The 57671-nt window shown below is 52.0% G+C and carries 49 protein-coding genes (2 of these 49 cut by a window edge); 29 read left to right on the top strand and 20 right to left on the bottom strand.

Annotation, left to right across the window (positions count from 1 at the left end; translation table 11 throughout):
• The 5 genes from LC431_RS12805 to LC431_RS12785 form a co-directional block, all read right to left on the bottom strand.
• Positions 1-714 carry the 5' portion of a PTS sugar transporter subunit IIC gene (locus tag LC431_RS12805; protein ID WP_013573504.1) on the bottom strand. 552 nt of this gene lie to the left of the window's left edge, so 714 of the gene's 1266 nt are visible here — the first part of the coding sequence; it begins with the start codon at positions 712-714; its stop codon lies beyond the left edge, outside the window.
• Between the two features lie 72 nt (positions 715-786).
• Entirely contained in the window at positions 787-1089 is a 303-nt protein-coding gene (locus LC431_RS12800; RefSeq protein ID WP_013573505.1) for a PTS sugar transporter subunit IIB, read from the bottom strand.
• A 65-nt stretch (positions 1090-1154) separates the two neighbouring features.
• Complete coding sequence (locus LC431_RS12795; protein WP_013573506.1) at positions 1155-1598, bottom strand: PTS sugar transporter subunit IIA; 444 nt, start codon at positions 1596-1598, stop codon at positions 1155-1157.
• Between the two features lie 206 nt (positions 1599-1804).
• Entirely contained in the window at positions 1805-2401 is a 597-nt protein-coding gene (locus LC431_RS12790) for an ATPase AAA (RefSeq protein WP_013573507.1), read from the bottom strand.
• The gene (locus tag LC431_RS12785) at positions 2394-3329 is read right to left on the bottom strand and encodes a tagatose-bisphosphate aldolase (protein ID WP_013573508.1); all 936 of its coding nucleotides are present in this window, start codon (positions 3327-3329) and stop codon (positions 2394-2396) included. Before LC431_RS12785 ends, LC431_RS12790 begins: the two co-directional genes overlap by 8 nt.
• Positions 3330-3562: 233 nt before the next feature.
• Between LC431_RS12785 and LC431_RS12780 the strand changes: the two genes are divergently transcribed.
• The 3 genes from LC431_RS12780 to LC431_RS12770 all read left to right on the top strand — a co-directional run bounded on the left by LC431_RS12780 (position 3563) and on the right by LC431_RS12770 (position 8330).
• Positions 3563-4495: a sugar-binding transcriptional regulator gene (locus LC431_RS12780; protein ID WP_013573509.1), complete on the top strand. Its 933-nt coding sequence runs from the start codon at positions 3563-3565 to the stop codon at positions 4493-4495.
• A 554-nt stretch (positions 4496-5049) separates the two neighbouring features.
• Positions 5050-5418 carry a hypothetical protein gene (locus LC431_RS12775; protein WP_037033751.1) on the top strand — a complete coding sequence of 123 codons (369 nt, stop codon included), beginning with the start codon at positions 5050-5052 and terminating at the stop codon, positions 5416-5418.
• Positions 5415-8330, top strand: coding sequence for an FKBP-type peptidyl-prolyl cis-trans isomerase N-terminal domain-containing protein (locus LC431_RS12770; RefSeq protein ID WP_223509934.1), 2916 nt, complete (start codon positions 5415-5417; stop codon positions 8328-8330). The genes LC431_RS12775 and LC431_RS12770 overlap by 4 nt, the downstream gene beginning before the upstream one ends.
• Before the next feature lie 67 nt (positions 8331-8397).
• On the opposite strand, the gene LC431_RS12765 is transcribed toward LC431_RS12770, so the two are convergent.
• A complete protein-coding gene (locus LC431_RS12765) occupies positions 8398-9219 on the bottom strand; it encodes an alpha/beta fold hydrolase (protein ID WP_112151954.1) in 822 nt (273 codons plus the stop codon).
• Positions 9220-9546: 327 nt separating this feature from the next.
• Here LC431_RS12765 and LC431_RS12760 point away from each other — a divergent pair, with 327 nt between their 5' ends.
• The 3 genes from LC431_RS12760 (at position 9547) to LC431_RS12750 (ending at position 12253) form a co-directional block, all read left to right on the top strand.
• A complete protein-coding gene (locus LC431_RS12760; RefSeq protein WP_013573513.1) occupies positions 9547-10188 on the top strand; it encodes a hydrolase in 642 nt (213 codons plus the stop codon).
• A 62-nt stretch (positions 10189-10250) separates the two neighbouring features.
• A complete protein-coding gene (locus tag LC431_RS12755) occupies positions 10251-10670 on the top strand; it encodes a DoxX family protein (protein ID WP_112197956.1) in 420 nt (139 codons plus the stop codon).
• Positions 10667-12253, top strand: a complete 1587-nt coding sequence (locus LC431_RS12750) for an MFS transporter (RefSeq protein WP_112197957.1) — start codon at positions 10667-10669, stop codon at positions 12251-12253. Before LC431_RS12755 ends, LC431_RS12750 begins: the two co-directional genes overlap by 4 nt.
• 37 nt (positions 12254-12290) lie before the next feature.
• Here LC431_RS12750 and LC431_RS12745 read toward each other — a convergent pair whose 3' ends face one another.
• Positions 12291-13199 carry a LysR family transcriptional regulator gene (locus LC431_RS12745; protein WP_013573516.1) on the bottom strand — a complete coding sequence of 303 codons (909 nt, stop codon included), beginning with the start codon at positions 13197-13199 and terminating at the stop codon, positions 12291-12293.
• Positions 13200-13338: 139 nt separating this feature from the next.
• Here LC431_RS12745 and LC431_RS12740 point away from each other — a divergent pair, with 139 nt between their 5' ends.
• Together LC431_RS12740 and cho are read left to right on the top strand one after the other, a co-directional pair.
• Positions 13339-13647, top strand: a complete 309-nt coding sequence (locus tag LC431_RS12740; RefSeq protein ID WP_112197958.1) for an antibiotic biosynthesis monooxygenase — start codon at positions 13339-13341, stop codon at positions 13645-13647.
• A 120-nt stretch (positions 13648-13767) separates the two neighbouring features.
• Positions 13768-14619 carry an excinuclease Cho gene (gene cho, locus LC431_RS12735; protein WP_013573518.1) on the top strand — a complete coding sequence of 284 codons (852 nt, stop codon included), beginning with the start codon at positions 13768-13770 and terminating at the stop codon, positions 14617-14619.
• A 67-nt stretch (positions 14620-14686) separates the two neighbouring features.
• Here cho and gorA read toward each other — a convergent pair whose 3' ends face one another.
• Together gorA and LC431_RS12725 are read right to left on the bottom strand one after the other, a co-directional pair.
• A complete protein-coding gene (gorA, locus tag LC431_RS12730; protein WP_112151951.1) occupies positions 14687-16039 on the bottom strand; it encodes a glutathione-disulfide reductase in 1353 nt (450 codons plus the stop codon).
• 176 nt (positions 16040-16215) lie between these two features.
• Positions 16216-17058 (bottom strand): 23S rRNA (adenine(2030)-N(6))-methyltransferase RlmJ, encoded by an 843-nt coding sequence (locus LC431_RS12725; RefSeq protein WP_112197404.1) that lies wholly within the window; start codon positions 17056-17058, stop codon positions 16216-16218.
• A 181-nt stretch (positions 17059-17239) separates the two neighbouring features.
• On the opposite strand from LC431_RS12725, the gene prlC reads away from it, so the two are divergent.
• Both prlC and rsmJ read left to right on the top strand, forming a co-directional pair.
• Positions 17240-19300, top strand: a complete 2061-nt coding sequence (gene prlC / locus LC431_RS12720; protein WP_153376658.1) for an oligopeptidase A — start codon at positions 17240-17242, stop codon at positions 19298-19300.
• 9 nt (positions 19301-19309) lie between these two features.
• The gene (gene rsmJ, locus LC431_RS12715; RefSeq protein WP_037033739.1) at positions 19310-20056 is read left to right on the top strand and encodes a 16S rRNA (guanine(1516)-N(2))-methyltransferase RsmJ; all 747 of its coding nucleotides are present in this window, start codon (positions 19310-19312) and stop codon (positions 20054-20056) included.
• A gap of 93 nt (positions 20057-20149) precedes the next feature.
• Here the strand turns inward: rsmJ and uspA are convergent, their stop codons facing one another.
• Positions 20150-20590, bottom strand: a complete 441-nt coding sequence (gene uspA / locus LC431_RS12710; protein WP_013573524.1) for a universal stress protein UspA — start codon at positions 20588-20590, stop codon at positions 20150-20152.
• A 337-nt stretch (positions 20591-20927) separates the two neighbouring features.
• On the opposite strand from uspA, the gene uspB reads away from it, so the two are divergent.
• Positions 20928-21263 (top strand): universal stress protein UspB, encoded by a 336-nt coding sequence (gene uspB, locus LC431_RS12705; RefSeq protein WP_013573525.1) that lies wholly within the window; start codon positions 20928-20930, stop codon positions 21261-21263.
• 100 nt (positions 21264-21363) lie between these two features.
• On the opposite strand, the gene pitA is transcribed toward uspB, so the two are convergent.
• The gene (pitA, locus tag LC431_RS12700; RefSeq protein WP_013573526.1) at positions 21364-22869 is read right to left on the bottom strand and encodes an inorganic phosphate transporter PitA; all 1506 of its coding nucleotides are present in this window, start codon (positions 22867-22869) and stop codon (positions 21364-21366) included.
• Between the two features lie 311 nt (positions 22870-23180).
• Between pitA and LC431_RS12695 the strand changes: the two genes are divergently transcribed.
• The 3 genes from LC431_RS12695 (at position 23181) to LC431_RS12685 (ending at position 26151) form a co-directional block, all read left to right on the top strand.
• Positions 23181-24380, top strand: coding sequence for an NAD(P)/FAD-dependent oxidoreductase (locus LC431_RS12695; RefSeq protein ID WP_119261094.1), 1200 nt, complete (start codon positions 23181-23183; stop codon positions 24378-24380).
• 439 nt (positions 24381-24819) lie between these two features.
• The gene (locus LC431_RS12690) at positions 24820-25479 is read left to right on the top strand and encodes a hypothetical protein (RefSeq protein WP_223509955.1); all 660 of its coding nucleotides are present in this window, start codon (positions 24820-24822) and stop codon (positions 25477-25479) included.
• 192 nt (positions 25480-25671) lie between these two features.
• Positions 25672-26151 (top strand): type VI secretion system tube protein TssD, encoded by a 480-nt coding sequence (locus tag LC431_RS12685; RefSeq protein ID WP_217244472.1) that lies wholly within the window; start codon positions 25672-25674, stop codon positions 26149-26151.
• 250 nt (positions 26152-26401) lie between these two features.
• Here LC431_RS12685 and LC431_RS12680 read toward each other — a convergent pair whose 3' ends face one another.
• The gene (locus LC431_RS12680) at positions 26402-26710 is read right to left on the bottom strand and encodes a hypothetical protein (RefSeq protein WP_013573528.1); all 309 of its coding nucleotides are present in this window, start codon (positions 26708-26710) and stop codon (positions 26402-26404) included.
• Between the two features lie 41 nt (positions 26711-26751).
• Positions 26752-28407 (bottom strand): methyl-accepting chemotaxis protein, encoded by a 1656-nt coding sequence (locus LC431_RS12675; protein ID WP_217244473.1) that lies wholly within the window; start codon positions 28405-28407, stop codon positions 26752-26754.
• A gap of 156 nt (positions 28408-28563) precedes the next feature.
• Between LC431_RS12675 and LC431_RS12670 the strand changes: the two genes are divergently transcribed.
• Entirely contained in the window at positions 28564-28806 is a 243-nt protein-coding gene (locus LC431_RS12670) for a hypothetical protein (RefSeq protein WP_013573530.1), read from the top strand.
• Positions 28807-28841: 35 nt separating this feature from the next.
• Positions 28842-30053, top strand: coding sequence for a serine hydrolase (locus LC431_RS12665; RefSeq protein WP_112152015.1), 1212 nt, complete (start codon positions 28842-28844; stop codon positions 30051-30053).
• A gap of 1 nt (position 30054) precedes the next feature.
• On the opposite strand, the gene LC431_RS12660 is transcribed toward LC431_RS12665, so the two are convergent.
• Entirely contained in the window at positions 30055-31761 is a 1707-nt protein-coding gene (locus tag LC431_RS12660; RefSeq protein WP_013573532.1) for a lysophospholipid acyltransferase family protein, read from the bottom strand.
• Positions 31762-31959: 198 nt separating this feature from the next.
• On the opposite strand from LC431_RS12660, the gene LC431_RS12655 reads away from it, so the two are divergent.
• Positions 31960-33186 (top strand): MFS transporter, encoded by a 1227-nt coding sequence (locus tag LC431_RS12655; protein ID WP_013573533.1) that lies wholly within the window; start codon positions 31960-31962, stop codon positions 33184-33186.
• Here LC431_RS12655 and LC431_RS12650 read toward each other — a convergent pair.
• The 3 genes from LC431_RS12650 to LC431_RS12640 all read right to left on the bottom strand — a co-directional run bounded on the left by LC431_RS12650 (position 33183) and on the right by LC431_RS12640 (position 38107).
• Entirely contained in the window at positions 33183-33692 is a 510-nt protein-coding gene (locus tag LC431_RS12650; protein WP_223509933.1) for a GNAT family N-acetyltransferase, read from the bottom strand. The genes LC431_RS12655 and LC431_RS12650 overlap by 4 nt on opposite strands.
• Before the next feature lie 425 nt (positions 33693-34117).
• Positions 34118-35968, bottom strand: a complete 1851-nt coding sequence (locus LC431_RS12645) for a hypothetical protein (protein WP_013573535.1) — start codon at positions 35966-35968, stop codon at positions 34118-34120.
• A 42-nt stretch (positions 35969-36010) separates the two neighbouring features.
• Positions 36011-38107, bottom strand: coding sequence for a hypothetical protein (locus tag LC431_RS12640; protein WP_223509932.1), 2097 nt, complete (start codon positions 38105-38107; stop codon positions 36011-36013).
• A gap of 237 nt (positions 38108-38344) precedes the next feature.
• Between LC431_RS12640 and LC431_RS12635 the strand changes: the two genes are divergently transcribed.
• Positions 38345-39040: a pirin family protein gene (locus tag LC431_RS12635; protein WP_013573537.1), complete on the top strand. Its 696-nt coding sequence runs from the start codon at positions 38345-38347 to the stop codon at positions 39038-39040.
• Between the two features lie 64 nt (positions 39041-39104).
• Here the strand turns inward: LC431_RS12635 and LC431_RS12630 are convergent, their stop codons facing one another.
• Positions 39105-41825, bottom strand: a complete 2721-nt coding sequence (locus LC431_RS12630; RefSeq protein WP_223509931.1) for an autotransporter outer membrane beta-barrel domain-containing protein — start codon at positions 41823-41825, stop codon at positions 39105-39107.
• A gap of 400 nt (positions 41826-42225) precedes the next feature.
• Between LC431_RS12630 and LC431_RS12625 the strand changes: the two genes are divergently transcribed.
• The 5 genes from LC431_RS12625 to gntR all read left to right on the top strand — a co-directional run bounded on the left by LC431_RS12625 (position 42226) and on the right by gntR (position 47342).
• On the top strand, positions 42226-42549 hold the full coding sequence (locus LC431_RS12625) for a PTS sugar transporter subunit IIB (protein WP_013573539.1): 324 nt from the start codon (positions 42226-42228) through the stop codon (positions 42547-42549).
• Positions 42546-43874 (top strand): PTS cellobiose transporter subunit IIC, encoded by a 1329-nt coding sequence (locus LC431_RS12620; RefSeq protein WP_013573540.1) that lies wholly within the window; start codon positions 42546-42548, stop codon positions 43872-43874. Before LC431_RS12625 ends, LC431_RS12620 begins: the two co-directional genes overlap by 4 nt.
• Before the next feature lie 53 nt (positions 43875-43927).
• Positions 43928-45310, top strand: coding sequence for a glycoside hydrolase family 1 protein (locus LC431_RS12615; RefSeq protein WP_013573541.1), 1383 nt, complete (start codon positions 43928-43930; stop codon positions 45308-45310).
• 13 nt (positions 45311-45323) lie between these two features.
• The gene (locus tag LC431_RS12610) at positions 45324-46241 is read left to right on the top strand and encodes a LacI family DNA-binding transcriptional regulator (RefSeq protein WP_119261101.1); all 918 of its coding nucleotides are present in this window, start codon (positions 45324-45326) and stop codon (positions 46239-46241) included.
• A gap of 105 nt (positions 46242-46346) precedes the next feature.
• Positions 46347-47342 (top strand): gluconate operon transcriptional repressor GntR, encoded by a 996-nt coding sequence (gntR, locus tag LC431_RS12605; RefSeq protein ID WP_014411484.1) that lies wholly within the window; start codon positions 46347-46349, stop codon positions 47340-47342.
• 121 nt (positions 47343-47463) lie between these two features.
• Here the strand turns inward: gntR and LC431_RS12600 are convergent, their stop codons facing one another.
• Positions 47464-47979 (bottom strand): gluconokinase, encoded by a 516-nt coding sequence (locus LC431_RS12600; RefSeq protein ID WP_037033722.1) that lies wholly within the window; start codon positions 47977-47979, stop codon positions 47464-47466.
• Positions 47980-48225: 246 nt separating this feature from the next.
• Here LC431_RS12600 and gntT point away from each other — a divergent pair, with 246 nt between their 5' ends.
• Complete coding sequence (gene gntT / locus LC431_RS12595) at positions 48226-49542, top strand: gluconate transporter (RefSeq protein WP_013573545.1); 1317 nt, start codon at positions 48226-48228, stop codon at positions 49540-49542.
• Between the two features lie 104 nt (positions 49543-49646).
• Here gntT and LC431_RS12590 read toward each other — a convergent pair whose 3' ends face one another.
• Positions 49647-50240 (bottom strand): YhgN family NAAT transporter, encoded by a 594-nt coding sequence (locus LC431_RS12590; RefSeq protein ID WP_013573548.1) that lies wholly within the window; start codon positions 50238-50240, stop codon positions 49647-49649.
• 210 nt (positions 50241-50450) lie between these two features.
• Here LC431_RS12590 and asd point away from each other — a divergent pair, with 210 nt between their 5' ends.
• The 5 genes from asd to glgA all read left to right on the top strand — a co-directional run.
• Positions 50451-51554 carry an aspartate-semialdehyde dehydrogenase gene (gene asd / locus LC431_RS12585; RefSeq protein ID WP_223509930.1) on the top strand — a complete coding sequence of 368 codons (1104 nt, stop codon included), beginning with the start codon at positions 50451-50453 and terminating at the stop codon, positions 51552-51554.
• A 412-nt stretch (positions 51555-51966) separates the two neighbouring features.
• Positions 51967-54150: a 1,4-alpha-glucan branching protein GlgB gene (glgB, locus tag LC431_RS12580; RefSeq protein ID WP_119261102.1), complete on the top strand. Its 2184-nt coding sequence runs from the start codon at positions 51967-51969 to the stop codon at positions 54148-54150.
• On the top strand, positions 54150-56174 hold the full coding sequence (gene glgX / locus LC431_RS12575; protein WP_112151943.1) for a glycogen debranching protein GlgX: 2025 nt from the start codon (positions 54150-54152) through the stop codon (positions 56172-56174). The genes glgB and glgX overlap by 1 nt, the downstream gene beginning before the upstream one ends.
• Before the next feature lie 17 nt (positions 56175-56191).
• A complete protein-coding gene (glgC, locus tag LC431_RS12570; RefSeq protein ID WP_013573552.1) occupies positions 56192-57469 on the top strand; it encodes a glucose-1-phosphate adenylyltransferase in 1278 nt (425 codons plus the stop codon).
• Between the two features lie 71 nt (positions 57470-57540).
• Positions 57541-57671, top strand: partial view of a glycogen synthase GlgA gene (glgA, locus tag LC431_RS12565; protein ID WP_013573553.1) — the 5' end (the start) only. It continues 1306 nt past the right edge of the window; the window shows 131 of its 1437 coding nt (coding positions 1-131); the start codon lies at positions 57541-57543; its stop codon lies beyond the right edge, outside the window.

Genomic DNA, 57671 nt, shown 5'->3' with positions numbered 1-57671 from the left:
CGCCGGGATCAGGTAAATCGGGATCATCACCACCATCATCGACAGGTAGGTGTCCTGCAGGAACGAGAAAGATTGCGGCAGCTCGAAATCTTCGGTGCTTTTACTGACATCGCCGGTGATTTTCGCCACGCCTGCCTGCACGATATAGCCGATGGTGCAAAAATGGCCGAGTGCAATATCATCGGACCCGGTGATTTTACGCACAATCGGCTGAGCCAGCACCGGCATCCCGACGGCCATGACGCCCGCAATAATGCCGCCAGTCAGGATCAGTTCCGTGCCGCGCAAGCCGCCCATATAACCGATAACGGAACACACCGTGGCCATCCACAGCGATGCTTGTCCGGTGAGAAAGATATATTTGAAACGGGTCAGGCGGGCAATCAGGATATTAACGATAAACGCCAGAACCATAATTAATGCGGTTTCACGGCCGAGAGTTTGTTGTGCGATACCGGCAATAGAACCGACGTCGGTAACAATCCCGCGCATGTGAAACCCTTTCTGGAATATTTCACCCAGAAAGGTCAGGGCATTAACAATAATGCTGGCCCCGGAAAGCAGAACCAGAAAACCCAGCAGCGTTTTTAATGTACCGGTAATGATCTGGCCGGTGCTTTTCTTTAATGCGATCAGACCAATCATGGCGATCAGTGAGATTAAAATTGATGCCTGGCCTAATACATCATTGACAATAAAGTGAAGGAAAGACATAAGCGTCCCCTGTAGAGTTCACGGTAATTGTTTTATCGATTTATAAGTATTGTGAATTGAGTGGGTCTGTTATTAAGTGGCCAGGTGACCCATCTCCTGAAGAATAGGCGTCAGCTTGCTCTTTATTTCATTTTTATCGACCAGTCTTTTCAGGTAAATAATATTGGCGTTGATGGTGTAATGCTGGAATTGCGATCTGAAATTTTCGCCGGTCATAATAATGTCGGCTCTTGAAGACGTGGCGCTTGAAATATCACAATGTGATAAATCGGCTTCCACACCCAGATCCTTCAGTGCCGCTTCGATACTCATTTCACAGGCAAAACTGCTGCCCAGACCCGCACCGCATACCGCCAGGATTGATAGCTTTTTCATCATTTTTCCTTACGTTCTTTGTAGGTGTTCATAAAGGGTTATGTTTATCTTTTTTCACTTCACGTCTAAAACTGTCGGATAATCTCTAATGCTTCCTGCTTGTTTTTACTGCGTTTTAATCGTTCCGCTGCCTCGTCATCGCAGAACAGATGGGAAAGGCTGGCAATCATTTCGATGTGTGAATGGCTGTCCACCGCGGCCAGCGCGAAGATAACGTAAACCGGATCATTATCTTCACTGCCAAACTCAACGCCTTCTGAAACAATGACCAAAGACAGTGCCGTTCGGTTAACCCCTTCTTCCGGCCGGGCGTGCGGCATCGCAATACCTTCGCCCAAAACATAATAAGGCCCGATTTCCCGGTGCATATCATATATAGCCTGAAGATAACGACTTTCCGCTGCGCCCGAATCAATTAATGGTTGCACGGCAAATGCCACGGCACTTTTCCAGTCATCTATTTTGCTAATGATTTGCGTGTTATTTTCATTAATCCAGTCGCTTAACATAATACCTCTTCATATGAATAGGGTCTTTTCTCAGTATGATATTTAATTAAAATAAAAACTGTGATCTATCCAATCCTATTAGCCATCAATGAAAGATAATAATTTCAAAAGACCTGAAAGAATGAATGATAGTAGAGGTTTAACAAGGTCCTGATATCAGAATTAACTTACTTTTTCAGTAAATGAATATTTCCTCCGGTCAGTATTTATTGAATTTGCGTATTGAATGAATTGATTATCCACGCATGAATATCAACAATATTTACAGGCTTATTTTGGCCGATAACATTCTGGTCAACAGAATAAACTGGTCCCGGGGTTATTGGTCGTGCTTTTCCTGCGAGAATTTTTAATTCGGGGATATATTCTGCCCCGACATGTCCCGGTAAACGCTCGCCCAGCCGTGAAGAAAATCGTTCGGCCGCCAGTTCAGCATCAATCTGGCACCAGATTTCCACAACCTGCGATATGCCCGCCCGTTGCAGATAATCCTGCAACACCTCTTTGGGCTGAAAACCAAACCAGGCATCGACAATAAAGGTGCTGCCTTCGGGCGCGCCGCCGATGATGTCCCAGATAACCTGATAACTTGCCAGCCCGAGTACGCGGTTAAAAGGGCGGTCAACATTCTCTAATCGCTGAAGAAACGGATTTTTAATGCCATCAAGCGACAGTTGCAGCCAGCCGCTGTATGCAGAAAGCTCAACGGCGAGCCGGCTTTTACCTGACGCCGGGATCCCGTTCACCAGGATGACGCGTTTGCCGGTTGAGCCATTTCGTGAGGCATTTCTGTTTTCAGACATGCTCCACCTGTTGTGTCTGGTTGTGTGACGGTGCATGGAAATACTGTTCAATGACGGCCTGAAGTTCGTTCAGACGCGGTACCGCCAGCGATTCAAGACGGGATTTCGTCGCGTTGCGGTCCAGTGAGATGCAGTCTTTCCATAATGAACGGCCTGCGATAACGCCTGATGCGCCTTCGCTCATGGCATCTGCCACTTGTTTGAGGAAGGTGGAATGGTCAACCCCGGCAGAAAGCACGGCCCACGGCACGTCGCCAGCGAGTTTTGTGATGTCAGCACAGGCTTGTTTTGAGCCAGGATAAGGCAGTTTCAGCACCTTCGCGCCGCATTCCAGACAAATCTTGGTGCCGCCATAAATCAGAGACGGGACTTTTTCTTTATATTCTTCCTCGGTTTCGTTGTCGAGTTTATAGGTCAGAAACTCCACCACCAGCAGCAGGTCTTCGCGGGCGAAATCCTCAATGCTCTGGCGCAGAATATCAATGTTATGACGGTTTGCTGCTTCCTGGTCTGAACGCAGATACACCATGATTTTGCCGCCGGTCGCACCGAGTTCACGCACACGACGTGCATCGACATTCTCCACCAGCCGTGACAGGCGGTAGCCTTCCGGCGAACTGTCCCAGCCCGACGCATCCAGGCCAATCAGCAGCGCGGTGTCGCGGGCAATAATGCCGTTGTCCACCAGTTGCGGAACGGCACAGACCGGATCGACCAGTACGCAGGAGGCTTTGCTGGCAAGATATTGCGTGATGTCGGCTTTAATCAGCCCGAGTTCGTGTTCTGAAATGGCAGATTGCTGTTGCGGGTCGCTGGCGAGCAGGCTGCGCATGGCACCGCGCTGATCACAGGCGATCACCAGCATCGCGCCATTTTTACCGCAAATCTGCTGGTAGCTGCGTAATTCTGAGGTAGACATCTTTGACATGGAACTCTCCTTTGCGTGAAATTTATTACAGATTAAAAAATCTCGATTACACTGGACGTTCTGTCTTTCCCCCCTGAAAAAACGGGGCGGAAAATCGCGTAACATGCCGTATTACAAGGGTTGAAGCCCGATCCGGCACATTGCATTTTTACAGGTGTTGCGCAATAATCCCTCAATCGACGATTTGAGTGTAATTCATTACTGAAAGGAATTTCAAGCTGAAAGAGCCAATTTTGCAAGATATTGCAGCAACGCGTGCCATGATGCATCTGGTGGCGAAGCTGCATTACGAGTCTGATATGTCTCAGGTGGAGATTGCACGCAAGCTGGATGTGTCGACGGCAACCATTTCCCGGTTGTTGAATAAAGCCCGCGCGGCGGGGATTGTGCGCATCGAAGTGGTGGGATTATCGTCACCGGAAGACATGACGGCAGACCTGATAAAACGTCTCGGGCTGAAACATGCGTATGTTGTGGATGCACCGCCGGGTAATGTGCTCGGCGCGCTGGCGACGCCGCTGGCTTCTCTTTTACAGGAAGCCGGTTTAGGCGCGGGATCGGTGCTCGGCATCGGCTGGGGAAGAGCAGTGCGCGAAGTCACGCTGGCCGGTATGCCCCGTCTGCCGGGGATCATGACCGTGGCGCTCAACGGCGGGATGCAACAATCTGCGCCGCATTTTCAGATAACCGAGTTCGTGCGCCGTGCGGCGGAACAGATGGAAGGCACACCCTATTTTCTTCATGCCCCTTATCTTTCTTCGGCGGAACTGCGTGATGCGTTTCTCTCGGACCCGAGCGTGCAGGAAATCATTTCACTGTGGGACAAACTCGATGCGGCGATTGTCGGCGTGGGTCTGACGCATACCCCGAAACCGAGTGAATCCACTACCGCGACGCCCGGTGAGCAGGCATTGAGCGATGCCGCAGGCGATGTGCTGCGCCATTACTTCACGGGAACCGGCGAGTTATTGCACTGGGAAGGCGAGGAGCGAATGATTGCGGCCTCGGTTGAACAGCTACGCAATACGCCGCTGACTATCGGCGTGGCGGCAACGCCGGAAAAAGCGGCAGGGATTATCGGTGCCGTGCGTTCAGGCATGATTAATTCATTAGTGACAGACGTGAATACCGCACAGGCGATTCTGGATAAACTGCCGGTGGTCTGACGCCTGCTTGCTTAAAAAAGCAGTGCTTAAAAAATATGCTTAAAAGAAAAAGGCATTCCTTTGCGGGAATGCCTTTTCGTTTCTGCATCTATGCTATCACACCGCACCGTCGGAAATGCCGTGCCCTGATGAGCACTGCAGTTTCCCCGTAGTATGATTGATTTTCTTGTTGAACGTTTGGATGCAGGGAAGGCAGTTTGAAAATTAAAGCTACCAATAATCCTAATCGTGATTGAGGAGCATTCCGTTTTATCCAGAAATGTTAATTGATATTTGAGGATTTCGCGGGATTTCTGAAAAATAAATAATGATATATGTCAATTTTCACAAATTATTTATCCATTAAGACATCGTTACAACGACGAATTATTTTCTTTTACGCATAAAAAAGAAAGGTTTTTTTCATTTTTATTAATTTAACTTATTGATTTTATTTTGTTTTTATTTGATGTGGTGTTTGCTAAATGATCATTTCAGTAAAAGTGGGTGTTCCACGGGGTATTTTGCTGGGAAAATAATGTGTTCTAGCAGTAAAACCCTACAGGATAATCCCCATGAATAAGCCTTGCTTAATGTCTTTGACTCTCATTGCGTTAATCGCATTGACTGCTTGTAGCACTAAAAATAATGTGGCTACGATAAAAGAGGTATCAGTAAATAAAAGCTCGAATAATACGTGCGTTAATGAATTCAAAGCATTACAACGTCTCTCTCCTCACGATTTTGATCTATATCAGAAGCAGTTTAATCAACTGACAAAATCTTATGATGTCTATAAAACCAATAAAGGTTTGATAAATAAAGATGCTCAGGAGATCCTGAACATAGAGCTGGATTCTAAATTAAAACTTATCTGCGCAAGAGTTAAAGGGGCGGCCTTTAAGAGCATGGACGAGCGCTCTCAGGAAGTGAATAAAATATGATGGCGCGAGTGAAGTCTTTCTTCTTAATTCTGCTCCTGATCAATATACAGGGAGCCCATGCTGAAGAACCGGTGGATGCTAACCTGGGTCTTTTGGATCAGTTGCAGAGTGAAAATTTAATTTCTGCTCCAGAACCGTCTGTTTTTGCGGAAAAAGATAAGACTTCCTCTCCGCTGATCCAGCCTCCAAAAAATATCGTCGTGCCGAAAGCCCTTGTTGAAAAACCGGTAGCGCAAAAACCGCGACCTAAACCGACGCCAGCGCCCGTCAGGAAAGCCCCTAAAGCGCTTCAGCCTGCGAGCACTCAGTCTGCACCTGCGGTGCCTGCTACTGCGAATGTCAGCGACACCCAGAAAAAGGCCAATGAGCAGCTCAAAAAATCCCTTGAGACAGCAAAATCCACGGCAGAAAAATCCCGTGATCAATACGCGGCTTTGCAAAAATCTTATGCGGATACACAAAAAGAAAATCAACAACTCCAAACGCAGATCGCGGCGTTAAAAGCCAAACCTGTGGTCATCCCGCCGTCGGCAGATCAAAAACTTGCGCAGAAAAAAACGCAGGATGAACTGAAAAAACTGCAAAATTCGCTGAAAAATACACAACAAGAAAACCAGCAGATTACCACTCAGTTGCAGAAGCTAAAGAGCAGCCAGAAACACGCTGAAAGTCTGACGGAAAAACTTTCCGTGGCGCAGACGGCGACAAAAAAATACCAGGACGAAGTGGCAGATATTCAGCAATCTTTGAAAAAGACTATGGGTGAAAATGCCCGGTTGAAAGCACAGTTAACCGCATTCAAAACCAGTCAGGACGGCTCAGTCAAAAAATCCTCCGAACAGGTAGCTGCCTCTCAATTGGCGACTAAAAAAGCCCAGAAAGAATTCGCTGCTCTGGAGGCGAGCTTTAAAAAATTAAGCAGTGAGAATACACAGCTCAAAACGCAACTCGATACCGTGAAAAAGCAATCCTCGGCACGCATCGAACAACTGGTCTCATCCGAACACGCTAACGGTAAATCTCTGGCAGAATTCGCAGTGCTGAATGCGACATTACAGCAGGCGACAGAAGAAAATCATAAGCTTAAAACGCAGTTTGAGACACTACAAAAGCAGTCGACTGCACAGGCCGATAAATTGCAGGCTTTACAAAGCACGGGCAATAAATCTCAGGCTAATGTGGTTGAGTTGCAGACGACGGCAAAACAAGCTGCTGCTGAAAATGTTCAACTGAAAACGCAGCTGGCCAGCCTGCAAAAGCAAGGCGCCAGCCAGAATGAAAAAATAGCGTTCGCTGTCGAGGCCAATAACAAATCCCTCAATGAAAATCAGCTACTGCAAAAGTCCCTTAAACAGGCCACTGATGAGAATGCGCAATTGAAATCGCAGCTTGCAGACTTGCAGAAACAGGATGCTGTACGTAATGACAAACTGTCAGTTTCAGATGCTGTGAATAAGAAATCTCAGGCTGACTACGTGGCTTTGCAGAAAACCCTCAAACAGGCGACCGATGAAAATGCCGGGTTGAAAAACCAACTGGCGGCATCGCAAAAAGAAACTGCTGCGCAGACCGGAAAATTGTCAGTGTCAGAGACGGCGGTTAAAAAATCTCAGGCCGACTATGTCGCTCTGCAGAAAATCCTGAAACAGGCCGCTGATGAGAATGCGCAAATGAAAACTCAATTGGCAGACTTGCAAAAACAGGGCACCGCACAGAATGGCAAACTGTCCGTGTATGAGGCGACCATCAAAAAGTCACAGGCTGACTATCTGGTCTTGCAGAAAAGCGTGAAACAGGCCGCTGATGAGAATGCGCAAATGAAAACCCAACTGGGAGAGTTGCAGAAACAAGGCGCGGCACAAAATGAAAAGTTGTCCGTTTCACAAGCCGCCAATAAGAAATCTCAGGCGGATTATCTGGCTTTGCAGAAAACCCTGAAACAAGCCACGGATGATAAAGCGCAACTGAGTATTCAACTGGCAGATTTGCAGAAACAGAGCGCAGCGCAGGCGGAAAAACTGGTGGCGTCTGAGGCCGCGAACAAAAAGTCGCAAAGTGATTATCAGGCGTCACAAACGGCATTATCAAAATCTTCTGAGGATGTGAAACGTCTGACAGCCCAGCTCAGCGAGAGTCAGCTGGCGGCGACCAAAGTCACTGAAGAAAAAAATAAGCTGACAGCCGAACTGGATAAAACGAAGAAAGACCTCGCCTCACACAGTATTGCTGCCGTGACGCAATCTGGCGGAGAGTTGATCAGTGATGCAGAACTTAAAACGTTGCAGGCGAAAGAAAGCAAGAAAACCGGGCGTTCTTATTCTGTCGGGTATTTGCTGGGGCAGGCCGCGAATTCAAAAATCGAGCAGGTGGTATCCGCCGGTGAGAAAATTGATCGCAATGTGATTGTTAAAGGCTTTGTTGACCGGATGAATGAGCTGTCCAACATGTCGACTGAAGACATGCGGGAGTCGCTGAACAGTCTGGACAGTGATATCCGCTCTCGTCAGGAAAAGCAAAAAACGTCAAATGTAGAGAATAACCAGAAAATCCTCGATAAAGCGGGCAAGGCTAAAGGCGCGGTGAAAGCCAAATCTGGCTTTATTTACCAGATTACTAAGCCAGGTTCTGCACCTAAAGTGACGATGGATAAGGGCATTCGTTTGCAGATTATTGAGACGTTGGGCGACGGTAAAGTCATTGCCAGCGAAAAAGACAATAATGTGATCAGCGCGTCCGTAACGGAAATCCCTGCAGTGCTTCAGGAAGTCGTGCTGAAGCTGGGTTTGCAAGGCGAAGCGACACTGTATATTCCACCTGAACTGGCGTATGGCAAAGACGGCATTCCGGGTAAAATTCCGCCGAATTCACTTTCCATCATGAATATCAAAATATTAGGTATAAAAGACAAGTAAGAGTGGCCGCATAAAAAAAGGCAGGCGATCGTCAGATCACCTGCCTGTTTTATTTCTGCGGCCTGATTTATTTTCCGCTCAGGAATGCCAGCAAATCGTCGTTCAGTTGATCCTGATGCGTGACGGCAAAACCGTGCGGTGCGCCTTCATAGATTTTCAGTTCTGCATTTTTAATCATTTCTGCCGCCAGCTTGCCGGTGGCTTCGAACGGCACTATCTGATCCGCGCTGCCGTGAATAACCAGCGTCGGCACGGTAATTTTCGCCATATCCGGGCGGAAATCTGTTTCAGAGAAGGCCGTGACACAATCGACGGTGCCTTTCAGCGACGCCATCAGCGCGATGTTCAGCGTCTGTGTCATCACGCCGTCGGAAACGGTCATCCCCTGATTAGTGCCGTAGAACGGCGTCGCAAAGTCGCTGATGAACTGTGCGCGGTCTTTCAGTAAACCGGCCCGGATGCCGTCAAATACTGATTTATCCACGCCCTGCGGATGATCATCCGTTTTAATAAACAGCGGGGTGACCGCGCCGAGCAATACCAGGCTGGTGACTCGTTCTGAACCGTAACGGCTGATGTAGCGGGTCACATCGCCGCCGCCCATCGAGAAGCCGACCAGCGTAACGTCGTGCAGGTCGAGATGTTCAATCAGATCGTTGATGTCAGAGGCGAAAGTGTCGTAGTTGTAACCTTCCCATGGCTGCTCTGAACGGCCAAAACCACGACGGTCAAAAGCGATAACGCGGTAGCCGCGATCGGCCAGGAAATTCATCTGGCTGTCCCACATATCGGCATCCAGCGGCCAGCCGTGGCTGAATAACACCGGCTTACCTTTGCCCCAGTCTTTAAAATAAATTTGAGTGCCGTCTTGGGTATTGAATGTGCTCATTTTTATATTTCCTCAGCGGTTATTTGCAGGTTTTAAACAGGTTGTGTGTTGTGTTGCAAACAACATTAGGCATGGCAGGGAAATATTGATAATGGGTTATTTTTGACAAGTCGTTAAAAGATTTTGTTGCTTCTATCAGTCTGAAAGTAATAGGGATTTACGACGGTATAGAGAGGGGGATGCCTGTCAAAAAAATCTGAACAAGTTGCCAAATTCTTTCCGCTATCCGCTTTTGATGTCCTGACCTATTGTTAATTCCAGCAGCACAACAACACAACGTGAAATACAAACACACAACCCAACAATGCACTCTGAGAGGAAATGAAAATGTCTAAATTCGATCTGCTGGACCCACAGAACTCCACCCTGATTTTCATCGACCATCAGCCACAAATGTCATTCGGCGTTGCGAATATCGATCGCCAGCAGCTTAAAAATAATACGGTCGCTCTCGCTAAAGCGGGCAAAGTTTTTAACGTGCCGGTGATTTACACCTCGGTTGAAACGGAAAGCTTCAGCGGCTATATCTGGCCGGAATTACTGGCGGTACATCCGGATGTGAAACCGATTGAGCGTACCTCAATGAACTCCTGGGAAGACGCGGCATTCGTGAAAGCTGTTGAAGCCACTGGCCGTAAGAAACTGATTATCTCTGCCCTGTGGACTGAAGTGTGTCTGACATTCCCGGCACTGATGGCGCTGAAAGAAGGGTATGAAGTGTATGTGGTGACCGATACTTCCGGCGGCACCAGCGTGGATGCACACGAACGTTCCATTGACCGTATGGTGCAGGCCGGTGCGGTGCCGGTGACCTGGCAGCAGGTTCTGCTCGAATACCAGCGCGACTGGTCACGCAAAGAGACTTACGACGATGTGATGAATCTGGTTCGCGAGCACAGCGGTGCGTACGGTATGGGCGTCGATTATGCCTACACCATGGTGCACAAAGCCCCTCAGCGCAAAGCGTAACCTTCTTCATTTATCCATTAAGCCGGAACCGTGCTCAGGCGGGTTCCGGCAGGAGAGACATCATGCGTCATGCCCCTGTTTCCCGCCTGTCGGCACCTGTTATCCCTTTCGCGGTTATCCGCTGGTTGGCCCTGCTGGCCTTGTGTGCCGCGTATCTGCAGGGCGGTATCGTCAAACTGTTCGATTTTCCCGGCGCGATTGCCGAGATGCAGCATTTCGGCTTATCGCCCGCCGCGCCCATGGCCGCAGCCGTGATTGTGCTGGAACTGGGCGCTTCAGCGCTGATTCTTTCCGGACGCTTTCGCTGGGCTGGCGCGCTGGCGCTGGCGCTGTTCACTTTCAGCGCCAACTTTATGGCGAATGCGTACTGGCAGGTTTCCAGCCATGAACGCGCCATGATGATGAACGGTTTCTTCGAGCACATCGGGCTGGTCGGCGCTTTTATCTATGTCGCCTGGAATGACCTTAAGGAGCGGGCATGAGCCAGAATAATGTTGCGGCCGGCGGCGCTTTTTCGCCGCTCAAACAGGGGCTGTTTGCCACGATTTGGGTGGCAACCATTCTCGGCAATACCGGCAGTTTTATGCGTGATGTGGCCAGCTCATGGTTAGTCACCGGGCTTTCATCAAACCCTGCGGCGGTGGCGCTGATGCAAACCGCAGCAACGTTGCCGATTTTTTTGCTGGCGATCCCCGCGGGTGTGCTGTCCGATATTCTTGACCGTCGCCGCCTGCTGATTTTTGTTCAGTTGTTACTGGCGGGCGTCAGCGGAACCTTGCTTCTGTTGTCGCACAATAATTTGCTGACCGTGGAATATCTGGTCGCGCTGACCTTTATCGGCGGTATCGGTGCGGCGCTGATGGGGCCAGCCTGGCAGGCGATTGTGCCGGAACTGGTGCCCCGTTCTGATTTGCGAAATGCCGTTGCCCTGAACTCGCTTGGGATTAATATTGCCCGCGCAGTAGGGCCTGCGGGCGGTGGCTTGCTGTTAGCCAGTCTCGGTGCCGGTGCGGCTTATGGCGCAGATGTCATGAGCTATGTTTTTGTGATTGGCGCATTACTGTGGTGGAAGCGTCCGGTCAAAGCGAAAAATGAATTATCAGAACACTTTCTTGGCGCGTTCCGTGCCGGGCTGCGATATGTCAAAGCCAGCCGGGAACTTCATCGTGTGCTGCTGCGTGCCGCGATTTACTTCGCTTTCGCCAGTGCGATCTGGGCGATGTTGCCGCTGATTGCCCGCAATATGCTGCACGGTACCGCCGGATTTTACGGCATCCTGCTCGGCGCAGTGGGCGTCGGTGCGATTTGCGGTGCACTGTTGCTGCCCCGTTTACGTCAGAAACTGAGTGTTGACGGGCTGGTGTTGCTTTCCGCCTTACTGTCCGCCGCCGTGATGTTGCTGCTGGCGACGTCACCGGCAAAATGGCTGGCCGTGGTGCTGATGGTGGTATTAGGGATTGGCTGGATTATCGCGCTGACATCCATGAACGGCGTGGCGCAGGCGGTGCTGCCTGACTGGGTACGTGGCCGCGGGCTGGCGGTGTACCTGATGGTATTTAACGGCGCGATGGCGGCGGGCAGCCTGTTCTGGGGATTAATCGCACAGGAAACCGGTCTGGTCGGGGCGTTATTACTCGCCGGTACCGGCCTGGTTATCGCCGCGCTGGTATGCTGGCGGCTGAAACTGCCCGCAGGCGAGGCGGATTTACAGCCTGCCGGTCACTGGGAAAATCCGGTGGTTGAAGGCGATGTGCAGGGCGACCGCGGTCCGGTGATGATCCAGATTGAATACATGATTGCACAAGAAGATCGCCCGGCGTTTCTGGCGGAAATTCGGAAACTTTCGCTGGCGCGCCGCCGTGACGGTGCTTATGCGTGGGGGATCACCGAACACAGCGATGACCCGTCGCGTCTGGTGGAATGGTTCCTGGTGGAGTCCTGGCATGAGCATTTGCGTCAGCATCAGCGTGTGTCACATGCCGATGCCGATTTACAAAGCGAAGTGACGCGTTATCACCGTGGCGAAAATAAACCTCAGGTGCATCATTATTTGTCGGTGCGTTAGTCGCCGTAAAAAGCCGCATTGTGCGGCTTTTTGTTTTTCAGGCCTGGCTGTACACCGCCGCAATGCCCTCGAAATCCTGTAAATTTTCGCGCCACCACATGGCAGCGTTGCCGGTCGCGTTTTCGTTCCAGGCCATAAAAGCCTGATCGCGGCGGGTTTCGGTATCCAGACGACGTTCAACCAGCGCACCGCTTTCGAGATGGGGGGCGGCCAGATAACGCGGCAGATAGCCACAACCCAGCCCGGCAATTTGTGCGTGAACTTTGGCGTTAAAATCATGAACGCTGAGCATTTTCTGCTCATCGAGCACGCGCAAATCCGCACCTGTGCCATGGCGGGACGTGTCGTGAACCACCACGGCGCGATACTGACGGATTTGCTCACGCACCAGCGGTTCCGGCAGCGAGGCGAGCGGGTGATGCGGCGCGACGGCAAACACATATTCCAGCCAGCCGATCGGACGGTATTCAATGCCGCTGCGCGTCACCGGTTCCTGCACGGCACCAAATACGATGTCGGCTTCGCCATAACTCAGCGCTTCCCAGCAACCGGCCAGTACATCGTGGCGGAACAATAACTGCGTGTGCTGATGTTCTGCGTAAAAACGGTCAATCAGCGGCGCAAGCAGCGCGAAGGGGACGGAAGCATCCACGCTGATGGTCAGTTTGCTTTCCCAGCCGCTTTCGACGTACTGCGCTTGTTGTTCCAGCTCACTGACGGCACGCAGCAGCACACGGCCTTTTTCCAGCATCAGACGGCCTGTTGGTGTGAATGTCGCACGGTGGCCTGAGCGGTCCAGAAGTTTAATGTTCAGGTCACTTTCCATTTTCTGCACGGTATAACTCAGTGCAGAAGCGGTTTTAAACAGTCTGGCGGCCGCTGCGGCAAAAGTGCCGTGTCTGTCCAGCGCATCCAGGATCAGCAGCGCTTCAAGGCTTAATCGCATTATTTTCCCCACCCCAAAAATTGTTTAACAACAACCCAAAATATTTCCGTTATGAATGGCCGTGTTGATTTCGTATCGTTCATGAATATAACGCAACATTCAGTTAACCAGAACAACGGTTAATCAGAAGGAACATCCTGTGACTTATCCTCATCAACCTGACCACATTACTCTGGTGATCACCCACGGCGTACAGCGGGATAAGCTGACGGAATATGAACGCTGGCTGGAACAGCTGAAGACCGATGCGGCCCGGTTTCCAGGTTATCAGAATGTAAATATCCTGCGCCCGGTGCATGGCGAAACTATCTATACCGTGCTGGTGCGGTTTGATAACCTCGATAATTTGTATCTCTGGATACAATCCGATCAGCGCGAAATCCGTGAGGCGGCATTAGCCAACTTACTGAGCGGACAGGAATATATTGAGCTGCGTACGCAGGCGTAAATCCTGACGTCCAACATTTACACCCGATTTTTTCCATAAAGGTTGAAGGCTGTATAAATCACCAGTATTATTCGTCTGTTTTCTATACGACGTTTATCCGGTTAAAGCAGGTCAGTTATTTTGTGGAATCCCGAAAAAGAGTTTTTTACCGAGCTTTATCAGTACCCTGAACATCTTCGCCATACCTTAGAAAACTTACCCAACGGCAGCGGCGTCTATATTTTTTACGGCGACGATAATGCCTTTCCGCTGTATATCGGTAAAAGTGTGAATATCCGCAGCCGCGTGATGTCGCATTTCCGCAATCCTGCCGAAGCCAAACTTCTGCATATGACCCGCGATATTGAATTCATCGAGACGATCGGTGAAGTGGGGGCGTTACTGCTGGAATCGGATCTGATTAAAACCCGACGACCGCTGTTTAATAAGCGGCTGCGCACCGCCCGCAAGCTGTGTTCGATCCGGCTTCAGGGGCTGACGGCCAGTATTGTGTTCAGCGATGACGTGGATTTTTCTCACAGCGAAGATTTATTTGGCCTGTTTAAAACTAAAATGTCGGCAGTCGAAAAAATCCGGGATATCGCCGATCAGGAAAAGCTGTGTTACGGCGCGCTGGGGCTGGAAAAACTGGCAAAAAATCGTGCGTGTTTCCGCTTTTCACTCGGCAAATGTGCCGGTGTCTGTTGCGGTAAAGAGACGCCCGACGTCCATCAGGCGCGCCTCAGAAATGCACTCAGCACCCTGAGAATCCGCAGCTGGCCGTATCCGGGGCGCATTGCCATCGCCGAAGAAGCCAACGGGCTGACCGATTATCACGTCATCAATCACTGGTTCTATCTGGGAACGGTCAAAACGCTGGAAGACGCCAAAGCCTTCGATATCGCTGTGCCGCACTTTGACCGCGACAGTTATAAAATACTCTGTAAGCCGCTATTCGAGACGGAGAGTTCGAAAGTGATTTTGCTGGACTGACGGCAACAAAAAAGGCTGCCGATCGGCAGCCTTTCAGTGCATTGCGACTCAGCGCAAGCCCCGCGAATTAACGCATAGTCACAAACTCTTCCGCACCGGTCGGGTGGATGGCGACGGTGTTGTCGAAGTCTTTCTTGGTCGCGCCCATTTTCAGTGCGACCGCAAAGCCCTGCAACATTTCATCCATACCGTAGCCGATACCGTGGATACCGACGATTTTCTCTTCAGCACCGACGCACACCAGTTTCATGCGGCACGGCTGGCGGTGTTGAGTGACGGCAGTGTACATGGCGGTGAAAGCAGATTTGTAGACTTTCACGTTTTCTTCGCCGAACTGCTCTTTCGCCTGCGGTTCAGTCAGACCGACCGTACCGATTGGCGGGTGACTGAACACCACGGTCGCAATGTTGCTGTAATCCAGATGTTCGTCAGGTTTGTTGTTAAACAGACGCTCAGACAGACGACGACCCGCAGCAACGGCAACCGGAGTCAGTTCAACGGCACCGGTATTATCGCCAACGGCGTAAATCCCGTTTACGCTGGTGTTCTGGAACTTATCGACGACGATGTAACCTTTTTCGTTGGTTTTCACGCCGGTCGCTTTCAGATTGAAGTTATCGGTTTCCGGTTCGCGGCCAATCGCCCAGACCAGGCTGTCGACTTCAAATTCCTGACCGTTTTCCAGCTTAAGCGTCAGGCTGCCGTCGGCATTTTTCACCACTTCTTTCGGAATGGATTCTTTATGCAGCGCCGGGCCTTCGGTTTCCATCACTTCCACCAGCGTTTCAACGATCAGCGGATCGAAAGTCCGCAGCGGCGCGTGTTTACGCACGAACAGATGGGTTTCAGCACCCAGCGCGTTCATCACACCGGCGATTTCTACCGCGATATAACCTGCGCCAACCACCGCAACGCGTTTTGGCATTTCGGTCAGATCGAAGAAACCGTCTGAATCAATGCCGTATTCTGCACCCGGAATATCCGGATGGCTCGGGCGTCCGCCGGTAGCGATCAGGATGTGATCTGCAGTGATCTTCTCACCGTTCACTTCCACAGTATGATCGTCAACGAAACGGGCGAAGCCTTTGATCACATCAACGTTATTTTTGCCCAGCACGTTATCGTACGAGGTATGGATACGGTCGATGTAGGCGGTACGGTTGGCGACCAGCGTTTTCCAGTTGAAGCTGTTCACGGTGGTATCAAAGCCGTAATCCGGGCCGTAGTTGCGGATCGCTTCAGCGATTTGCGCGGCATGCCACATCACTTTTTTCGGGACACAACCCACGTTGACGCACGTGCCGCCCAGCTCTTTAGCTTCGATCAGCGCACATTTTTTCCCATACATGGCTGCACGGTTGATTGATGCGATACCGCCGCTGCCGCCGCCAATTGCCAGATAGTCATAATGTTTGGTCATCGGATTTTCCATGAGTTGTCAAAAATGAAGAACGCCATACCGGCGTCGCTAATCTTAAAAATTGCTTGTGAGTTTAGCGCGTGAATGCGTTTTGTCGCAAAGTTTGGATCGATGGCTGCAATAGGTTTGATAGCTGAGACCTTAGAAAAAGGCCTCAGCGAAGGGAAATTCTTTACTTACTCAGGCACTACCCAGTTCACCGTGGTGTGACCGGTACCGGAAGGCACCAGCACTTTGAGCAGCCACGGCAGTACGTTGTTCATCTGCTGCTCGAGCTTCCATGGCGGGTTAATCACGATCATGCCGGAAGCGGTCATGCCGCGCTGATCGCTGTCCGGTCGCACGCCCAGTTCGATTTGCAGAATACGGCGGATGCCGGTTGCTTCGAGATCACGCAGCATTTTCTTAATTTGCTGGCGCATCACCACCGGATACCACAACGCGTAAGTGCCGGTGGCAAAACGTTTGTAGCCTTCCTGAATGCCTTTTACCACATCCTGATAATCGGTTTTCATTTCGTACGGCGGGTCCATCAGGATCAGCCCGCGACGTGAAGGCGGTGGCAACTGGGCTTTCAACTGCTGATAACCGTCGGCACGCGCAACGCGGGTACGGTCATCTTTCTGGAATTCACTGCGCAGCAGCGGGAAATCGCTCGGGTGCAGTTCGGTCAGGTGCAGTTTGTCGTCTTCGCGCAACAGCTGACGGGCAATCAGCGGTGAACCCGGGTAATAACGCAGGCTCTCGTTGCGGTTGAAGTGATTGACGACTGACATATACGCCGCCAGTTCTTCAGGAATATCGTCCCGCTGCCAGATGCGCGCGATGCCTTCCAGATATTCGCCAGTACGTTCGGCATGTTCGCCGCTCAGCTGATAACGCCCGGCACCCGCGTGGGTGTCGAGATAAAGGAAGGGCTTTTCTTTTTCTTTCAGAGATTCAATGATCAGGCTCTGAACGGTGTGTTTCAGTACGTCGGCATGGTTGCCGGCGTGAAAACTGTGGCGGTAACTCAACATGTGCGGCTTCTCCTGCGGCTTCGCGGCATTATCCATTAAAGACTATCCCGCCGCCACCCATTGATTTCCCCGTAACTTGACCGCATGTTAGAAGTCACGTCATCTTTAAGACGACCCGAATTCACGGCGTGGTGCGCCACAGGCGCATCAGCCCCAAACGCTATTACGAAGGACTGGCCCTATGACTGAACAGCAAAACGCGTCGAATCCGCTCTTAAAACCGTTCTCCCTGCCTCCTTTCTCTGCGATCAAGCCTGAACATATTGTCCCTGCGATGAAATCCGCTATCGAAGAAAGCCGTCAGACGATCGAACGTGTTGTCGCGCAGGGCGCGCCTTATACCTGGGAAAATCTCTGTCAACCGCTGGCCGAAAGTGATGACCGCCTGAGCCGCATCTGGTCGCCGATCGGGCATCTCAATGCCGTAAAAAACAGCCCGGAACTGCGTGAAGCTTACGAGCAGTGCCTGCCGATTCTGTCTGAATTCAGCACCTGGACCGGGCAGCACGCCGGTTTGTATCAGGCCTACCGCGATTTAAAAGACAGCGAACATTTCAGCACGCTGTCCGTGGCACAGAAAAAAGCCATTGATAACGCGCTGCGTGATTTTGAGCTGTCCGGCATTGGTTTGCCGATGGAAAAACAAAAGCGCTATGGCGAAATTTCCGCGCGTCTGTCTGAGCTGGGTTCGACCTACAGCAACAACGTGCTCGACGCCACGATGGGCTGGAGCAAACTCATCACTGATGAGAATGACCTGAAAGGTCTGCCGGAAAGTGCGCTGGCCGCCGCGAAAGCGCTGGCAGAATCGAAAGAGCAGGAAGGCTGGCTGTTGACGCTGGATATCCCGAGCTATCTGCCGGTGATCACCTATGGCGAAAACCGTGAACTGCGTGAAGAGATGTACCGCGCATTTGCTACCCGCGCCTCCGATCAGGGTCCGAATGCCGGTAAGTGGGACAACAGTGAAGTCATGGCCGAAGAACTGGCGCTGCGTCACGAACTGGCTCAGTTGTTAGGTTTTGATTCTTTCGCGGATATGTCTCTCGCCACCAAAATGGCCGAAAGCCCGAAACAGGTGATCGACTTCCTGAGCGGTCTGGCAACCCGTGCGCGTCCGCAGGGCGAGCAGGAACTGGCCCAACTGCGTGCTTTCGCCAAAGAATATTTCGGTGTGGACGAAATGGAAGCCTGGGATTTGCCGTTCTACGGCGAAAAACAGAAACAGCATCTGTTCTCCATCAACGACGAACAGTTACGTCCTTACTTCCCTGAGCAGCGTGCGCTGGAAGGGCTGTTTGAAGTGGTGAAACGCATTTACGGCATCACCGCCAAAGAACGTAAAGACGTAGAAACCTGGCATAAAGACGTGCGTTTCTTCGACCTGTTCGATGAAACCGGCGACCTGCGCGGCAGCTTCTATCTCGACCTGTATGCCCGCGAACACAAACGCGGTGGCGCATGGATGAACGACTGCGTTGGCAGCATGCGTAAAGCCGACGGCGAACTGCAAAAACCGGTCGCGTACCTGACCTGTAACTTTAACGGTCCGGTCGGCAACAAACCGGCGCTGTTTACCCATAACGAAGTCACGACGCTGTTCCATGAATTCGGTCACGGCCTGCATCATATGCTGACCCGCATCGACACGCCGGGAGTCGCCGGTATTGCCGGTGTGCCGTGGGATGCCGTCGAGCTGCCAAGCCAGTTTATGGAAAACTGGTGCTGGGAGCCGGACGCACTGGCGTTCATCTCCGGTCATTTCGAAACCGGCGAACCGTTGCCGAAAGAGATGCTGGATAAAATGCTGGCGGCGAAAAACTATCAGGCGGCGTTGTTTATCCTGCGTCAGCTGGAATTCGGCCTGTTCGATTTCCGTATGCATGCGGAATACGACCCGGCTAAAGGCGCGCAAATCCTGCAAACGCTGGCTGAAATCAAGAAACAGGTTGCCGTGGTGCCGTCACCTTCATGGGGCCGGTTCCCGCATGCCTTCAGCCACATCTTTGCAGGCGGTTATGCGGCCGGTTACTACAGCTATCTGTGGGCGGAAGTGCTGTCTGCAGATGCCTATTCCCGCTTTGAAGAAGAAGGGATTTTCAACCGCGAAACCGGTCAGTCGTTCCTGGATAACATTCTGTCGCGCGGCGGTTCCGAAGAGCCTATGGAGCTGTTCAAACGCTTCCGCGGGCGTGAGCCGCAGCTGGATGCTATGCTGCGCCACTACGGAATCAAAGGATAACCTCTGCCTGTGAGTGTGTGTTTACTGTGTGAAGAAGGCGCCGATGAAGGCGCCTTATCTGTTCTGGCGCAGCGCTGGAATCTGACGTCTGACCCGGATGCTGTGATGGCACTGGTGCTGACGCCTGAACGTCTGGAATTACGTAAACGTGATGAGCCGAAACTCGGCGCGATTTATGTCGATTTTGTCGGCGGCACGATGGCGCATCGTCGCAAATTTGGCGGCGGGCGCGGTGAAGCGGTGGCCAAAGCTGTCGGCATCAAGGGGCGCTATCTGCCGGATGTCGTCGACGCGACCGCCGGGCTGGGCCGCGATGCGTTTGTGCTGGCTTCTCTGGGTTGCAAAGTGCGGATGCTGGAACGTAATCCGGTGGTCGCGGCACTGCTTGATGACGGGCTGGCGCGGGGTTATCGCGATGCAGAAATTGGCCCGTGGCTGCGCGAGCGTATGACGCTGCTGCACGTCTCAAGCCTGACGGCGCTTGCTGAGCTTTCGCCAAAGCCGGAAGTGGTGTATCTCGACCCGATGTATCCGCACAAACAGAAAAGTGCGCTGGTGAAGAAAGAGATGCGCGTGTTTCAGGGACTGGTTGGCCCGGACGAAGATGCCGATGGCCTGCTGGAACCGGCACGCCGTTTAGCGACCAAACGTATTGTGGTGAAACGCCCGGACTATGCGCCGCCGATGGCCGACATCCCTGCACAGGCCGCCGTGGTGACCAAGAGCCACCGGTTTGATATCTATACGCCGTTATAGAAAGCCGCTGCTGTAACGTCTTTCCACTACTGTCATAAAAAAAAGCCCGCAGGTGAAAACCTGCGGGCTTTTTTAAATTAACAACAACGCCTCTTATTCTTCTTCTTCCTCATCGCGCAACGGCACGATCAGCATGTCGATATGAACGGTGTTGATTAGCTGGCGTGCGGAGGACATCAGTTTGCTCCAGAAATCCTGGTGATGGCCGCACAGTACTAAGTCCATGCCATATTTGTTGATGGCATCCACCAGCACCTGCGCTAAATCACCGCTGCCGCTCAGGGTTTCTGAAATCGGATAGCCGGCATTTTGCGACAGTTCGTTCAACGCGTGATGCGTTTCTTCGGAAATACGTTTCTGCATGTCACCCAGATTAACGTCGATCAGACCGGTATACAGGTCGGAATAGTTTACATCAACGTGGATCAGGGACACTTTGGCGTTATACGGACGCGCCATGGAAACGGCTTTCTCGACCAGAACTTTGCTCTCCGGTGACAAGTCCACAGCAATAAGTATGTGTTTGTAAGCCATAAGAAAACTCCTTCCATAAGTCGGTTAATAGCAATATCAGCATCATGCAAAACTCATGACTTCAGTATAGCGCCAAAAGGGTTAAATAAATCAAGCATACAGATCCCATTTCCGTTTCCGGCTATGTATAGATATAAATAATATGAACAGTTACGGATTCGTTTCCTACACTGAATAATGCAGGCGTCTCCTGTTTTGGCAATCTTCTGTGATAGGGCAAGAGGGCGGGCGAACGTAGCCCGGGGGTGTGAAATTGCGGAAAGGCAGGGCGAAACGCCGGGTGTGTGCCAGCACGACGGGCGCATTGCGCGGTGTCAGTTCGCCTTGAGGGGGAATCATGATCAGTCCCGTTGCGCTGTTTTGGGCTTTATGTTTTGTGTGTGTAGTGAATATGCTGCGCTATTACTCTTCTTTGCGCGCATTGCTGGTGGTTCTGCGAGGGTGTGATCCGCTGCTGTATCAGTACGTTGATGGAGGAGGATTTTTTACGTCTCACGGTCAGCCCAGCAAGCAAATAAGGTTGGTACGCTATATTTATGCTCAGCGCTACGTTGAACATCACGATCCTGAGTTTATTCGCCGTTGTGAACGGGTTCGCGGTCAGTTTATCCTGACAACAGCATTGGTCGGTTTAATATTAATCAGTATGTTAGCCATGCTGATTTGGTATTAGAAACGGAAAGAAACGCGAGGGAGGATGCGTGAAAAAGGAAACAAAAAAGGCGACCTGCTGAGCAAGGTCGCCTTTTTATTTCATGCCGGTCAGACAATCATCAGATCAGCTTCAGTGCAATCCAGTACAGGACACCGGAAAGCACAATCGACACAGGCAGGGTTAAGACCCACGCCATCGCGATGTTTTTCACGGTTTTCGACTGCACACCGCCACCATCGACAATCATGGTTCCTGCGACCGCAGAAGACAGCACGTGCGTGGTGGATACCGGCATGCCGGTATAGCTGGCTACGCCGATGGAGACCGCCGCCGTGAGCTGTGCAGACAGACCCTGTGCGTAAGTCATGCCTTTCTTACCAATCTTCTCACCGATAGTGGTTGCGACACGTTTCCAGCCAATCATCGTACCCAGCGCCAGTGCCAGTGCCACAGCGATAATGATCCAGATAGGCGCGTATTCAACGGTTTGCAGAATGTCTGTTTTCAGCTCGCCGAGGAAGCGTTTGTCTGCAGGAGAGGTTTCCGGCAGCTTGGCCACTTTATCCGCAGTATCAGAAACACACATCAGCAGGCGACGCATATGGCTGCGTTCTTCCGGTGCCAGGTCGCTGTAAGACTGAAGATTGGTCAGCAGGGTTTGCGCGCGGCCGATAGCGTCAAGTGCGTGGCTGCTGTCGCAGTGGAACACTTTAGGCTCATCGGTCGGTGCGATATTGACGTCCGGTGCCGGCACTATTGGCGTCTGTGCAACCACGTGCGGCACGGCATCAACATGTTGCTGATAATACTGGCCGAGGTGTGTCACGGCGTCGCGGGTACGGGTAATGTCGTAACCGGTCGCGTTCATATTCACCACAAAACCGGCTGGCGCCACGCCAATCAGCACCAGCATGATCAGACCGATACCCTTCTGACCATCGTTAGCGCCGTGAGAGAAACTCACGCCGATAGCCGACAGAATCAGACCGGTACGTGTCCAGAATGGCGGTTTTTTCTTGCCGTCTTTCTTCTCACGTTCCGCGGGTGTCAGGTGGATACGGGCATGTTTCTTATTGCCACTCCAGTAACGGCGCAGCAGGAAAATCATGGTACCGGCGATAATCATCCCGACCAGCGGAGAGATAATCAGCGAAGCAAAAATACCAATCATTTTAGGGATGTTTAACGCATCGACCACAGAGGTGTGAGTCATTAATGCATTGGTCAGCCCTACGCCAATGATGGCGCCGATAAGGGTGTGGGAGCTGGACGCCGGCAGGCCGAAATACCAGGTACCGAGGTTCCAGATGATCGCGGCCAGTAACATAGAGAACACCATGGCAAGGCCATGAGCAGAACCCACATTGAGCAGCAAATCGGTTGGCAGTAAATGAACGATGGCATAGGCCACACTCAAACCACCGAGCAGGACGCCAAAGAAGTTAAATACCCCTGCCATCACGACCGCTAATTGCGAACGCATTGCCCGGGTATAGATGACGGTTGCCACTGCGTTGGCCGTATCATGAAAACCGTTAATGGCTTCATAGAACAGAACAAACAGTAACGCGAGAATCAATAACGAACCGGTATGAATATCCAATCCGGCAAATAGATGCAGCATAATTGTTACGCCAGTTAGTGGTCATGAACGCCGCGCATTATCTGCGAGAACAGGGGGACGGGAAAAGGAAAATATGACATTTTTTTGACTAAAAACAGTTCAATGTTTGGCTTTATTTCAATTAAGTATTTATCTATCAATATGTTATTCCTCCTTTGAACGCAGAAACATTTACTTACGACGTCCGGCAAGCAGTCTGTCTGGCTGGTTTAACAGCCCTCCGTCCCTTACAATCCGCGACTCAAAGCCCCGGTTAACAGGGCAAACCTTATCTAAAACGTAGTTGAATTTCCGGAAAAGAGAGGCCAAAAGTGGAACAGGTTGATGTGGTAGTCATTGGTGCAGGTGCGGCAGGCATGTTCTGCGCAGCACAGGCCGGACAGGGTGGCTGCCGTGTTCTGCTGCTGGATAACGGCAAAAAAACCGGGCGAAAAATTCTGATGTCAGGCGGCGGACGCTGCAATTTCACCAACCTTTATGCCGAACCCGCTGCCTATCTTTCCGAAAACCCGCATTTCTGTAAATCCGCGCTGGCGCGTTACACCCAGTGGGATTTCATCGATATGGTCAACCGTTACGGCATCGCCTGGCACGAGAAAACGCTCGGGCAGCTATTCTGCGACGACTCGGCGCAGCAAATCGTCACCATGCTCGATAAAGAATGCGAGCAGGGCAATGTCGATGTGCGCTTGCGCAGCGAGATTTCCGACGTGCAGAAAACCGAAAATGGCTTTGTTATCAAAGTGAATGGCTCAACTGTAAGCACTCACTCACTTGTTATTGCCAGCGGCGGGCTTTCCATGCCAGGGCTGGGCGCGACACCCTTCGGTTACCGTCTGGCGGAACAGTTTGGCCTGAAAGTACTGCCGACCCGCGCCGGTCTGGTGCCATTTACCCTGCACAAGCCGCTGCTCGATCACTTGCAGACGCTTTCCGGGGTGTCAGTCCCGGCGGTGCTTACTGCTGAAGACGGCACTGTCTTCCGTGAAAGCATTCTTTTTACCCATCGTGGCATGTCCGGCCCGGCCGTTTTACAGCTTTCCAGTTACTGGCAGCCTGGCGAGTTTGTGAGCGTTAACTTACTTCCTGATGTCGATCTGGCGGCGTTTCTGAATGCACAGCGTCAGGAACACCCAAATCAGAGTCTGAAAAACACGCTGGCGATGCAACTGCCGAAGCGTCTGGTCGAATGCCTGCAAACGCTGGGGCAGTTGCCGGACGTGACACTGAAACAGCTGAACGTGCCGCAGCAGGCCGAACTGGTTGAGCAACTGCAAAACTGGCAGGTACAGCCGAACGGCACCGAAGGTTACCGCACGGCGGAAGTCACACTCGGCGGCGTCGATACCAAAGAATTATCTTCAAAAACGATGGCGGCAGCGAAAGTCCCCGGCCTGTATTTTATCGGCGAAGTGGTGGATGTGACCGGCTGGCTGGGCGGATACAATTTCCAGTGGGCATGGAGCTCGGCGTGGGCATGTGCGCAGGATCTGGTGGCTGTTCTGGAATAATACAGACGGTGATCTGAATAAATAGTTTGTGATCTAACCTGAATTTGAGACATTAAAGTTCGTGATCTAGAGCACCTCTACAAAAAATCTAATTTTGATGTCAAACAGGACAATCTCCCCCCTCAAAAGCAGAAAAACACTACATATGGTAGCAGTCGCAGATGGGCGGCATAGCATATGTAGTGTTTAGCGAACGGTTCACGCTGGTGGCATGAGGAAGTTGGGCAGTCTGGGTATAAAGCCCAATTCGGAAAAACTCTATTACGCAGCCTGCCCGTAAACCCGAATCTCACCGGCGAGCAAGGCCGCTGGGGAAATCACAGTGCATCATGAAGCGGGGAGGGCCGGCATGTATAAAGACGAAGCCTCTTTTAATATATCCACTGCCGAAGGGGGAGTATACTCACACGCTGGGAACTGGCTAATAAAAGGAATTAGCATGAGCAATTATGAGGAAATCGCCACACGCATTGCCGATATCATTATTTCACCTGACTCAGTATTAGGGTTTGTTCACGGTGCGCTCTCCGTACCCGTCGATCTTGGATATATGGCTTATGGTGTATTTGACACTGATTCACATTACGCCCACGAAACACAAACCATTAGAATCATCCATGCAATCAAAAATAGAATCCTCAATTATGATCGGATTCTAGACGCGATAAAGACGGTTTTCGAAAAGTTTGATAAATACGTTTCAGAAAGCAAACAAAACAAAATATACAGCCGGTCTTTATTTTCAATAATAGGTCGCACTGCAACTAACTCTGTAATTTCAGCAAAAATAGCCACGGCGATTGCTCAGCGTGCTGGATTGGCAGTCACAGTGCGGGGTGGTCTTGTTGGTAATTTATTGCTGATAGGTGGAATGAAAGAACGCTGTATCAGAACATCAGAAGCTCTCAGCATAGACGAACCTGAAATATATGGCGAGTTGCGAAAAAAAGATTATGACTTACTCTACTTTATGTTTGAACCGGCACTCAAGCCCTTTGTGGATGCTCTGATCGTAAGACGACAACAGGGAATGCTAGCGTTTGATAACATACTGGAACGTGTTGAATCAAAATTGAGTGGATCTCATGGGGTTAATTAAAGGCTCACTAGGCGCGTTTGCCGGTTCGATAGCTGTTTGGCTGTCTTTCTATTTCATTTTCCATTTTGACACATGGACAATGAGGTTGATTTCTATTTTTACTCTCAATGCTTGTATTTATCTTGTGGCAAAATTTTTAGACAAAAAATTTCCATGTGATTAATACAGTCGCTTAAATTATAAGGATGTAAAATGTCAAATCCAGCATATTTATGGTTAACTGATGAAAATGGATCACCCGTTATAGGTAGATCTTTAGTTTCTGGTCGAGTAGGAGCCATAGAATTAAAGTCGTTGACTCATAATGTACAGATCCCAACCGACTCAAATACGGGACGACTAACGGGAACACGGGTACATTCACCTTTATCATTTCAAAAGGAATTTGATAAGGTTACACCGCTTTTATACAAAGGACTGAGCCAGGAGCTTACCATGAAATCCGCAACATTTAAGATGTACCAGATCTTAGATGCAGGCATCGAATCCGAGTATTTTAATATAATCCTGGAAAATGTAAAAATAACTTCTATTACGCCGAACCTATATCAAGGCGGTCAGACGGGAACGCATTTTGAAACAATCCAAATGCGCTATGAAGTTATTACGTGGAAGTGTTGCGAGGGCAATATTATATTTAAAGATTCGTGGAATAACCGCTGGGTTGCATAAGCAGGCGCACTCCACTTTATAGGGCAAGATGTCTATCCCCACTGTGGTCTCTGAACACAATTTGTGTACAAAGTTTATTGTTCCAAGACAGTGGCTGTTCGTGGCAGTTAAAACTATTTATTCCATATCGTCATCATGAGGTGCTGTTTGCGCGGTGAATTAAAAATCCCCCTGAAGGAGCAAGTGATCCTTCAGGGGAAAGATTAAAAAATACCCCGTGCCGCGTTACCGTATCCCCGGTAACACATTCTCAGGACAAAAAACCTTTCAAATTTTCCAGCATGTTGGTCATCATGCCGAAGGCCATATTTACACTGTGAATGCTGTAATACAGCGTAATATCATTGCGCATCAGGTATGTTTCAAAACGCTTATCTGCCAGCACCGCCTGAACTTCCAGACTGCGATCGCGAAAATGGCGGCAGTTATTAATGTACAAATCCAGCGACCGGTATTCTCCCGTAGCAAGCTGATTCACCAGCGCCGCCATCTGTTCGAAGCTCTCTACCAGCGCCCTGTGTTTTTCCAGATGGCCGGTATGCTCCTGAAGATTTTCCATAATGACGTTCTCCCGGTAATAAGACGACGGTAAAAGCCTGATCAGAAGCTTTGCCAGTCGGCCTCATTGGCTGAGAGTGCCCCCGGCTTTTCCTTGCGTGGAAGGGCGGCAAGTGCCTGCGCCGGTTTTGCCAGGGACTGATGCTGAGTCGTGGCGTTGCTGAGGTGGAATTCGCCGACCAGTCTCGCCAGGCCATCCGCCTGATCCTGCAACGAGCGCGAGGCTGAAGAGGCTTCTTCAACCAGCGCGGCGTTCTGCTGGGTCACGTCATCCATCTGATTGACCGCCTGATGCACCTGAGAAATTCCCTGACTCTGTTCTGTTGCCGCTGCGGCAATCTCGTTGACCAAATCAGTCACCTGACGGATGGCATTACCCATGGAGTTCATGTTCTCGCCGACATCGCCCGCCTGATGGGCACCGGCTTCGATCAGGCTGTAGGAAAGGTCGATCAGTTCTTTGATCTCACGCGCGGCAGTGGTCGAACGTTGTGAAAGATTTCTGACTTCACCGGCAACAACAGCAAAGCCTTTACCGTGCTCACCGGCTCGTGCCGCTTCTACGGCAGCATTTAACGCCAGAATATTGGTCTGGAAGGCGATGCCTTCGATAAGCGTGATGATCTCAGTGACTTTGCGCGAACTGCTGCGGATATCACCCATCGTACCCAGCATCGTCTCAAGTGATGATGCACTTTTCTCCGACAGCGCATTCATGTTACCCGCCAGCTGGCTGGCCTGGCGCGTGTTGTCAGCCGTCTGGCGAACCGTCTCACTGAGCTCGGTCATGCTGGCGGCCGTTTGTTCCAGAGAGGCCGCTTGCTGCTCGGTGCGCGAGGAGAGATCTTCGTTACCGGCCGCGATTTGTGCCGAGGCGCTGCTGACGGACTGGGAAGCCGCGCTCACCGACAGCAGCGCTCCGGATACGCGTTGCATCAGGTTGTTGAACGCGCGGGCCATGTTGCCCACTTCATCATGACGGCTGTCATCGGCGCTCACTGTCAGATCAAGCCGCTCGCTGGCAACGGCCATAATCCCCCCGATGTCCAGCAGGCTTTTTCGTACCCGACGGATGGTGGCCAGTGCAAGGGATCCCAACAGCAGGATAATGATCGTTACGCTGCCGCCCATTCCCCACAGTGTGGTGCTGAAAATGCTGTGGTTGGTGGCCCGCAGCTCCTCACCAATGTTGATATTTAAGGTAAGCTGCTTTCGGTAATCGGAGATGAGCTGACGGATAGCCCCGCCGATGCTGTCATCGCCCTCAATCATTGCCAGAGTGACCTCGTCCTGATGCGCCCGTGAAGAGGTCAGAAAGGCGGGAAGCGCCTCCTCCACTTTACGAATATTGTCGAAAGCCACGTGCGTCAGCCTTTCATCTTCAGCATCTGAGATGTCGTGCTGCAGATAATAATCTGTCAGCGTTTTTAACCCGGTAATCTGCTGCTGAATGCGGGTTTCTACTTCAGGCATTTTGCTGTTATCAGTCTGGCTCTGATGTTTATAGAGGGTGAGAGAAAGCTTATTGCTTTGATCAATAAGATTATTGAGATCCTTAATTGAAGGGATCGTATTGACCTGAACATATTCAAACCGGTTCTGGAAACCCGAAATCAACATGATCGCGACGATGCCCATTGTGATAAGGGCCGCAGAAAGCAGCGAGAACGTCAGTAAAAGACGCTGTGTGATGTTCATATTTTCCCCTGATTTTAAAAGTCCCGCCTTCAGGAAAGCGGCAGGATGTGAATCAAGGTTATCGGCAAATGTTGCATCAACATTAATTAAACTGATCTAATTCAACAATTTACGTTAATTCAATGTTCGTGATGTGAATGTTTAAAGTGATTTTTTATGCATTTAAAGAAATTTTTCATTCTCATTGAGTCGGTTTTTGAATTATTCCCGAAGGGGCAGGAAGGTTTGTTGAAAAGAACATCAGGAACACAGCAATTTCTCATTGAAAAGCGCGAAGAAATAACCCAGTCTGCGGCCTGCACTGCGCCATCCGGCATGTCTCTTTCTCTGTCACAAGGTCATCTGATGTTTACCCATAATTGTTACCGTGCTATTGCGCTGTATAAATCAATGAAATGAAAAGAATGACGGGACGATTTACCGGTTTAAGCATCATGCTTCCTCTGCTTCTGACGTCATGCGGTACACTTTCTGAAATGCAGGTGGAGGAAAATCCTCATGAAGTGAAGCAGCTTGCCTGTAGCCAAAATCTTGACGACATGGTGGATACCGTCGCGCAGCGATATCTGCACAGAGAAAAATCCAGCGGCATGGCGGTCGGGATCATCAGAAATAACGGCGCGGCCAGAACCTGGGGTTATGGCTATACCAACGCGGTGAACGGCTACAAAATTGATGGCGAAACGCTATTTGCGCTTGGTTCGGTCAGTAAAGGCGTGACGGGAGAAGTGGTGGCGGGGCTGGTCGACAAAGGGCAGCTAAAGTGGGATGACAAACTGGCAGATTTACTGCCAAAAAATATTCCGCTGAGCGAAGACGCTAAAAATATCACTCTGCTGCAACTGGCGACGCATACTTCGGGATTGCCCCGTCAGAAAATGACCAAAGATATGTTGGAAAGTTTTCTCAGGTATTTATATACCGGCGACAACTTCTATCATGAACTGGACAGCGACGCCGTTGTGGATAATCTGTCGTCATTTAAAAAGCCATTATTGCTTGTGCCGCAATATTCTAATTTAGGGTATGCACTGCTCGGTTATATTCTGAAATTGAAAACCGGTGAAGATATCCAGCAATTATCTTATGCCTTTATTTTTAATGCCTTAAAAATGGATAACACCAGTTTTTATGCCAGCCAGTTAAAAGCCTATCCGTATCGTGCGATTGGACATGCGGGAGATCAGCCTAAACTTATCCGCCGTGGCGAGGTCGTTCCCGACTGGCATTTCTCGAATAATATGGTAGCGGCGGCCAGCCTTTACAGTAATGCTGATGACTTGCTGAAATATCTGCGGGCGCATATTGATGATTCACAACCAGGCGATCTCAGTGACGCCATTCAGGTGACGGAAAAAGTCTATTTCCAGCGAAAAATAGAAGCGGCCAATATTGCCTGGGTCACGGATTATAAAGATGGCCAGATTATTACTTACCAGGTCGGTTATATCGGCGGCTATTCCAGTTATATTGGTTTTGATAAGAAGCATAAAAATGCGGTAGTGGTTTTACAGAATACCTTCAACTGGAGCAATTACATTGGTCATGATTTACTGCTGAAAATGGCAATGGCGGATGACTATAAGGCAACCTGCGGGAAAGAGACGTTTTTCTCCTCCCCCGTTAAAGAGGGAGAAGCCCGGTGATCTATTCTGCCTGATGCACTGCAATATACCGCTCAAACTTCGCCGGTTTTAACTGGCTGAGATCCACCAGCACTAACCCGTCGATGCAGTTGTTGAATTCAGGGTCGCTGCCGAAATCAATAAACTGCACACCACCGGTTTCGCAAAGCTCGGAATATTGTTTATACAACGCCGGAATGCTGCACCCGAGATTCGCCAGCAGGCGTTTCAGGCGCTGCAAGTCTTCCTGATAATCATCGCCGCAAAACTGTGCTAACACATCGGGCAGCGAAGCCGGATACGGACGTCGTGATGTCGCCAGCGGTAATGCCGGGGAGAAATACAGGCGGTAAAACGCCACCAGTAAATCGCGGGCGGGCAGCGGCATTCCGCCGGAAATCGACACCGGACCAAACAGATAACGGGTCTGCGGATATTTCGCCAGATACGCGCCGATGCCGAGCCACAGATAATCCAGCCCGCGCTTTCCCCAGTAGGCGGGCTGAATAAAGCTGCGCCCGAGTTCGACACCCTGCGCCAGAATCGGGTCCATCTGATGGCCATAGTGGAACAGGCTCTGGCTGTAGATCCCGTTCAGCCCTTTGCTGGCGACTTGTTCTGCGGTCGGGATGAACCGGTAAGCACCGACAATTTCCAGCGCCTGCGGATCCCATAAAACCAGGTGATAATAATCATCATCATAGCCGTCGAGATCACGGCGGCGACCACTGCCTTCGCCCACGGCGCGGAACGCGATTTCGCGCAAACGCCCCAGCTCGCGCAAAATCGGCACAGTGTCTTCACCGTGACGACGATAGAGGTAAATCATTTTGCCGTCCGGCGTGTTGCCCAGCACTTCGCTGGCTTCCAGCGCGTGTTTTAGTACCGCACGGTTTTCCGCACGGGCAATCGACGTTTCGGTGTGGAACAAACCCGGCTTGCCAGCGCCGAGGCGGTAAAGGTGTTTACGAAAACGCGCTGCCAGATCGCCCGCCTGCATTTGTCCATCGTGCCAGCTGGTATACGGAATGCGCGCACCGATTTTAAGCGTCAGGCTGTTGCCGCGCTGGCCGAACATTTCATGTACCAGTAAAAGCGTACTGAGCGGGCGGTAAATCATAGAACTGAGATAAAACAGCGCGCTGTTGCTGCCACTGATATGTACCGGCACCACCGGTGCACGGGCTTTGGCGGCGAGGCGGATAAATCCGGTGTGCCATTTTCCGTCGCGCACGCCTTTCGAACTCATGCGGGATACTTCACCTGCGGGGAACACAATCAGCACGCCCTGATTCTCCAGGTGTTCCTGCATCTGTGTGACCTGATTGCGCCGCGTGCGGTTGCCCATATTATCCACCGGGATCATCAGGCTGCCGAGCGAAGACACCAGCGACAGCAACTGATTCGCCACCACTTTGACATCCGGACGTACCGACGCCACCGCATGTAATATCGCCAGTCCGTCCAGCGTGCCAATCGGATGATTCGCTACGATAACTACCGGGCCGTAGCTCGGGATCTGCTCCCGGTCGCGCTCGGTCAGTTCACAGCGGATATTAAAATGTTCAAGTACCTGCTCGGCCATATCAATGCCTTTCAGGTGCGGATACTGATCGGCGAAACGGTGAAACTCTTTTTCGCGGAACAGGATTTTTAACAGTTTGCGTTGCCAGGAAGGGGTTTTCTGCTGCGGGTCGAGATCCTGAAACAGGGTATCCATGCTGAACATAGGATGTCCTCCGGTTGAAGTCTCCCGACCATAATCAGCGCGCATGACAGTGATGTGTCACTTTGATGGCAGTACGGGGAAGCCTGAGTAAAACAACGGTTCAATTTGTTGCGAAAGCAAGCCATTGCTAATAAAGTCAAACACTCATTTACGGCTTCGTAACATGCCAGAACCCTTTTTTGTGAGACGCGACTTTCCATGCCTGACGCTGCTTCGCCCGACCTGACTGCCACCAGTCCGTCAAAGACCACGCTGCGAATTCTCTCGATTCTGGTGTTCAATTTTGCCAACTATCTGACCATCGGCCTGCCACTGGCGATCCTGCCGGGTTATGTACATGAGCATCTCGGCTACAGTGCTTTCTGGGCGGGACTGGTCATCAGCCTGCAATATTTCGCGACGCTGCTGAGCCGCCCTTATGCCGGGCGTTATGCGGATAAAGTCGGGCCAAAAAGGGTGGTGATATTCGGGCTGAGCGGCTGCCTGCTCAGCGGTGTGTTCTATCTGCTGGCACTGGGATTTGACGCCACACCGGCGGTCAGTCTGGCGTTGTTATGTCTCGGGCGCGTGATGCTTGGTGCCGGGCAAAGTTTTGCCGGAACCGGTTCGACGCTGTGGGGCATCAGCGTGGTCGGCTCCCTGCATATCGGCAAAGTGATTTCATGGAGCGGGGTGGTCACTTACGGTGCGATGGCGATCGGTGCGCCACTCGGTGTGCTGATTTTCAGTTTCGGCGGCCTGACGCTGTTGTCGGTGTGCATCATTTTGGTGGCGCTGACGGCGCTCATCACCGCGTGGCGCAAGCCGCCGGTGGTCACAAAAGCCCCGGCGCAAATCCCGTTCCGCCAGGTGCTGGGGAAAATATTGCCTTACGGCATGATGCTGGCGCTGGCGTCCACCGGTTTTGGGGTGATTGCCACCTTCATCACCCTGTTTTATGCCGCGAAAGGCTGGCCGGGCGCGGCATTTTCCCTGACATTCTTCAGTGTGGCCTTTGTCGGCATGCGGCTGTTATTGCCCAACAGCATCAACCGTTTTGGCGGATTGCGTGTGGCGCTGGCCTGTTTTGTGGTGGAGATTGCCGGGCTGATTATGGTGTTTTTCGCCCCGACGGCGTGGGCTGCAATGGCCGGTGCTTTCATTACCGGTGTGGGTTTCTCGCTGGTCTATCCGGCGCTGGGCGTGGTGGCAGTCAAAAAGTTGCCGCAGGAAAATCAGGGCAGCGCGCTGGCGACCTATTCGGCATTTCTTGATTTATCTCTGGGGATTACCGGCCCGCTGGCCGGTGTGCTGATGGCGCAGGCTGGCATTGATGCGATTTATCTTGGCTCGGCGCTGCTGGTGCTGATGGCGCTGGCGCTGGTCGTCCGGTTGCTGTTACGTCAGCCTCCGGCTGAAACCAGCGCCTCCGTCAGTGCTGATTAAACCGGTTGCCGTACGCCACGGATGCGCCCCATATGCAGCGTATCCACCAGTTCGCCGTCGCGCATTGCGTAGCTCGGGCTGAGGCCTTCAACGCTGAAACCGAACTTTTTGTACAGCCCGATTGCGGCATCATTATCGGCATAAACCGTCAGCTCGACGCGGATCACGTGCAACCATTTGTCACACAACTCAAGGGCAGCAGCGATCAGCTTACTGCCGACACCTCTTCCCTGAAATTGCGTATCCACACCAATACCGAAAGTCGCCACATGGCGGCGTCGCCACGGCTGCTCAACCATCAGGGTGAGATTGCCCACCAGTTTGCCGTCGATACACGCAACCAGCGCGAACCGGCCGGGTGCGGCATTGGCAAGGCGGTCTTCCCATAGCGTGGCGGGTGGATAAGGGAGTTGCAGGGTGTCGCTGTAAACAGGAACCTGAGCGTATAGGTGTTGAAGCGCCTCTGCATCTGCGGCTTCAGCGTGACGAATGACTATTACGCTCATGGCGACACTCCTCTTTTTGTGGTTACTGTTTGAATATCCTCTACATTTATCAGGAATAGGAAAACTGTCAATCGAATGTTTGGTGAAAAAAACGCTTTACAAGTGCGAATGATAATGATTATTATTGCCATGCGTTCCGGGGATGGCCTCACACCAAGGTCAAACGGGTCCCCATGAATGCACGACATTGCTCACATTGCTTCCAGTATTACTTAGCCAGCCGGGTGCTGGCTTTTTTTTCTTCATATTTTGAGCTGTGGATGCGTTGGCTGCGCTCGCTCACCCCGGTCACATACTTGTGTATGCTCCCGGGGATTCGCTTGCTGGCCGCCTGCCCACAACTCAAACTATTTCGAAAAACTCCTTTATATCTTCTCCACAACTCAAACTATTTCTAAAAACACGTTAATTAGAAGAATCCCGCGTCAGGCAAGAATCATATTCTGCTGCCATATCACCCGATCTCCGGCGGGTGGTTGGGCGATGACGGTGCTGCCGGATAAACGGTTATTAAGGAACATCAGTGAGCTGGCGGGTTGTGAGGCGATGTCGGTGAAGTCGAACGTCGCCTGCGTCAGGGTTGAGGAAAGAATATCGATTTGCTTTGGCGCAGTGCCGGAAAGCGTGAAGCCGACCTGATTAAACTGCGATGCCTGAACCGACAGTGTGGAGGATTTCAGCGTGAGCGGTGCAAATTCGGTGGTGGCATTAAACGTACAGCGGACAAAATTCACCGGCGCCGTGCTGTCAAATGAATGCCCGTTGATGTCATTAAATACCGTATCGGTAAAGGTGATGGCGGCAGTGACGTTGCTTTGTACTACTGGCGCGCCGTCCTCCTGCAGGGAAAACTGACACTGACGAATAACGTTCGGGCGCGCAGCGCGTTGCGATGCCTGGCTGATAATCAGGGTGCGGTCAGCGGTACAGCCGGTCATCTGCAAACCGTCGGCATTCACCCACAACATCCCGGACTGCGGGATAGTCTCGTTGGTGATCACCACCAGATCTTCCAGCGTCAGTTCACTCACGCCGGAGCGGGCGACAAACCACGGACAGACGTGCTTACGTACATTGATACGTTTGGCGCTGCCTCCCCAGGTGGCACCGGAATTGGCAAAGGTCATCAGGCCGGAATTGCCGGTATAGGTGAGATCATGTTCGTACTGACCGTGAGTCACGAACGGGCCTTTTTCCGCGCTCTGTCCGCTGGCGTGACAATTCTCGACCAGGCAATATGCCGACGCCGTGAAATCATTTAAATGCCGCGCGTTCGCCACGCTGCAATCACTGACATGTCCATACAGACAATAGATTTGCTGTGTCAGATATCCGGCACCGCCAAAGGCGGTGTTCGGCGGATTAATGAGAGAGCACTGCTGCGTCAGATAATGGGTATTCCAGCGGCGCATCACCACCGGCCAGAAAGAACCTGTCGAATGGATCCCTTCGACATTGGTGTAAACACCGTATTCAAACGCCACCGGATGGCTGCCGGTGATCTGATCAGCCCCCGCCCCGAAGAACTGCATATTTTTGATGGTGACGAATGCGACCGGTTCGACTTTCTGCCAGCTGATCACCCTGCCAGCCAGCAGTTCCCAGCCGTTGTAATAGCCAATCTGAATATGCGTGCTGTCAGGAATCGCGATGATTTCCACCAGCTTTTGCAGCTCGCGTTCCGCCGCGCCTTTCACCGGTGCAACCTGCACTGCATACCAGTCGCCCACGCTGAACAGTGACGAATCCGCGACCGGGAAAATATCCGTTTGCTCCTGCAACGTTTCAGTCAGCGTGAAGGAGACGGGGGTGCCGGTCACCGTGCCCCGGAAGAACAGTACGGCGGCAAACGGGTCATTGACCGGTGCGCTGGCAATGCCGGTGGTGAAAACCCGGTTGTTCTGGAAATCCAGGGTGATGTCTGAGCGTGAGAAACGATGGCGGCGCTGAAAAAGCAAATCTGAAAAAGCGAAGATCTGGCTGATGGCCGGGTCATTGACTAATGCATCCAGCGCATCGTCGGCGGGTTGATCAGCATTGAGAATACCGAAAGTGCGGAAATCGCCCACGCCCTGATGGATAAGCAGCCAGCGTCCGGTGTCCGAGTGGTCAGAAGGGATGACTGTGCCGTTATTGGCGGGCAGAACGCAGTTTTTGTCCCAGTGATAATGACCGCCACCGCCGTCACCGGCCTGAAAATAACCATTAACGAAGACATTATGATCCAGACGTATTTTATGATTCTTCAGCGCGGATACAGAATTGAACGTTTTCATGGTGAATCCTTTTAAGGCTCAGAGGTGAGCCACTTTATTTTGTTATATCTCCGTATTTTCAACCACAATATGCGGCCCTGTACTGGCTGGCACAACGGATCGGGTATTTATCATGATATTGTTCTGTTCAATAAAATAAGACGGACGGGAAAATGCCTTATCTGTGAATAACCGCTTACCGTGCGTGAATGTCACGTGATGCGCCTGATAATGATTAATACCGGCGGTAATGTGAATATGAAGCTGATCGTCACCGGTCACTTCAGTTTGCATTGGGCCTAATCGCCAGGTCACAGGATGTTCGCCGGTCCGTGAAAGTAAAGGCCGGGAGGCCTGATCGCTGGACAGTGTGGAATCACCATTAATAACGATTTTCTGAGGTTCATCAGCCGTTAAAATAAGGGACACATTTTCAAGACGGCAGGCGTTAAAGTTAACTTCTTTATTTTTAATTAACAGCGAAACATCTTTGTCCGTTCCTTTAAACTGGCAATGGGAAAAATACAGCAGCGAACGGCCATTAATGGAATTCCGGGCTTCGGCAGCAGGATGAGAAACAATAAACGGGTCATCCGGCGCCAGGTTACTGATAGTGGAATCATGGCGAGGATCCAGTACGAACCCGCAGTTTTCGAATACGTTCATTTTGATACTGCGCTGACTGTTTTGCAGTAATGTCAGTTCTCCGCTGAGGCTGCAGTTTTGCACCGTCAGTCCGTCGCAATTCAGGCGCAATATGCCGAGATTATCCTGTTCCACACTCCGGTAAATGTGCACATCCGTTAAGGTCAGATCAGTAACGTGCGTGTCGGCTGTCAGCATAGAACAATGGTGCTGGTTGATGACAATACGTGCCGCCGACTGTCCCCAGGGTTTGCCGGAATTGGCCAGTGTCAGGATGCCGGAGTTGGCCGTAAAATGCAGATCATGTTCATACTGACCGTGCGTGACGAAAGCACCGGAACTGTCACCGTTGCTGTGACAGTGCTTTACCACGCAGGAAGAGCTGGCGGTGAAATCGTTAAGATGCCGGGCATTGGATGCCGTACAGTCCGTAATCACGCCATACTGACAGTAAATTTGCTGAGTCAGATAGCCTGCGCCGCCCCAGGAAACCGAAGGTGGATTAGTCAGCGAGCATTGTTCGGTGCGAAAGAAGGTATTCCAGCGACGGAAAATGACTGACCAGAATGTCCCCTGAGCATGAACATTCAGAACATCGCAATAAATGGCATATTCGAAGGCGACCGGCTGGGAACTGCTATTAGCCAGCTGCCCCTCTGCGAAATAATGCATGTTCTGAATACAGACATTTTCAACCGGCGTGACTTTGCGCCAGTGCAGTTGACTTTGGGCGTCCAGCGCCCAGCCGCTTCTGTAATTGAGCCGGATATGCGTTTCATCAATGCATTCTGTCACCTGCACCAGTCGTTGTATTTTGCGTTCCCAGTGGCCGGAGACTTTGTCCGATTCCAGGCAATACCACTGGCCGACAGGATATAAGCTGCTGTCATCTACCGGATAGATTTCTGACAATAAAGGCAAAGGATCCCTGAGAAGGGATATTGATGTTTTTTCTTCTGCTATTCCCCTGAAAAAGAAAATAGCGGAGAGGTAATTATTTTTGGCATCTGCCAGGGTTTCCAGTCCTGTCGCGGTCACTGTCTGGCCATTAAAATCGAGGGTGATATTCGAACGGTTAAAGCGATGGCGCGACATGAAATTCAGCGAGGTATGTGCTTCAATCCGGTGAATAAGCGGATCACTGATCATCGCCTTCAGTGCCGCATCTGCAGCATTTTGTCGGTTAACTATACCAAACTGACGAAAATCCATGACGCCGTTATGTAATTGCAACCAGCGGCCTTTAGCGGATTTTAACGAGGAAATAACGGTGCCCTGATTGGCCTCTTTCTCACTGTTCGCATCCCAGTAAACCAGTTTTGGCGCACCATCTCCGGCAAAGTAATATCCCAAAACCATCGCGCAGGTCCGGTCAGCAGGCGCAGGGAGGTTTCTTAACGCCATAATGTTGCTCGCGCTAATCATTTTATCCGGATTAATTTCAACGGCTTTAAATAATCCCGCCGACACTACACCACCGGTTATTCCCGCGATCAACTCGCGGCGGTTAATCATGATAATTTCCGGAAACAGATGTCACATTAATTTACCTTAAGGAGTTTCTTCTTTGAGTATTGTACCGATGGGTAATTAAGCAACCTGTACAAGAACAATTTACCTCAACCTTCCTCAAATCCTTTGGATTGAGTCACCTGCATTTGTTCATATTTTTTGAACAGAGGGGTGAAGTTTTTACGCTTTCTTATTCTCAGGCGTTGACTAGACTAGAGAAAACATTGAGGAGAGTTGAACATGATCTATTTACGTCAGGCACAAGAACGCGGTCACGCCAGCCACGGCTGGCTGGAAAGCTGGCACACCTTCTCTTTCGCCGATTATTACGATGCACAATTCATGGGATTCTCCGCACTGCGGGTGATCAATGAAGACTTTATCGATGAAGGACAGGGTTTTGGTAAGCATCCGCATAAAGACATGGAAATTCTGACCTATGTGCTGGAAGGCACCGTGGAACATCAGGACAGCATGGGCAATAAAGAACAGATCCAGGCGGGGGAATTCCAGATTATGAGCGCCGGGACCGGGGTGACACACTCTGAATACAACGGTAACAGTGACCGTAAACTGCACCTTTATCAGATCTGGATTATCCCGAATCAAAAAGGGCTGGAACCGCGTTACGAACAGCGCATGTTCGATGCGCCGCAGGGTCGCCAGTTAGTGCTTTCACCGGATGCCCGCGACGGTTCGCTGAAAGTGTTCCAGGATATGGAGTTGTCCCGCTGGGCGCTGAAAAAAGATGAACAGTCGGTTTATCAGATTCAGGCTGACCGCCGCGTGTGGATCCAGGTGGTAAAAGGCACCGTGTCCATCAACGGTAAGAAAGCCGGGCAGAGTGATGCGCTGGCGATCTGGGATGAAACGGCATTGTCCGTTCACGCAGAGGAAGACAGCGAAATTCTGCTGTTTGACCTGCCGCCAGTCTGATCATGGTGAAGTCAAAAGCAAAAGGCGGTGCTCCGGCATCGCCTTTTTTTGCATCATTCATTCGTCATTTGAAGCTGACATTAATACCGATATTGCCCCGGTAACCTTCCTGTTTTCCGTCAAAGCCACGCTGATAATTCACGCTGGTGTAAAACGATGCATTTTTACTCAATGGCGCCGTGATCCCGCCACCTGCTTTCCAGGCGCTTTGCGAGAAATCAGGTGAAATCTCAGTGCTGCCGATGGTGACGGCGGGCGCATCGCTGAGCGTCGATACCGCGTCGATATTCAGGTATGGCGTAATGTTGGGCTGATCTACCTGAGGCTGATGAGAAAGCCGCAAACCGCCGCGTGCCTGTACGCTGTTGTCGGCGGTTTTCGCTACCGCGGCAATACCGTCATTGAACCCTCTCATATGCAGATACTGATAAATCACCTGCGCCTGGGGTTCGAGCCTCCAGCTTTGGGTTATTGCAAAGGGAATGCCGCTTTCCGCTGAAAGCGCCACGCCGTAGCCGTCCTGTTTAGCTTCCGTTTCACTCTGGAATTCGGTGTGGTAATCGGTGACTTGCCCGACGAAATCCAGATACGCGCCGCTGTCGGTCTGCACGGTGTAATAGCCGCCAATGCCGTAAGCATCGGTAGACACATCTCCGGTATCGGTGGATTCACCGACCAGCCCGCGGGCGCTGTCCGAGCTGCTGGTTTTCTGATCCCCCAGCGAAATCATCACCCCGGCATGCACATTATTCCCGCGCGGTGTCTCATCCTGATACAAATCCTTGCCGATCTGGATATAACGAATGTCGCTGTCAAAACTGAAGCGACCTACATCATAATTATCATGCGATCCGCCGACGCGTGCCCATGTGCCATCCTGAGCACGTTTGACGCTATCGCCGGTACGTTCGTGATAAGACCCCATTGAGCTAAAGCCGTACTGCCGGTTAAGGAAGGGCGCGGCAATGTAACCCACGACATCCGTCCGGTAGGCGATCACCGGTTTAGGTGTGGGTTCAGGTTGCGGTGTGGGCTCCGGTGTCGGGTTAGGGGTCGGGTCAGGATCAGGCACTGGTTCCGGCGGCGGCACCGGCTCGAGCCAGGTGCGCAGATACCAGTCTTTTGGCGACGTACTGCCGCCTTTATAGAGATAATAATCGTATGCCCCCGCACTGACTTTTCTCAGCAATTTCAGCGACGATGTGTCATCCCCATCCACCTGCACCAGACGGATCCCGTCGCCTGTCGTCAGCGCACCATTGCCCCCGGCATTGCGCACCAGCACCCCAAAATTGCCGCTGGCGTTACCCTGAACATGCAGTAAATCGGTGGGGGAATTATCGCTGCCCAGTTGCGTGTTGAAATTCAGGGCACCGTTGCCGGAAAGCGTGCTGGCGGTAAGTGTGTGGAATGCCCCCTGCTGCGGTTGGGTGAAGTTCATCAGGCTGTTATCGAGCGATAAATCCCCGAGCACGGAATCGCCAGTCAGATTCCACACCGACTGATTATTCAGCGCCAGTGAATTGAGGTTTTGTACCGAGCCGGTCAGCACGGAGGCATCCAGTGTGACATCGGTTTTCGCCGTCGTCGCATTGATAATATTGCCGATAATCTGGCTTTTACCGCTGACATTCACCGTACTGGTGCCGTTATCGGCAAAGGTCATGGCCGCGTTAATACCGACAATGCGGGCGGCGTTTTCGATGATCACTTGCGCATTACCGTTGTAAATCTTGCTGATGCCGATATTGCCGCTGTTTATGGTCGCGTTATCAATGCGAACGTTTTGCCACTGATCGTCTGTCATGGGGGCGCCGCTCAGTGACAGGCCGACGGAGGCATTGCCCGGTGTGGAAATAAGCAGTTCATTTTCCAGAATCAGGTTGTTAGCGCCGAGGAATGTTATGCCGTTAGTGGACGTCGCCTTCGTGGTAATGGATCCGCCGTTGATCCGTACATTGCTGTCGTTTTCCAGCATCACGCCGTTGCCATATTGCCCGGAGGTGTGGATGTCGACATTCTTCATTTGTAAATTACCGAATGACAATATCACGGCATTGCTCTGATCTTTCTCTGTGATGATGGTTCCGCGATCATAAGTGACATTTGAGAAGCGGTCAGCGGACCCGTCGATACTTATCCCCTGGCGAACCTGAGATAAAATTGACGTATTCAGTAATGTGGCATCGGCATTGTTGATGGCTATTGCCGAACTGCTGGACATTCCCGAAAGATGATTAACAGCCAGCCCGGTGGCATTCAGCGTGGCGCCATTATTCACCTCAACGGCATTATCCGCATTATTGGCGTTAATTGTGGTATTAATCATATTCGCGGTGGCGTTATTATTAATCACCACTGCCGCACTGTTAGAATTAAGGGTCGCGTCGTTGATATTTAAAACACTGCCTGCATCTTGTATCGTCACCGCATGGGAAATTTCCCCGGATTGACTGTTGTGATTAATCACGGAATCTTTCCCGATATTAATGACACCGCCATTTTGCGCGACAAGCGAGGAGCCAAGCTGGCTGCCGGAAGCGTTGAACGTGTTAGCCAGGAACGTCAGTTCTGCGCCGTTATTGACCATAATGCCATATTTTATCAACGGGTTATCGGCGACAATATTTTCGTTATCCTTGGTGGATAAGGTCAGCTTTTGATTGTTCGTCAGCAGCAGTGGCAGGGTGTAATTTGCCGCACTGGCGCTCATGACGGCAATATTGGGCAGGCAACACGCCAGCAGAATACATCGTGTAATTTTACAGGTGTTAAACGCCGGCATCAGGCATTCCTTAAAGATAATAAGCGGTGAATGCCGGACAATGTATTGATTAATTTCCCACCGACAAAATCATTCCATATCAATTTTTAACATCACATAGTGCGTGATATTAATCAGGTTTTATTTTGATTTTTGACGGTTTTAAATATCCTGCTGATGAGTAATTTAATCCCTCCGTGATAATTGTTATCTGGTTTTTCCTGTAGCGTGAGTTTCTTACTGCGCGAATGAAAAATGCGCAAAATGTGAAACGTTTCACATTGCCGGACAATCACCGTGAAATTTTATGAACAGGTTCGCACATTTTCCCTGAAGCCATGGAAACCGGTTTCCATAAAGCCTCAAATACCCTCAACAGGCTAAAAAGGGCAGAACATTAATCATCTCGGAGTGAAGCAAAATGAAAAGAATCATGCTTTGTTGTTCGGCGGGGATGTCGACCAGTTTGTTGGTGCGCAAGATGAAAGAAGTGGCGGCGGAACGCGGAGAAGAGGTGCAGATTGATGCATTCGGTGCCAGCGAGTTTGATGAAAAATTCCGTGATTATCAGGTGGTACTGCTCGGACCTCAGGTGCGTTACATGCAGGCTGATTTATCTGCCAGAGCGGCAGAATTCAACATTCCGGTCGAAACCATCAACATGATGGATTACGGCATGCAGCGCGGCGATAACGTGCTCGACTTCGCTTACGGCCTGATCGCACAGGAAGGAAGCCGCGTATGAGTGGCCTTTATCAGGCGATGGTTAACGTCATCGAAAAACACATCACGCCCCTGGCGGGCAGCGTTGGCCAGCAGCGGCATGTGATCGCCATCCGCGACGGCTTTATCGCTGCGCTGCCTTTTATGATTATCGGCTCGTTCATGCTGGTCTTTATTTTCCCGCCATTCTCGCCGGATACCACCATGGGATTTGCGCGCGGGTGGCTGGATCTGTCGCTGAAATACCGCGAGCAGCTGATGTTGCCGTGGTATCTGAGCATGGGCGTGATGACGTTTTTTATTTCGGTAGGCATTGGCGCAAGCCTCGGCAAACACTACAAGCTTGATCCGATCATGACCGGTTTACTGGCGTTTATGGCGTTTCTGCTGGTGGCTGCGCCGTATCATGACAAACAAATCTCGACGCAGTATTTCTCCGGCGAAGGCATCTTCACCGCGATCCTGACGGCGATTTATGCCGCCGAAGTGTATGCGCTGCTCAAGCGCCGCAATATCACCATCCGCCTGCCGAAAGAAGTGCCGACCGGCGTGGCGCGCTCGTTTGAAATTCTGATCCCGGTGGTGGCGATTGTCGCCACGCTGCACCCGCTGAACCTGTTTATTCAGTCCACCACCGGCATGATAATTCCTGAAGCCATCATGCATTTGCTGGCACCGCTGGTTTCTGCGTCGGATTCCCTGCCAGCGATTTTGATTTCAGTGTTTATCTGTCAGGTACTGTGGTTTGCGGGGATTCATGGCGCGCTGATTGTCACCGGCATCATGAACCCGTTCTGGATGACCAATCTGGCGCTCAACCAGACGGCGTTGCAGGCCGGTGCGCCATTGCCACACATTTATCTGCAAGGATTCTGGGATCACTATCTGTTAATTGGCGGCGTGGGGTCGACCTTACCGCTGGCGATTTTATTGCTGTGCAGCAAGGCCGTGCACCTGCGCACCATTGGCCGGATGGGGGTGGTGCCGAGCTTCTTTAACATCAATGAACCGATCCTGTTTGGCACGCCAATTATCATGAATCCGGTATTCTTCCTGCCGTTTACGCTGGTGCCGATGCTGAACGCTATTTTTGCTTACACCGCCACCAAACTCGGCTGGGTCGCGCAGGTGGTCTCGCTCACACCCTGGACAACGCCTGCGCCAATCGGTGCGTCATGGGCCGCAAACTGGGCATTCAGCCCGGTAATTATGTGCCTGTTCTGTATGGTGTTATCAGCCGTTATGTACTATCCGTTCCTGAAAGCCTATGAACGTACGTTGCTGAAACAGGAAGCGGAAAAAGCCCTGGCACAGACGGCGGGCAATGCCGTGCCGGCAAACAGTTAAACAGTCAAATAATTCAGTTAAAAACGTAAAGCTAACGGACAGCGAGGATGACGATGAAATACGCATTTCCAAAAGAATTCTGGTGGGGCAGTGCCAGTTCAGCGCCGCAGACGGAAGGTGAAACCCTGAGCCACGGAAAAAGCGCGACGGTGTGGGATCACTGGTATTCACAACAGCCGACGCGCTTTCACAATGACGTCGGTCCGCAGGATACCTCGACGTTTTACAAAAACTGGCGCGAAGATATCGCGCTGCTGAAACAGCTCAATCACAACACCTTCCGCACCTCGATTTCCTGGGCGCGTTTGATCCCCAACGGGCGTGGTGAAGTGAATCAGGAAGCGGTCACGTTTTATAACCAGGTGATCGACGAAATGCTGGCGCAGGGCGTACAGCCGTTTATCAATCTGTTCCACTTTGATATGCCGATGGCGATGCAGGAACTCGGCGGCTGGGAAAACCGGGACGTCGTGCAGGCTTACGCAAAATACGCCGATACCTGTTTCGAGCTGTTCGGTGACCGCGTGAAGCATTGGTTTACGTTCAACGAACCGGTGGTGCCGGTGGAAGGCGGTTATTTGTATGATTTCCATTACCCGAACGTGGTGGATTTCAAACGGGCTGCCACCGTGGCGTATCACACTATGCTGGCCCATTCGCTGGCAGTGAAGGCCTATCGCGCCCGCAATTCTGGCGGTGAAATCGGCATTATTCTTAACCTTACGCCGTCTTATCCGCGGTCACAGAATCCGGCTGACCTGAAAGCCGCTAACATTGCGGACCTGATGTTTAACCGCAGCTTCCTCGATCCGGCGCTGCGCGGTGAATATCCGCAGGAACTGGTGGAATTGCTGAACAAATACGATCAGCTTCCGGCCTGCCAGCAGGGCGATAAAGCACTGCTGCAACAGGGTGTGGTGGATTTACTCGGCATCAACTATTACCAGCCGCGCCGTATTCAGTGCCGCGACAGTATGGTTAATCCGGAAAGTCCGTTTATGCCGGAATGGTTCTTCGATAACTATGTCATGCCGGGACGTAAAATGAACCCGCACCGTGGCTGGGAAATCTACGAGCAGGGCATTTACGATATTCTGACCAATCTGCGTGAAAACTACGGTAATCCGCGCTGTTTCATTTCCGAAAACGGCATGGGTGTGGAAAATGAACTGCGCTTTGAACAGGCGGGGCGGATTGATGATGATTACCGCATCGAGTTTGTCAGCGGGCACCTGAAATGGCTGCACCGCGCCTTGCAGGAAGGCAGTGGTTGCCTGGGTTATCACATGTGGACATTTATTGATTGCTGGTCATGGATGAATGCCTATAAAAACCGGTATGGTTTCATCCAGCTGGATCTGGAAACGCAGAAGCGTACGGTGAAGAAAAGCGGCGAATGGTTCGCGGCGGTGTCTAAAAATAACGGTTTCGATTAACACAAGGAAAGACATGGCAAACATTAACGACGTTTCGCGGCTGGCGAAGGTGTCGAAAGCGACGGTGTCCCGTGTCCTGAGTGGCAGCCGCGGTGTCAAAGAAGAAAGCCGCCTGGCTGTGATGCAGGCGGTGGAAACACTGCAATATAAACCGAGCGTGATTGCGCAGTCGCTGTCCACGCAGTCTACCGGTTGTATCGGCGTGATTTGTGCGACCGAAAACATCAATCAGTCCACCGGTTATCTCCACGCGCTGGAAAAAGAGTTGCGGCTGAATCAGAAGTATCTGCTGCTGCGCTTTGCCACCGACGCAGCGAGCCTGACGCATTCCGTAGCTGAAATTGGCCGCGGTCTGTGCGATGCGATGATTGTGATCGGTGCGCGTTTTCCGCTGCCGGCATTGCCGGAAAACGTGATCACCATTGATTGTCTGGATGCGGATTCAGCACGCAGCATTCACTTTGACCGCAGCTTTGCCGCCGAAACTGCCTGCCAGTATGTGCTCAAACAAGGGCGCCGGCAGATTGCCCTGATCAACGCGGAAAACAGCGAAACCGCCGGACAAATCTTGCAGGGATATCATCTGGCACTGGAGAAGTTCCTGCTGCCTTACGACCGGCGGCTGGAGCACAGCGGCGCAGATGCGCTGACGAAACTGCTGGCACAGAACGTGCCGTTCAATGCGTTGCTGGTGCCGGACGATGCCACCGCGCAGGATGCACTCCGTCAGCTCGCCCTGCACGGGCGCGCTGTGCCTGAAAATGTGATGGTGTTCAGTCTCGACAGTACGCTGCCACCGGGCGTGTCTGCTGTTCCGGCGATTGCCTATCCGCTGGAAACCCTGGCACAACGCGCGATGGCGCTGCTGACCGGCCAGTTCTCCGCCAATCCCAGCGCACCGGTTCGCGGCCAGCTTTCGTTACCTTCCTGATAAACCTCTCATGTCGCGCAGCAACGGATATCCGCCTGCGCGATTGTTTGCTAACATCACGCTCTGATCCCTTAACCTTTTCAGCGGCCCATCTCTTTGATGAATATGAAGAAAAAAAGACCCGTACTCCAGGATGTTGCCGACAAGGTGGGCGTCACCAAAATGACGGTCAGCCGTTATTTGCGTAACCCTGAACAGGTTTCCGGCGCGTTGCAGGAAAAAATCTCTGCGGCGCTCGACGAGCTGGGCTACATCCCCAACCGCGCACCGGACATTCTTTCTAACGCTAAAAGCCGCGCCATCGGTGTGCTGCTGCCGTCGCTGACCAACCAGGTGTTTGCGGAAGTGCTGCGCGGCATCGAAAGCGTGACTGATATCCACGGTTATCAGACCATGCTGGCGCACTACGGCTACAGCCAGGAGCGCGAAGAACAGCGTCTGACTTCACTGCTTTCCTACAATATCGACGGACTGATTTTGTCCGAACGCCATCACACCGCGCGTACGCTGAAGATGATTGAAGTGGCCGGTATTCCGGTGGTGGAGATGATGGACTGTGTATCGCCGTGTGTGGATCTGGCGGTCGGCTTCAACAACTTCGAAGCCGCGCGGCAGATGACGCAACAAATTATCGCGCGCGGCCATCGTCATGTGGTGTATTTCGGCGCTCGTCAGGATGAGCGAACCATTATCAAACAGCAGGGTTACGAACAGGCGATGCGTGAATCCGGTCTGGAGCCTTACAGTGTGATGACCAGCCGTTCTTCCAGTTACAGTGGCGGCGCGGAATTACTGCGTCAGGCGCAAAAAGACTGGCCACAAATCGACAGTATTTTCTGTACCAACGATGACCTCGCGGCGGGCGCATTTTTTGAATGTCAGCGCCAGGGGCTGAAAATCCCTTCACAAATGGCGATTGCCGGTTTTCATGGGCACAACATGGGGCAGGCGATGGAGCCACCACTCGCCAGCGTGCTGACACCGCGCGAAAGAATGGGGCAAATCTCCGCCGAACGTCTGCTGGCGAGACTTCGCGGCGAAGAAGTGGTGCCGAGAATGGTGGATGTCGGGTTTACGATATCTGCGGGTGGAAGTATTTGATTTCTTTGCTCCTTCCCCTCTCACGAGGGGAAGGCCGGGATGGGGTGTTGGTTTTGCGGATGACAGCTCAGCCATTAAAACCCCCTCCCCACCTCCCCCTTCGCAGGGGGAGGAGAAAGTCTTACTTCTGAATTGTTTTGAGGGCTGCAACGCAGCGATCTACCACACCTTCAAACTTGTGATCGATATTCACGCGCAACACATCCGGTTCGTCTTCGCCCGGTTCTTCGAGCGCATCGAACTGGCTGCGCAGTAAATCGGTCGGCATGAAATGTCCGGCACGCGCTTTAAGGCGCTCGGCGATCACTTCAAAACTGCCTTTCATGTAGATGAACACCATGCCTTCGTTGTCTTTACGCAGGGCGTCACGGTAGCGACGCTTCAGTGCAGAACAGACAATGATGCCGGTTTCATTTTTATGGCGCAGGCTGTAAGCCGCGTCGTTGAGACGCAATAACCACGGCGCGCGGTCATCGTCGTTCAGTGGCGTGCCGCTGGCCATCTTTTGAATATTGGCGCGGGGATGAAGATCATCGCCGTCGATAAATTTCGCGTTAATTTCACGGGCCAGTGCCGCGCCGACGGTGGATTTACCGCTGCCTGACACGCCCATCAGAATGATGCTTTGTCCTGCCATAAGTATGATCTCTATCCCAAAATGAACATTTTTACTGCGTAGTGAGTCCTAATATTACCATGTTACCGGTATCATGATACCGGTAACAAATGGAGATGTGACTAATATCACAAAGGAATGCACTGCTGTTTTAGCGGTCGCGGTCTGTACCCGTAGCACTGTTAATTCCTACAACATCTTGAAAATTAAAAACAATGCTTCACCCGGTTTTTAGTCATACCCGGGTGACAGCGTGAGGGGAAGAATATGCCATTAGTTATTGTAGCGGTGGGTGTCGCACTGCTGTTGTTACTTATGATCCGATTTAAGCTTAATGGCTTCATTGCACTGATTCTTGTCGCGCTGGCGGTGGGGATTATGCAGGGAATGCCGGTCGATAAAGTTATCACCTCGATCAAAAACGGGGTGGGTGGGACGCTTGGCAGTCTTGCGCTGATCATGGGCTTCGGTGCCATGCTCGGTAAAATGCTGGCGGATTGCGGTGGCGCACAACGTATCGCGACCACCCTTATCGAAAAGTTTGGCCGTGAGCACATTCAGTGGGCGATCGTGCTGACAGGTTTCATCGTCGGGTTTGCCCTGTTCTATGAAGTCGGTTTCGTGCTGATGTTACCACTGGTCTTCACTGTGGCCGCGGCGGCGCGTTTACCATTGCTGTATGTCGGGGTTCCGATGGCGGCCGCGTTATCCGTCACACACGGGTTCCTGCCTCCGCACCCTGGTCCGACGGCGATTGCGACGATTTTCCATGCGGATATGGGTAAAACACTGCTGTTTGGTTCACTGCTGGCGGTGCCGACGGTGATTCTGGCAGGGCCGGTGTATGCGCGCTTCCTGAAAGGTATCGACAAACCGGTGCCTGAAGGTCTGTTTAACCCGAAAACCTTCACGGAAGAAGAGATGCCGGGCTTTGGCGTCAGCGTCGCGACTTCACTGGTGCCGGTTATTCTGATGGCATTCCGCGCACTTTGCGAAATGATCCTGCCGAAAGGGCATCCGGTGCTGGCGTATGCTGAATTCTTCGGCGACCCGGTGATGGCAACGCTGATTGCGGTGCTGATCGCTATCTTCACTTTCGGTCTGAACCGTGGCCGTAAGATGGAAGATGTGATGGCAACTGTGACCGATTCCATCAAAATCATCGCGATGATGTTGTTAATCATCGGCGGCGGCGGTGCGTTTAAACAGGTGCTGGTGGACAGCGGTATTGAAAAATACATTGCAGCTCTGATGGACGGCAGCACGCTCTCGCCAATCCTGCTGGCCTGGTCCATTGCGGCGGTTCTGCGTATCGCATTGGGGTCTGCTACCGTGGCAGCGATTACTGCGGGCGGTATTGCCGCGCCACTGATCGCCACCACGGGCGTCAGCCCTGAACTGATGGTGATCGCCGTCGGTTCCGGCAGCGTGATTTTCTCGCACGTCAACGATCCGGGCTTCTGGTTGTTCAAGGAATATTTCAACCTGAGCATTGTCGAAACCTTCAAATCCTGGTCTGTGCTGGAAACCATCATTTCCCTGTGCGGTCTGGCGGGATGTCTGCTGTTGTCGATGGTCGTCTGACGACAAATTGTTAGCATATAAAAGGCGAGCCGCGTGGCTTAATGCCGGTCACCTTAAGTGACCGGCATTAGCCGCGTGGCTCGCCTTTTTCGTTTTTTCTGCTGCTAAATCTTCAGATACGCCCTGATCCCATCAAGGAACATCTGTGTTGAGAGCATCACCAGAATCAGGCCCATCAGGCGTTCGAGGGCGCTGACGCCTTTGTCGCCGAGCAGGCGCAGGAACAGGTTCGACAGCAGAAGGATCGCCATCGACATGCCCCAGGCGATAAACAGCGCCAGCGTGAGATGACTCATCTGATTCGGGTACTGGTGCGAAAGCAGCATCAGCGTCGCGAGAATCGACGGGCCAGCAACCAGCGGGATTGCCATCGGTACGAGGAAGGGTTCTTCACCGGCTGGCAGGCCGCTGCTGCTTTTCTCTTCTGACGGGAAAATCATTTTGATAGCAATCAGGAAAAGAATAATACCGCCGGAAATCGACACGGTTTCGGTACGTAAATTCAGGAACGACAGGATTTTTTCCCCGGCGAACAGGAAAATCAGCATCAGGATCAGTGCGATCAGCATTTCGCGGATTAACACGACCCGGCGACGTTTCGGGTCGAGATGTTTTAAAACCGACATAAAAATCGGTAAGTTGCCCAGCGGATCCATAATTAAAAACAGCAAAATGGTTGCTGAAATCATTTCGGTCATGACTACCTCAGAAAAAATGCCTGTTATAAGTTGCGCTGCTATTAAAAGCTGCACTATTGATTAAATTCACTTGCCACTTCTACTACATTTTGTAAGGTGGTAGACCAGCGCGTTAACGGGGCACAGTGCATCAAAACAGGCACTAACTTAGTGCAAACGCGCGTTCAAGCCGTTTTAAGCAGTTATCACCCTCAGGGCAGGACAGATATTATGAAAAATGTAGGTTTCGTTGGCTGGCGCGGGATGGTCGGTTCTGTACTCATGCAACGCATGATTGAAGAACGCGATTTCGACGCTATCCGTCCGGTATTCTTCTCCACCTCTCAGCACGGTCAGGCCGCGCCTTCTTTCACGGGTCAGTCCGGAACCTTGCAGGATGCCTATGATCTGGACGCTCTGAGCGCGCTGGACATTATCATCACCTGTCAGGGCGGCGATTATACCAATGAAATCTATCCTAAGCTGCGTGAAATCGGTTGGTCTGGCTACTGGATTGACGCAGCATCCTCTCTGAGAATGGAAGATGACGCGATAATCATCCTTGACCCGGTGAACAGCGCAGTGATCCATCAGGGCATCGACAAAGGCATTAAAACCTTTGTGGGCGGTAACTGTACCGTCAGCCTGATGCTGATGTCGCTCGGCGGCCTGTTTGCGAATGACCTGATCGAGTGGGCGTCTGTCGCCACGTACCAGGCAGCCTCCGGCGGCGGTGCGCGTCACATGCGTGAACTGCTGACCCAGATGGGTATGCTGCATAGCAGTGTGGCGAAAGAGCTGGAAAACCCGGCGTCCGCCATTCTGGACATCGAACGTAAAGTGACCGCGCTGACCCGCAGCGGTACGTTGCCAACCGATAACTTCGGTGTTCCGCTGGCGGGCGGTCTGATCCCGTGGATCGACAAACAGCTCGATAACGGCCAGACCAAAGAAGAATGGAAAGGTCAGGCGGAAACCAACAAAATTCTCGGCTCTTCCAGCATTATTCCGGTGGATGGCCTGTGTGTTCGTATCGGCGCGCTGCGTTGTCACAGCCAGGCTTTCACGCTGAAATTGAAACAAGACGTGTCAATTCCGGAAATCGAACAGATGCTGGCTTCGCATAATGACTGGGTTCGCGTGATCCCAAATGACCGCGAACTGTCGATGCGTGAACTGACGCCAGCGGCTGTCACCGGCACCATGAACACACCGGTCGGCCGTCTGCGTAAACTGAATATGGGCCCGCAATATCTGTCTGCATTCACCGTGGGTGATCAGCTGCTGTGGGGCGCGGCAGAGCCTTTACGCCGCATGCTGCGTATTCTTCTCTAACGCGATGCAATATTGAAAACTGCCCTGTTTTCTTTGTAAAGATTTCCCTGCGGGACACCAGCACGGTGTCCCGTTTTTGATTCTGTCATCAATCACTTCACCGTTTATCCGCCTTTTTCCAGCGCAACTCTCTGTATTTCATTTTGCGAAAAATTCATCGGTTTCTTCCCGCTGATTTTTCGAACCTTTGTCTATGCTTAGTAGAAGAGCTATGCCTCTTTGAGAAGCTGAAATAAGCACTTATTTGGAAATTGTGAGCGTAAGCGTCATCGCGCACTTTTTGGCAAAACCGAAACACAGCCGGATCACAAAGCGGCGATAAAAAGGGGAGCACACTGGGATCACGTTTCGTATTGAATACCTGAATGATTTTATTGGATTTATTGATTTAATTAATCATAGGACGAAATACATGTCTGTACTTCCCGATCAGCACGTCATTAACCAAATTATATCTGGCCACTACGCTGATCCTTTTTCTCTTTTGGGTATGCATTCTGTGGCCGCCGGGCTGGAAGTGCGTGCCCTGTTGCCGGATGCGGATCAGGTCTGGGTTATTGATGTAGAAAAAGGTAAACAGGTGGCGGAACTGCGTCGTTACGATGATCGCGGTTTCTTTGTCGGCCTGATCCCGCGGCGTAAAAATGCCTTTCGTTACAAGCTGGAAGTCCGCTGGGGCGAGAATCTGCATGTGATTGACGATCCGTACCGGTTCGGCACATTGTTGCAGGAACTGGATATCTGGTTACTGGCAGAAGGCACGCACCTGCGGCCATACGAAAAACTCGGCGCACATCTGCAAACGCTGGATGACGTCGAGGGTGTCAGTTTTGCCGTCTGGGCACCGAACGCCACGCGGGTTTCCGTCGTGGGTGAATTCAACTTCTGGGACGGCCGCCGACACCCGATGCGCCAGCGCCGTGAAAATGGTATCTGGGAACTCTTCATTCCCGCCGTCCGCGAAGGTCAACTGTATAAATTCGAAATTATCGACTGCCGCGGGCATGTCAGCCTGCGCGCCGACCCTTATGCTTTTGAGGCGCAGATGCGTCCGGATACTGCCTCGTGCGTGCGTAAATTACCGGATGTTGTGCCGCATTCAGAAAGCCGAAAGAAAGCCAATGCGCTGAATCAGCCGGTTTCCGTGTATGAAGTGCACCTGGGTTCCTGGCGTCGTCATACCGATGATAATTTCTGGCTCAGCTATGGTGAACTGGCCGAGCAATTAGTCTCATATGCCAAATGGATGGGTTTTACGCACATCGAACTGATGCCGGTCAACGAACATCCGTTCGACGGGAGCTGGGGTTATCAGCCGCTTGGCATGTATGCGCCGACCCGTCGTTTCGGCACGCCGATGGAATTCAAAGCCTTTGTCGAGGCCGCGCATAACGCCGGGCTGAACGTCATTCTCGACTGGGTGCCGGGACATTTTCCGAGCGACACCTATGGTTTAGCGCAGTTTGACGGCACCGCGCTGTACGAATATGCCGATCCCCGTGAAGGTTATCATCAGGACTGGAACACGCTGATTTATAACTATGGCCGCCATGAAGTGCGTAACTATCTGGCAGGCAATGGTTTTTACTGGATTGAACGGTTTGGCATTGACGGCCTGCGTGTCGATGCGGTGGCTTCCATGATTTACCGCGATTACAGCCGTAAAGCCGGGGAGTGGATCCCGAATTATTACGGTGGCCGCGAAAACCTCGAAGCCATTTCCTTCCTGAAATACACCAACCAGACCATTGGTCGTGAACTCGGCGGTGCGGTGACGCTGGCGGAAGAATCGACCGATTATCCCGGCGTCACCATGCCGCCGGATGCTAACGGGCTGGGTTTCCATTACAAGTGGAATATGGGCTGGATGCACGACTCCCTGACCTATATGCAGCTTGATCCGGTTCACCGCAAATATCATCACAATCTCATGACATTCGGCGTGCTTTACGCTTACAGCGAGAACTTCATATTGCCGCTGTCCCACGATGAAGTGGTACACGGTAAAAAATCTTTACTGGATAAAATGCCCGGCGATGTGTGGCAGAAGTTCGCCAACCTGCGCGCCTACTACGGCTTTATGTGGGCACATCCGGGCAAGAAATTGCTGTTTATGGGCAATGAATTTGCGCAGGGGCGTGAGTGGAATTTTGACGCCAGCCTCGACTGGCATCTGCTTGACGATCCAAGCGGCTGGCACAGCGGCGTACAACATCTGGTACGCGACCTGAACCAGACCTATCAGGCCAATGCGCCGTTGTATGAGCTCGATTACAACCCGCGCGGTTTCGAATGGCTGGTGGTCGACGATCACGAAAACTCGATTTTCGCCTTTGCCCGCCGTGACGAAAATGGCGGTGAAGTGATCGTCATCAGTAACTTTACGCCGGTTCCGCGTGAGCATTATCGCATAGGCATCAGTCAGCCTGGGCGTTATCACGAAATCCTCAATACCGATTCGCATTTCTACCGTGGCAGTAATGTCGGCAACGGTTGCGATATTTACAGTGAAAATATTGGCCATCATCAGCGTGACCATTCGATCAGCGTGACTATTCCGCCGCTGGCGACGGTTTATTTGCGAAGGGAGGCGTAATGAAACAGCTCGGTCCCGGTCTGCCCGCACCTTTTGGTGCGCATCTCAGAGATAGTGGCGTCAATTTTTGCCTGTACTCTGCACATGCGGAAAAAGTGGAACTCTGTCTTTTTGATGAGACCGGCAGCGAGCAACATTTGCCTTTGACCGGGCGCACCGGCCATCTCTGGCATGGGTTTGTGCCGGGGCTGAAAGCCGGACAACGCTACGGCTACCGGGTTTACGGACCGTTCGACCCGAAAAAGGGTCACCGGTTTAACCCGAAGAAAGTGCTGATCGACCCAAGCGCACGTGCGATTGACGGCGTACTGCTCGACAACGCACGGTTCACCGGCGGCACCGATGCGCCCGACGATAAAGACAGCGCCGTGGTTGCGCCGAAATCCGTGGTGGTCGCCGGAAATTTCGACTGGGGTGATGATCAACCGCCCGCGAAACCCTGGGGTGAAACGGTGATTTACGAGGCGCATGTGCGCGGCCTCACTCGCCAGCATCCCCATATTCCGGCAGCCCTTCGCGGCACCTATGCCGGGCTGGCGCATCCGGTGATGCTTGAATATTTGCAGCATCTGGGCGTCACCGCGATAGAACTTTTGCCGGTGCAGCATCATGCCGACGAACCACGCCTGCAACACCTTGGACTGAGTAATTACTGGGGCTACAACGTGCTGGCACCGTGCGCGGTTGAACCGCGTTACGCCAGCGGGCTGGGCGGTGTATCGGCGCTGAATGAATTTAAATCGGCGGTTAAAGCACTGCATCAGGCGGGTATTGAAGTGATCCTCGATGTGGTGTTCAACCACAGCGCTGAGCTGGATATCGACGGGCCGTTTATTTCGTTTCGTGGCATTGATAACGCCAGCGGGTACTGGCTTAACGACGACGGTTCCGACAACAACATGACCGGCTGCGGCAACACGATACGGCTGATGGACGAGGACATGATCGCCTGGACCCTCGATTGCCTGCATTACTGGGTACGTGAATGTCATGTTGACGGCTTCCGTTTTGATTTAGCGACAGTTCTCGGCAGAACGCCGGAATTCACCGCACAATCGCCGTTGTTCCTGGCCATTAAACACGATGACATCCTCTCGAAAATCAAACTGATTGCCGAGCCGTGGGATATCGGGGCCGGGGGCTATCAGCTCGGAAATTTCCCCGCACCCTTTGCCGAATGGAGTGATGTGTGGCGCGACGATATGCGCCAGTTCTGGTTGCATGGCGATCTTTCTCTGGGGCAGTTTGCCGGGCGTTTTGCCGCCTCCGCCGACAAGTTCAATCCCGCGCAGCGTGAGCCTTACGCCTGCATCAACATGCTGACGGCGCACGACGGCTTCACGTTGCGCGATCTCGTCAGTTTTAACCAGAAACATAACCAGGCCAACGGTGAAGAAAATCGCGACGGCCATAACGAAAATTTCAGCCAAAACCACGGTGAAGAAGGGCTTGCGGCGTCTGAAGGCGTATTACAGCAGCGCCGTCTCAGCCAGCGTGCCTTGCTGGCGACGCTCTGTTTGTCACAGGGCACGCCGATGTTGCTGGCCGGTGATGAACTCGGCAACAGCCAGTCGGGCAACAACAATGCCTACTGTCAGGACAATCCGCTGACCTGGCTTGACTGGGAGAACGCCGATGAAAGCCTGACAGCCTATACCTGCGCGCTGATTGCGTTGCGCCGGAAAATTCCGGCACTGACGCAAAACCGCTGGTGGCAGGAAGGCAGCGATGACGTGCAATGGCTGAATCAACAGGGGCAACCGATGAGCCCCGGCGACTGGGAGCAGGGGCCGCAGCAGTGGCTGCAAATCTGCCTGTCACAGCGCTGGTTGGTGATCGTTAATGCCTCGCTGCACGAGGTGGATTTGCACCTGCCGCCGGGAAACTGGCAGCCAGTGGCACCGTTCAACAGCGTGCTTTTTGATGAGGAACCCCGGCGTGTCATGGAAGGCTCGCAATGGCGGGCAGCAGCAAAAACCCTCTGTGTCCTACAAGATTTCACTTCACAGAGCCGGTCATTATAAAAACAAAGGAGTCAGATATGGCGACATTAGATAACCGGGACCCGGTCATGCTGGCAAGGCAGTTGCCGCTGAAATCCGTGGCATTAATCCTTGCCGGGGGCCGTGGTTCAAGACTGAAAGATTTAACCGCAACCCGGGCAAAACCCGCCGTTCACTTTGGCGGAAAATTCCGCATCATTGATTTCGCCCTGTCAAATTGCCTGAACTCCGGCATTCGTCGCATCGGCGTGATTACACAATATCAGTCACACACGCTGGTTCAGCATATCCAGCGCGGCTGGTCTTTCCTTAACGAAGAAATGAACGAATTCGTGGATTTACTTCCGGCGCAGCAACGCCACAGCACCGAGCACTGGTACAAAGGTACCGCCGATGCGGTTTATCAGAATCTGGATATCATCCGCCGCTATAACGCCGAGTTTGTGGTGATCCTGGCGGGTGATCATATCTACAAGATGGACTACTCGCGGATGCTGATCGACCACGTGCAGAAGGGCGGTGAATGTACCGTCGCCTGCCTGGAAGTGCCGCGCACCGAGGCCAGTGAATTCGGTGTTATCGGCGTCACTGAGGATTATCACATCACCAGTTTCGTCGAAAAACCCAAAGACCCGCCGCCGATGCCCGGCAATCCCGATATGGCGCTGGCGAGCATGGGCATCTACATTTTTAATGCAGACTATCTGTTTCGCATGCTCGAAGAAGATATGGCGAGTGAAGAGTCGAGCCACGATTTCGGCAAAGACCTGATCCCGAAACTGACCCGTCAGGGCGTCGCCCGCGCGCATCCGTTTGGTCTTTCCTGCGTCACGCAAAACGATGAAGCGCCGCCGTACTGGCGTGATGTCGGCACGCTCGATGCCTACTGGCGCGCTAATCTGGATCTGGCGTCAGTCACGCCGGAGCTGGATATGTACGACCGCGACTGGCCGATCCGTACCCACATGGAGCCGCTTCCGCCCGCCAAATTTGTACAGGATCGCTCAGGCAGCCACGGCATGACCATGAATTCGCTGGTGGCCGGTGGCGTGATTGTTTCCGGTTCGGTGGTGGTGCATTCCGTGCTGTTCCCGCGGGTACGCGTCAACTCTTTCTGCAATATCGATTCGGCCATCATCCTGCCGGATGTGAATGTGGGGCGTTCATGCCGTCTGCGCAAATGCGTCATTGACCGCGCTTGTCAGATCCCTGAAGGCATGGTGATTGGTGAGAATGCCGATGAAGACAGCCGCCGTTTCTACCGTTCGGAAGGTGGCGTGGTGCTGGTGACCCGCGCAATGCTGGCGAAACTATAAACAGACGATAGAAGTACGACTTTTCGTCATCCCGGTGAACGCCGGGATGACCGGGATAATCAGGAGCGCGAATGCAGGTTTTACATGTTTGTTCTGAGCTGTTTCCGCTGTTAAAAACGGGCGGCCTTGCGGATGTCGCCGGTGCATTACCCGCCGCTCAGATTGCGGAAGGCGCGGATGTCCGCGTGCTCATTCCGGCTTT

It is taken from the genome of Rahnella sp. GSA61A, from assembly GCF_019969905.1.
Taxonomy (GTDB): domain Bacteria; phylum Pseudomonadota; class Gammaproteobacteria; order Enterobacterales; family Enterobacteriaceae; genus Rahnella; species Rahnella aceris.
This window is presented reverse-complemented; position numbering and strand designations above follow the sequence as displayed.

What these genes read in the sequence shown, in the direction of transcription:
- LC431_RS12800 (WP_013573505.1), bottom strand. Translation starts at nt 1,089, where the DNA reads ATGAAAAAGCTATCAATCCTGGCGGTATGCGGTGCGGGTCTGGGCAGC.
- LC431_RS12795 (WP_013573506.1), bottom strand. Translation starts at nt 1,598, where the DNA reads ATGTTAAGCGACTGGATTAATGAAAATAACACGCAAATCATTAGCAAA.
- LC431_RS12790 (WP_013573507.1), bottom strand. Translation starts at nt 2,401, where the DNA reads ATGTCTGAAAACAGAAATGCCTCACGAAATGGCTCAACCGGCAAACGC.
- LC431_RS12785 (WP_013573508.1), bottom strand. Translation starts at nt 3,329, where the DNA reads ATGTCAAAGATGTCTACCTCAGAATTACGCAGCTACCAGCAGATTTGC.
- LC431_RS12775 (WP_037033751.1), top strand. Translation starts at nt 5,050, where the DNA reads ATGAATAAGCCTTGCTTAATGTCTTTGACTCTCATTGCGTTAATCGCA.
- LC431_RS12770 (WP_223509934.1), top strand. Translation starts at nt 5,415, where the DNA reads ATGATGGCGCGAGTGAAGTCTTTCTTCTTAATTCTGCTCCTGATCAAT.
- LC431_RS12765 (WP_112151954.1), bottom strand. Translation starts at nt 9,219, where the DNA reads ATGAGCACATTCAATACCCAAGACGGCACTCAAATTTATTTTAAAGAC.
- LC431_RS12760 (WP_013573513.1), top strand. Translation starts at nt 9,547, where the DNA reads ATGTCTAAATTCGATCTGCTGGACCCACAGAACTCCACCCTGATTTTC.
- LC431_RS12755 (WP_112197956.1), top strand. Translation starts at nt 10,251, where the DNA reads ATGCGTCATGCCCCTGTTTCCCGCCTGTCGGCACCTGTTATCCCTTTC.
- LC431_RS12750 (WP_112197957.1), top strand. Translation starts at nt 10,667, where the DNA reads ATGAGCCAGAATAATGTTGCGGCCGGCGGCGCTTTTTCGCCGCTCAAA.
- LC431_RS12745 (WP_013573516.1), bottom strand. Translation starts at nt 13,199, where the DNA reads ATGCGATTAAGCCTTGAAGCGCTGCTGATCCTGGATGCGCTGGACAGA.
- gorA (WP_112151951.1), bottom strand. Translation starts at nt 16,039, where the DNA reads ATGACCAAACATTATGACTATCTGGCAATTGGCGGCGGCAGCGGCGGT.
- LC431_RS12725 (WP_112197404.1), bottom strand. Translation starts at nt 17,058, where the DNA reads ATGTTGAGTTACCGCCACAGTTTTCACGCCGGCAACCATGCCGACGTA.
- prlC (WP_153376658.1), top strand. Translation starts at nt 17,240, where the DNA reads ATGACTGAACAGCAAAACGCGTCGAATCCGCTCTTAAAACCGTTCTCC.
- uspA (WP_013573524.1), bottom strand. Translation starts at nt 20,590, where the DNA reads ATGGCTTACAAACACATACTTATTGCTGTGGACTTGTCACCGGAGAGC.
- uspB (WP_013573525.1), top strand. Translation starts at nt 20,928, where the DNA reads ATGATCAGTCCCGTTGCGCTGTTTTGGGCTTTATGTTTTGTGTGTGTA.
- pitA (WP_013573526.1), bottom strand. Translation starts at nt 22,869, where the DNA reads ATGCTGCATCTATTTGCCGGATTGGATATTCATACCGGTTCGTTATTG.
- LC431_RS12690 (WP_223509955.1), top strand. Translation starts at nt 24,820, where the DNA reads ATGAGCAATTATGAGGAAATCGCCACACGCATTGCCGATATCATTATT.
- LC431_RS12685 (WP_217244472.1), top strand. Translation starts at nt 25,672, where the DNA reads ATGTCAAATCCAGCATATTTATGGTTAACTGATGAAAATGGATCACCC.
- LC431_RS12680 (WP_013573528.1), bottom strand. Translation starts at nt 26,710, where the DNA reads ATGGAAAATCTTCAGGAGCATACCGGCCATCTGGAAAAACACAGGGCG.
- LC431_RS12675 (WP_217244473.1), bottom strand. Translation starts at nt 28,407, where the DNA reads ATGAACATCACACAGCGTCTTTTACTGACGTTCTCGCTGCTTTCTGCG.
- LC431_RS12670 (WP_013573530.1), top strand. Translation starts at nt 28,564, where the DNA reads ATGCATTTAAAGAAATTTTTCATTCTCATTGAGTCGGTTTTTGAATTA.
- LC431_RS12665 (WP_112152015.1), top strand. Translation starts at nt 28,842, where the DNA reads ATGCTTCCTCTGCTTCTGACGTCATGCGGTACACTTTCTGAAATGCAG.
- LC431_RS12660 (WP_013573532.1), bottom strand. Translation starts at nt 31,761, where the DNA reads ATGTTCAGCATGGATACCCTGTTTCAGGATCTCGACCCGCAGCAGAAA.
- LC431_RS12655 (WP_013573533.1), top strand. Translation starts at nt 31,960, where the DNA reads ATGCCTGACGCTGCTTCGCCCGACCTGACTGCCACCAGTCCGTCAAAG.
- LC431_RS12650 (WP_223509933.1), bottom strand. Translation starts at nt 33,692, where the DNA reads ATGAGCGTAATAGTCATTCGTCACGCTGAAGCCGCAGATGCAGAGGCG.
- LC431_RS12645 (WP_013573535.1), bottom strand. Translation starts at nt 35,968, where the DNA reads ATGAAAACGTTCAATTCTGTATCCGCGCTGAAGAATCATAAAATACGT.
- LC431_RS12640 (WP_223509932.1), bottom strand. Translation starts at nt 38,107, where the DNA reads ATGATTAACCGCCGCGAGTTGATCGCGGGAATAACCGGTGGTGTAGTG.
- LC431_RS12635 (WP_013573537.1), top strand. Translation starts at nt 38,345, where the DNA reads ATGATCTATTTACGTCAGGCACAAGAACGCGGTCACGCCAGCCACGGC.
- LC431_RS12630 (WP_223509931.1), bottom strand. Translation starts at nt 41,825, where the DNA reads ATGCCGGCGTTTAACACCTGTAAAATTACACGATGTATTCTGCTGGCG.
- LC431_RS12625 (WP_013573539.1), top strand. Translation starts at nt 42,226, where the DNA reads ATGAAAAGAATCATGCTTTGTTGTTCGGCGGGGATGTCGACCAGTTTG.
- LC431_RS12620 (WP_013573540.1), top strand. Translation starts at nt 42,546, where the DNA reads ATGAGTGGCCTTTATCAGGCGATGGTTAACGTCATCGAAAAACACATC.
- LC431_RS12615 (WP_013573541.1), top strand. Translation starts at nt 43,928, where the DNA reads ATGAAATACGCATTTCCAAAAGAATTCTGGTGGGGCAGTGCCAGTTCA.
- LC431_RS12610 (WP_119261101.1), top strand. Translation starts at nt 45,324, where the DNA reads ATGGCAAACATTAACGACGTTTCGCGGCTGGCGAAGGTGTCGAAAGCG.
- gntR (WP_014411484.1), top strand. Translation starts at nt 46,347, where the DNA reads ATGAAGAAAAAAAGACCCGTACTCCAGGATGTTGCCGACAAGGTGGGC.
- LC431_RS12600 (WP_037033722.1), bottom strand. Translation starts at nt 47,979, where the DNA reads ATGGCAGGACAAAGCATCATTCTGATGGGCGTGTCAGGCAGCGGTAAA.
- gntT (WP_013573545.1), top strand. Translation starts at nt 48,226, where the DNA reads ATGCCATTAGTTATTGTAGCGGTGGGTGTCGCACTGCTGTTGTTACTT.
- LC431_RS12590 (WP_013573548.1), bottom strand. Translation starts at nt 50,240, where the DNA reads ATGACCGAAATGATTTCAGCAACCATTTTGCTGTTTTTAATTATGGAT.
- asd (WP_223509930.1), top strand. Translation starts at nt 50,451, where the DNA reads ATGAAAAATGTAGGTTTCGTTGGCTGGCGCGGGATGGTCGGTTCTGTA.
- glgB (WP_119261102.1), top strand. Translation starts at nt 51,967, where the DNA reads ATGTCTGTACTTCCCGATCAGCACGTCATTAACCAAATTATATCTGGC.
- glgX (WP_112151943.1), top strand. Translation starts at nt 54,150, where the DNA reads ATGAAACAGCTCGGTCCCGGTCTGCCCGCACCTTTTGGTGCGCATCTC.
- glgC (WP_013573552.1), top strand. Translation starts at nt 56,192, where the DNA reads ATGGCGACATTAGATAACCGGGACCCGGTCATGCTGGCAAGGCAGTTG.